We start from the raw sequence: 40715 nt of genomic DNA on the forward strand, positions 1-40715 counted from the left end.
CGGTCCTCGGCATTAACAAAATAGGCACCCGTAGCTCAATTGGATAGAGTACTTGACTACGAATCAAGGGGTTAGAGGTTCGAGTCCTCTCGGGTGCATAGTTTTTTTTTGTTTATCGGGAAGTAGCTCAGCTTGGTAGAGTACTTGGTTTGGGACCAAGGTGTCGCAGGTTCGAATCCTGTCTTCCCGATCAAAAAAGAAGGTGAAAGCCTTCTTTTTTTTTATCCTTATTTAAAGAAAGGCGTTCTTCTTTATTTCACGCTCTAAATTCGATATAATTATGGTCAGGAATAGTCAATAGGAGGCGATATCATGAGCAGAAATACCTCTGATTTGATCGAATCTTACTTGAAAGATATTTTGGAAAATAGTGAAATTATCGAAATTCGCAGAGCTGAAATGGCACAATTGTTTAATTGTGTTCCTTCTCAGATAAATTATGTGATCAATACTCGTTTTACTTTTCAACGAGGATACTTAGTTGAAAGTAAACGCGGTGGCGGTGGATATATTCGAATTAGTAAAGTTAAGATTTCTGATCAACATTATTTTTTGGAACAATTGATGGATTCTTTTGGAAGTGATATTTCTGAGGCAAATGCTTTTGGAATTATTCAGAAATTATTCGAAGAGGAAATTATTACGGAAAATGAAGGTAATTTGATGTTGAGTGCAGTATCGAAGAATGTTCTTGGTATCAGTCAAATTGAAAACAGACTACGGGCAAGAATTCTTCATGGATTTTTGGAACGTTTAAGTTATGAGAAAAAGGAGTGAGGGATATGGATCAGCTGTATACAGAACGCGCAAAAGCAGTGTTGGCGATCGCCCAGCAAGAAGCTAAATATTTTAAACACCGTTCGGTTGGTTCGGAACATCTATTGTTAGCGTTAGTGATCGAACAACAAGGAATTGCGGGTAAAACATTACGTCAAATGAATTCAAGTGAAAATGATATACGTGAAGAAATCGAGCATATGACGGGTTACGGATCGGTTAAATCCTATCCTGAAGGGGGTTACTTGCCTTATTCTCCTAGAGCAAAGCAAATTTTGATTTTTGCAGATGATGAAGCGAAGCGTTTTAATGCAAAATTGGTTGGAACTGAGCACATCTTATTAGGGCTATTGAGAGACGATGAAATCTTGGCTTCCCATATCTTAGTGAATCTCGGTTTGAGCTTGCCTAAAATGCGGCAGCTTTTATTGAAGAAGATGGGTGTGAATGAAGCATCAAATGGTAATCAAGGAGCTGGGAATCGCCGCAAGGCACCAGCAAAACCTGCTCAAAGTAACTCACAAGGAACACCTACCTTGGATGGTTTAGCTCGGGATTTAACGAAATTGGCTCGAGAAAAGCGTCTAGACCCAGTAGTAGGTCGAGACAGTGAGGTTCGTCGTGTAGTTCAAATTTTGAGCCGTCGAACCAAAAATAATCCTGTGCTAGTGGGAGAACCTGGTGTCGGTAAAACGGCAATTGTTGAAGGTTTGGCGCAACGAATTATCTCAGGCGATGTACCCGAGGATATGCGTGGAAAACGGTTGATGATGTTGGATATGGGTGCCTTGGTTGCTGGGACAAAATATCGTGGAGAGTTTGAAGACCGTTTGAAAAAAGTGATCGACGAAATTTATCATGATGGACAAATCATTCTATTTATTGATGAATTGCATACCTTGATCGGCGCGGGTGGCGCTGAGGGCGCGATCGATGCTTCTAATATCTTGAAACCTGCGTTAGCACGCGGAGAATTGCAAACGATCGGTGCGACAACCTTAGATGAATACCAAAAATACATTGAAAAAGACTCTGCTTTAGAACGCCGATTTGCTCGCGTACAGGTAGAAGAACCGACACCTGAAGAAGCAGAAGAAATATTGAAAGGCTTGCGTCCTCGTTATGAAGATCATCATGGCGTCGAAATTACTGATGAAGCATTGCATGCGGCTGTTTCTTTATCCGTGCGTTATATCAATTCACGTCAACTGCCGGACAAGGCGATCGATTTAATGGATGAATCATCTGCAAAAGTTCGTTTGGATTCGACCGATGAAGTATCGGAGCTGACAGACTTGGAAGAAGAAGTTCAGGATTTGGTGGCTGAAAAGGAAAAAGCTATTCAAAATCAAGACTTTGAATCTGCTGCTCGTTTGCGTTTAAGAGAGAAACAACTATCCGAAGTATTGGAGCAAGCGAAAATCAAAGCGGCTAAGCAAGAAAATGGCTATATTGATCAAGTAACGGATGAGGATGTTGCGGCTGTTGTTTCACAATGGACAGGAGTGCCATTACAGCAACTGGAGAAAAAAGAAAGTCAGCGCCTGATGGATCTGGAAAAAGTACTGCATAAGCGGGTCGTTGGCCAAGATGAAGCGGTTGTCGCTATTTCTCGAGCGATTCGTCGGGCTCGCAGTGGGTTGAAAGATCCGAACCGACCGATTGGTTCCTTCATGTTCTTAGGTCCAACAGGAGTAGGTAAAACGGAGCTGGCTAAAGCATTGGCGGAAGCAATGTTTGGCAGTGAAGAGACCTTGATTCGAGTAGATATGTCTGAATACATGGAAAAATACAGCACCAGCCGTTTGATTGGTTCACCACCAGGTTACGTGGGCTATGAAGAAGGCGGTCAGCTGACAGAGAAGATTCGTCAAAAACCTTACTCCGTTATCTTGCTGGATGAAGTGGAAAAAGCCCATCCAGATGTCTTCAATATTTTATTACAAGTCTTGGATGATGGTCACTTAACGGATTCAAAAGGTCGAAAAGTTGATTTCCGCAATACAATTTTGATTATGACCTCAAATATAGGTGCGACAGAGATCCGCGAAGAAAAAAATGTCGGTTTTAACGTGAAGGACATTACGAAAGACCATGCGATGATGGAAAAACGAATTTTGGAAGAATTGAAAAAGGCCTTTCGTCCAGAATTTCTCAACCGGATTGATGAAACAGTGGTGTTCAAATCACTAAACCAAGATCAGATTAATGAGATCGTTAAAATTATGAGTCGTGCTGTTCTGGATCGTATGAAGGAACATGAGATTAAAGTGAAGATTACTCCTGCTGCTTACGATGTTATCGGAAAAGTTGGGTTTGATCCTGAATATGGTGCACGGCCGATTCGACGAGCACTACAAAAAGAAATTGAAGATCGACTTGCGGAGGCTTTATTGTCTGGGCAAATCCAATTGGGTGACACGGTAACGATTGGAGCAAGCAAAGGCAAAATCACATTAACAGTGAAAAATCCAAAAGAAGAAAAAATTCCAGAAAAAGTTTAATTGATCAGAGGAGGACGTGTTGATGTCCTCCTCTTTTTTATATCGTTAGTTGGAAACTTTTGCAAGCTGTGATAGTATGGGAAAGTCTAAAGGGAGGAAACACCATGATCGAATTAATTGCGACGGCAGAATCGCTGGAACAAGCTGAAGAATTGCTGACTGCCGGCGTGGATACACTATATATAGGGGAAGAAACTTTTGGTCTGCGACTGCCCCATTCTTTTTCTCGCGAGGAGCAGAAGGCGCTGATTGACTTGGCACATACTCAAGGAAAAAAAGTGAATATTGCTGTCAATGGCATCATGCATCCTGAGAAAATGAAAATGATCCCAGAGTATTTGGATTTTTTAGCGGAAGTGAAACCGGATCACGTCGTTGTTGGTGATACGGGTGTGATTTATTTATTGCAGGAATATGATTTGCCATATATTTATGATGCGGAAACTTTGGTGACTAATGCACGACAGATCAATTTTTGGCAGAAAAAGGGTGCTGTGGGCGCAATATTGGCTCGCGAAGTTCCCTTTGAAGAGATGCAGCGTTTAAGTGAGCACGTCAATGTACCAGTGGAAGTATTGGTTTATGGCGCAACGTGCATTCATCAATCGAAACGACCGTTGTTGGATAATTATTTTAATTACACAAAACAGACGGAAAGTGCTTCAAAGGAGCGGGGATTATTCATTTCAGAACCGAAAAAAGCAGAGACGCATTATTCGATTTATGAAGATCAGCATGGCACACACATCTTTGCTGATAATGATCTGAATTTGATTAATGAGCTAGCTGAGTTGAACCAAGCGGGTTATCAAACGTGGAAATTAGACGGTCTGTTTACACCTGGTAAAGATTTTGTCGCAATTGCGAAAATCTTTGCAGAGGCTAAATCAGCAATTGAAACGAATTCTTGGGATGAATCAGCCGCAATCAGCGCGCAGCAAGCAATTCAAAAATATCATCCTGTTGGTCGGGGAATGGATACTGGTTTTTATCATTTGGACCCAACAGCGATTAAATAGAGGGAATAGTAGCATGACAGAGAGAAAGTTGAAACGGCCGGAAGTTTTAGCGCCAGCCGGGACATTAGAAAAATTGAAAACCGCAATACATTATGGTGCGGATGCAGTTTATATTGGTGGAGATGCATATGGCCTGCGTTCTCGAGCCGGAAACTTTTCATTTGAAGAAATGGAAGAAGGAGTGGCTTTTGCCAATCAATATGGCGCTAAAGTTTATGTAGCGGCTAATATGGTCACACATGAAGGCAACGAAGAAGGAGCCGGAGAATTCTTTAAAAAATTACGTGATATTGGGATATCGGCAGTAATTGTTTCCGATCCTGCTTTGATTGAGATTTGTGCATCAGAAGCGCCCGGGTTAGAAATCCATTTATCTACGCAAGCCTCAGCTACAAATGCCGAGACCTTGAAGTTTTGGCAAAATGAGGGCTTGGAACGGGTTGTTTTAGCTCGAGAGGTATCGATGGAAGAGTTAGCAGAGATTCGTCGCAATACTGATATTCAAATTGAAGCCTTTATCCATGGCGCGATGTGTATTTCCTATTCAGGTCGTTGTACCTTGTCGAATCATATGTCCATGCGGGATGCAAACCGTGGCGGCTGTTCACAGTCCTGTCGCTGGAAATATGAATTATTTGATATGCCGTTCGCCCAAGAACATCGATCATTGATAGAAAATGGCGATGTGACAGAAGAGTTTTCCATGAGTGCGGTGGACATGTCCATGATCGAACATATTCCTGATTTGATTGAAAATGGTGTCGATAGCTTGAAGATCGAAGGTCGAATGAAATCAATTCACTACGTATCTACTGTAGCGAATGTTTATAAAGCAGCAGTTGACAGCTATATTGCTGATCCAGACAACTATGTTTGCAAGCAAGAGTGGATTGATGAATTATGGAAAGTTGCTCAGCGAGAATTGTCAACGGGTTTTTATTACCACACACCAACAGAAAATGAACAACTATTTGGACCGCGCCGAAAGATTCCTGTCTATAAATTTATTGGTGAGGTTTTAAGTTATGATGAAGCTAGTGGAATTGCCACTATTCGTCAACGAAATCATTTTAGAGTGGGGGATGAGATCGAGTTTTATGGTCCGCATTTCCAGCATTTTGAACAAACGGTTACGGAAATGAAAAATGATGAAGGTGAGTCGATTGATCGCGCACCTAATCCGATGATGGTCTTGACGATGCCAGTCGCTCAGCCAGTTAAACCGGGAGATATGATTCGGAAAAAGAAAGACTAATATATAAGCCGCACGCTAGAAGTTGGATGAAAAGCCGATTTTTGACGTGCGGTTTTCTTGAGATATTTTTTAAGAGAAAAGAGTGTTTGGAACAAAAAATGATCCTTTTCTAGCAAAATAGATTAAAATGAAAGTATTGAGTTTCAAGCTGTTTATTCTGCTTACTTTAAAATATTTCCATTACCTTAATACGAACTAGGAGGAAGACGAATGAAAAAATATGATTATATCGTTGTTGGCGGCGGTAGTGGCGGGATCGCCTCGGCAAATCGTGCCGGTATGTATGGGGCGAAGGTCTTGTTGATCGAGGGAAATAAAATCGGCGGAACCTGTGTCAATGTTGGCTGTGTTCCGAAAAAAGTGATGTGGCAAGCTAGCAGTATGCTGGAAATGATTGAACGAGATGCGCCTAGTTACGGTGTACAGGCAGATGTTGAAACATTTGATTTCAAAGAGTTAGTTGCTCGGCGTGAAAAGTATATTGATTTTTTACATGGCGCGTATTACCGTGGGCTTGATAGTAACAATGTGGAACGGATCGAAGGCTACGCGACTTTCAAGTCAGATCATGTTGTTAGCGTAAATGGAGAAGAATACACAGCACCAAATATGCTGATCGCGACGGGTGGTCGCCCAAGTCAGATGAAGATTCCTGGTGGCGAATACGCCATTGATTCTAACGGATTCTTTGAAATGACGGAGCAGCCGAAGGAAGTCGTTGTTCTAGGGGCTGGCTATATTGCAGCAGAATTGAGCGGCGTGTTGCAAGGCATGGGTACTCAAGTTCATTGGGCTTTTCGTCACAGTCGTCCATTGCGGACATTTGATAAAATGTTGGCGGACAATTTAGTTGAGATATATCGAGACAACAAAATGAAGCTATACGACCATCATGTGGCAAAAGAAATTAAACAAAATGCTGAAGGGACCTACACTGTCTATTTCGAAAACGGAAATACACTGACGGGAGATAAAGTATTGTTTGCCGGCGGTCGTGTGCCGAATACGGATAATTTAGGCTTGGAAAATACCTCGGTGACATTGAATGAAAAAGGCTTCGTGATCGTCGATAAATATCAAAATACGACGAGTGAAGGTGTTTATGCGGTTGGCGATGTGATTGGCAAGATCGACCTGACACCCGTAGCTATCGCGGCTGGTCGTCGTTTATCAGAACGTGTCTTTAACGGTAAGTCTGAAGAATTCTTAGATTACGAAAATGTACCAACGGTGATTTTTACACACCCAACGATTGCCACGATCGGCTTATCAGAAGAAGCTGCTATCGAACGTTATGGAAAAGATCAGATCAAAATCTATCATTCAAGATTTACGCCGATGTATTTTGCTTTGAGTGATTATCGTCAGAAATGCGATATGAAGTTGATTTGTCTTGGTGAAGAAGAAAAAATCATCGGCTTACATGCGATTGGTGTCGGTGTTGATGAAATGCTGCAAGGATTTGCGGTAGCTATTAAGATGGGCGCAACGAAGAAAGATTTTGATGATACGGTTGCGATTCACCCAACTGGCAGCGAGGAATTTGTTACAATGCGCTAAAAAAATGATGTGCCGCAAATCGGCACATCATTTTTTTGTTGGATTTTGACCTTCTATTGAATTGAGCTTAAACTGATTTCCCCAGAGGAAAGAGAGACGGTCTCTTCCCCTAGATCAACAACCAACTCTCCAGTGTCGGTGATAGCGACAGCAGTGCCTAGATAAGATTGATCTTTACGCTTGAAGGTAATTTTTTTTCCTAATACAAATGACTTTTTACGATAAGCCTCCAGATAAGTCGTTTGATGAGATAACAGGTCAAAGAAACGATTCCAGATATTGATGATTAATTGGTTACGAGTGATTGTCGCATCGCCGCTTGGAAATAAGGAGGTTGCTTTTTCTTGCAATTCCGCTGGGTAGTTTTCCTGTGGAATAGAAAAATTTATCCCCATGCCAATGATGATATATTTTAGTGAGTTGGTTTCAACGTCAGTCATTGCTTCGGATAAAATCCCAACAATCTTTTTGTGATTCAGATAAATATCATTGACCCATTTAATTTGAGTATTGACCCCTAGTAGTTCATCAATGGCTTCAGCTACAGCGACTGCCATCAAGATCGTATACTGTGGTAACTCTTGTAATTGCTCTTTAGGCTCCAATAGTAAACTCATATAGATCCCTTGTTGTTTGGCTGCGAAAAATGGTCGGTCAAAACGACCACGAGGGGCTTCTTGCATATCTGCCACGATCAATAAGGGCGATTTTTTACCGTTCATTACAGCTAATTGTGCATCCTTCATAGTAGAGACAGAAGTTTCTAACACTGTTATGTCAACGTCTTGCTGAATTCCTTCTTGAATTTCTTTGGCATCCAAAATATCAGAGGGCTGGTAGCGATAACCATTGGCTGAATGCTGGATCTGATAGCCTCGTTTCTCTAATTCCTTGATCGCTTTCCAGATAGCAGTACGGGAAACACCTAATTCTTGGGCTAAGGCTTCGCCAGATAAAACTTCTTCTGCCGCTTTTAAGCGTGCTAAAATCTTCTCCTTGGTCGACATAGATAGCCTCCTTTAATTTTTCATTCTGGGCTCAGTGTAACAAAAAAACAGGCTACATAAAAGTAGCCTGCCAAGAAAGAAGGGGGTGAATCATTTAAGCATCAACTTAATAATAGGGCATCGTCCTTAAGTTCGACGCCAGAATTTTGATGGAAGAGCTCCATCAATTTTGGTACGGTTAAGTTCTGTTTTTCCTCTTGTTTTAAATCTAAAGCGATCTGACCTTGATGCAACATGATCAAGCGGTTGCCGTATTGGATCGCATCTTCCATATTATGAGTCACCATGAAGGCGGTTAGTTCCTGTTCACGAATCAATCGCTCGGTTAATCCCATAACAGTCAAGGAAGTCTTCGGATCGAGTGCGGCAGTGTGTTCATCCAATAAAATTAAATCAGGCCGCTGCAATGTCGCCATTAATAAAGTGATGGCTTGACGCTGTCCGCCAGAGAGTAAACCAATCTCTGCGTCCAGCCGATTTTCTAAATTCAGATTCAACATCGCTAACTGTTCTTGAAAGAAACTGCGATCTTTACTTTTTACACCTAAAGAAAAGCCGCGTTTTTGACCACGCTTCATTGCTAAAGCTAAGTTTTCTTCTACAGATAAACGGACCGCGGTCCCCATTTTAGGATCTTGAAAGACACGGCTGATTTTTTTCGACCGACGTGTGACAGAATGTTTGGTGATATCTTCTTCATTTAAGAACATCTGACCTTCTTCAATCGGCAAAGTTCCCGCAACGCTATTGAGCAAGGTCGATTTGCCAGCACCGTTCCCGCCAATGATCGTAACAAATTCGCCAGGGGCAAGACTTAAATTAATTCCACGCAATACATGGTTCTCGTTGACTGTTCCGCGTTCGAAATATTGATGTAGATTATTAATCCTTAATACTGGTTGCATTAACATCCGCCCCTTTCTTTTTTGATTTTATGGTAAATTTTGATCGAATTTGTGGTAATGATAGACAGATTACTAAGACGATCGCTGAAGCCAATTTAGAGTCTGTCGGCTCTACGTTCATTTCGAAAACTAGAGCTAAGATGAAGCGGTAAATAATCGCTCCAGCAACAATTGTAATCAAACGAATCAAAATCGGCTTATTATGAAGCAGAACTTCTGCGATAATGATCGAAGCCAGCCCGATAACGATCGTTCCAACACCTGAATTCAAATCAGCAAAGCCGTTGTTTTGGGCTAACAATGCTCCTGAAAGAGCGATGCTGCCGTTTGAGATCATGTACCCTAACAGTTTCATGTTTTCAGTTTTGATACCGTTAGCCTCGCTCATATCGGGATTATCACCTGTTGCCCGGACAGCGAGACCAATCTCTGTTCGGAAAAACAGTACTAGCAGCAGAATGACCAGCATCACGATTAATAAACCAATCAAGATGACCGCATTATTTTTACTTAATCCCATGTCTTGGGCTGTGGTAAAGACAGTATTTTCTCCTAGCAAGGCAATATTTGGTGCTCCCATCACGCGTGAAGTAACGGAGTACAATCCCGTCATAGTGATGATCCCGGCTAGTAGAGCTGGAATTTTGAATTTGGTATTCAAGATTCCGGTAACTAAACCAGCTAGCATCCCGCCGCCAAAAGCCAGCAAAGTAGCCAGTGCGGGGTGCATGCCGTTGACGATGCAAATCGCGGCGATCCCGCCGCCTAAAGGGAAACTCCCTTCGGCGGTCAGATCGGCAATATCTAAAATTCGAAAAGTCATGTAAACACCGATCGCTAATAATGACCAGAGCATACCTTGTGACGTCGCTGATAATAACAAAGTGATAACATTCATGATTCTTCCTTCTTTCTTTTTGGAGCTGTTATAACGAATTCTTTATTTAGGTTCTTTGATACTTTCTGGGTCGATCCCTAAAGCTTCAGCCATATCTTTGTTGACTACTAATTTCAATGTGTCAGCAGATTCGACAGGAGTATCTTCCGGCTTAGCATCACCATCTAAGATTTTTGCCGCCATTTTTCCGGTTTGTTTGCCAAGTGATTTATAGTCGATACCAACTGTTGCTAAACCACCACCATCAATTTGTTCGGTTGAGCCTGCGACTAATGGAATTTTCTTCTCTTTTACAACATCACCAATAACAGCCGCTGCACTTGCGAAAGTATTATCAGTAGGAACATAAATTCCGTCTGTTTCACCTGCTAAAGATTCAGTAACTTGTTGTACATCATTTGTTGTATTGGCTGTTTTGACTTTTACATCAACGCCAGCTTTTTTCAAGGCTTTTTCAGCAAGGTCGGCTTGGATTTTTGAATTAGCTTCCCCTGCGTTGTACATGATTCCGATTGATTTCGCATCAGGTACGATTGATAAGAGCAGTTCGATTTGTTTATCGATAGGCACCATGTCCGTTGTTCCTGTAACGTTTCCACCCGGTTTCTTATCACTTTTAACTAATTTTGCTTCTTCCAAGTCAGTAACGGCAGTAACAGTGATGGGAATTTCAGTTGTAGCGTTTAACAAAGATTGAGCCGCTGGAGTAGCGATCCCCAATAACAAATCAGGTTCTTCTTTGACTAGTTTTTCACTCATGCTTTTCAAGTTATCTTGATTATTTTGTGCATTTTGATATTCGATTTTTAAGTTTTCGCCTTCTTTATAGCCGCCTTCTTCTAAGCCTTCTTTGAACCCATCATAGGCGTTGTCCAATGAAGCGTGTTGAACTAATTGTAAGACCCCAACTGTTTTTGTGCTGTCGTTGCTATCAGCGTCATTTCCGCCACCGCAAGCGCCTAACATCAATAAACTAACCAATCCAATTCCTGCTAATACTGTTTTTTTCATAATTTTTCTCTCCTTTTTTTCATTTCCATAAAAAAATCACCCGCTTAGAAGTGTCGAAACTCTAAGTGGGTGATTATGAATGCAAAAAATATTACTATGCTTCAGCCACTTAGATTTCTCTATGCGGCCGGTGGTACATCGAAATGCTCTAGCCATCATAGATACAAAAAACACTTAAGTTGTTTGTATCCATCGGGATGAATACAAACCTATCTAAAATAGCTAAAGTAATAGCGGTTATTCAGTTGTGAGCTTTTCGCGTTCAGCATAGGAACAACCTCCAACTTGATTAAGATGTAGATTAGTATACGTTAAGAAAAATGAGATGTCAATAATAAATTGTCGAATATTCTGAATATTCAAAAATGTAAAACAAATTGAATCAATTAATACTTACTGAAAGTTTTAAGAAAACCTTGAGGAGTTCTGATTAAAGCCTTGAGACTATTGACTTTTATATTCATCTCATGTATCATATGAGTTTGCTAAAACTATCTGAAATGATAAAAGGCAGGAACGAAATATTGTCCGTTCCGGTTTTTAATAAGGAAACAAAAGTAGAAGCTCGCGAATATTTTTCAAGAGAACGTTCTATTTTTGGTTTTTTTTTGCCTAAAAGCCGCAAAAAATGTCGCGTGTTACAGTAATTTAATTTTTGTAACATTATTGTAATTTATCTTCGGATCGGTTTTCAAACTTTTAAGAGGGGTGAAGAACTTGGCTGGACACGTAGTAAAATACGGGAAACACCGAGAACGTAGAAGCTTCGCACGAATCAGTGAAGTGTTGGAATTACCGAATTTGATCGAAATTCAAACAGATTCTTATCAATGGTTCCTAGATGAGGGCTTGCGAGAAATGTTTGAAGACATTTTGCCAATTGAAGACTTTAATGGAAACTTGTCACTTGAATTTGTTGACTATGAATTGAAAGAACCTAAATACACGGTGGCAGAAGCTCGTTCACACGATGCAAACTATTCTGCACCATTACATGTTGTATTACGCTTAGTAAACCGCGAAACCGGCGAAATCAAATCCCAAGAAGTATTCTTTGGAGATTTCCCATTAATGACTGAACAAGGAACCTTTATTATCAACGGAGCTGAACGGGTTATTGTATCTCAATTAGTTCGTTCTCCTGGCGTTTATTTCCATGGAAAAGTGGATAAAAACGGAAAAGAAGGCTTTGGTTCAACAGTGATCCCTAACCGTGGCGCATGGTTAGAAATGGAAACTGATGCGAAAGATATTTCTTATGTTCGAATCGACCGTACCCGTAAAATTCCTTTGACGACATTAGTACGTGCTCTAGGTTTTGGATCGGATGATACGATCTTTGAAATCTTTGGCGAAAGCGAATCATTACGCAACACGATCGAGAAAGACTTGCACAAAAATCCAAGTGATTCTCGTACTGAAGAAGGTTTGAAAGACGTCTACGAACGTTTACGTCCAGGCGAACCAAAAACAGCAGATAGCTCACGTAGTTTGTTAACTGCTCGTTTCTTCGATCCAAAACGTTACGACCTAGCGAATGTTGGTCGTTACAAAGTAAATAAAAAATTAGACCTTAAGACACGTCTATTGAACCTAACTTTAGCAGAAACGTTAGTTGATGCTGAGACAGGTGAAATCATTGTCGAAAAAGGCACTGTTCTTACGCATCAAGTAATGGAAGATTTAGGTCCAAAACTTGAAGGTGGTTTGAACTCAGTGACGTACTACCCATCGGAAGATGCGGTTGTGACGGATCCAATGACAGTTCAAGTGATCAAAGTCTTTTCACCAAAAGATCCAGAACGTGAAGTAACAGTAATCGGTAATGGTTATCCAGATTCATCAGTACGTACTGTTCGTCCTGCTGACATCATCGCTTCAATGAGCTATTTCTTAAATTTGATGGAAAACATCGGCAATATCGATGACATCGACCACTTGGGAAATCGCCGTATCCGTTCTGTTGGTGAGTTGTTACAAAACCAATTCCGGATCGGTTTAGCCCGGATGGAGCGTGTTGTACGTGAACGGATGTCAATCCAAGACCAAGAAACATTGACGCCGCAACAATTGATCAATATTCGTCCAGTTGTTGCCAGCATCAAAGAATTCTTCGGCTCTTCTCAGTTGTCACAGTTCATGGACCAAACCAATCCGCTAGGCGAATTGACGCACAAACGTCGTCTATCTGCCTTAGGACCTGGTGGTTTGACTCGTGACCGTGCTGGTTATGAAGTTCGAGACGTTCACTATTCTCACTATGGTCGTATGTGTCCGATTGAAACACCCGAAGGTCCTAACATCGGGTTGATCAACAGTTTGGCCTCTTATGCGAAGGTTAATAAGTTTGGTTTCATCGAAACACCTTACCGTCGTGTGGATCGCTCAACGGGTAAAGTAACGGATACAATTGATTACTTAACTGCTGATATCGAAGACCATTACGTCGTAGCCCAAGCAAACAGCAAGTTGAACGATGACGGCACATTCGCTGAAGAAGTCGTTATGGCTCGTGCAACTTCTGAAAACTTAGAAGTTACGATCGATAAAGTTGACTACATGGATGTATCGCCAAAACAAGTAGTCGCAGTCGCTACCGCTTGTATTCCATTCTTGGAAAACGATGACTCCAACCGTGCCTTGATGGGTGCCAACATGCAGCGTCAAGCTGTGCCTTTGATCCAACCACGCTCTCCTTGGGTTGGTACTGGTATGGAATACAAAGCAGCTCATGACTCAGGTGCCGCTTTACTATGTAAAAATGATGGTGTCGTTGAATTTGTTGATGCACACGAAGTTCGTGTACGTCGCGACAATGGCGCATTAGATAAATATGACATTACGAAATTCCGTCGTTCAAACTCTGGAACCAGCTACAACCAACGTCCATTAGTTGGTTTAGGTGAAAAAGTTGAAGTCGGCGATATCTTAGCTGATGGACCTTCTATGGAAAACGGCGAATTGGCTTTAGGCCAAAACGTGGTCGTAGCCTTCATGACTTGGGAAGGGTACAACTATGAGGATGCTATCATCATGAGCCGTCGTTTAGTTAAAGATGATGTCTACACTTCGATCCATATTGAAGAATATGAATCTGAAGCTCGTGATACAAAATTAGGACCTGAAGAAATCACGCGCGAAATTCCTAACGTTGGGGAAGACGCATTGAAGAACTTAGACGAAATGGGGATTATCCGCATTGGTGCTGAAGTTCATGATGGTGATCTTTTAGTTGGTAAAGTCACTCCTAAAGGGGTAACTGAATTATCAGCAGAAGAACGTTTATTGCATGCGATCTTTGGTGAAAAAGCCCGCGAAGTTCGTGACACTTCTCTACGTGTGCCTCACGGCGGTGGCGGAATTGTCCATGATGTGAAGATCTTTACTCGTGAAGCAGGCGACGAGTTATCTCCAGGTGTAAATATGTTAGTGCGCGTCTACATCGTGCAAAAACGTAAGATTCATGAAGGAGATAAAATGGCCGGCCGTCACGGAAACAAAGGGGTCGTTTCTCGCATCATGCCTGAAGAAGACATGCCGTATTTACCAGACGGCACACCAGTGGATGTCATGTTGAATCCATTAGGGGTTCCTTCTCGGATGAACATCGGACAAGTATTGGAATTGCACTTAGGGATGGCTGCTCGCCAGCTAGGTATCCATGTGGCGACACCAGTATTCGATGGCGCGCAAGATAGCGATGTTTGGGAAACAGTACGTGAATCTCGTATGGCGGCAGACGCTAAGACTGTCCTTTATGATGGACGTACAGGTGAACCATTCGATAACCGTATTTCTGTTGGGGTTATGTATATGATCAAATTGGCCCACATGGTCGATGATAAATTGCATGCTCGTTCAATTGGACCTTACTCTCTTGTTACGCAACAACCATTGGGTGGTAAAGCTCAATTTGGTGGACAACGTTTTGGGGAAATGGAAGTTTGGGCACTGGAAGCTTATGGTGCCGCTTATACCCTACAAGAAATCTTGACTTACAAATCAGATGATGTGGTTGGTCGTGTGAAGACTTACGAAGCCATCGTCAAAGGTGAACCTATTCCAAAACCAGGTGTGCCTGAATCTTTCCGCGTATTGGTGAAAGAATTACAAGCGCTTGGTTTAGATATGCAAGTCTTAGATATCAATGACAAAGAAATCGAGTTACGAGATATGGACGATGACGATGATGACTTGATCACAGTTGACGCTTTGACGAAATATGCAGAACAACAACAATCTGCTAAAGAAATCGAAGAAAAAGCAGCTGCTGAAAAGGCCGAACAAAAATCAGATTTGATCCAAGAAATCGAAACTGCAGAAGACTTATAAGAATCACACTTGCCATATGTGAGCCAGCTATCCCTAGCTGGCTTACGATAAAATGAAATGGAGGGAAACCCTTTTGATCGATGTAAATAAATTCGAAAGTATGCAAATAGGTTTGGCTTCTCCTGAAAAAATCAGAAGCTGGTCATACGGTGAAGTAAAAAAACCGGAAACCATTAACTACCGTACATTGAAGCCTGAACGCGAAGGGTTATTCGATGAAAGAATTTTTGGGCCAACCAAAGACTGGGAATGTGCCTGTGGGAAATACAAACGGATTCGTTACAAAGGGATCGTCTGCGACCGTTGTGGTGTCGAAGTTACCCGTTCTAAAGTTCGTCGTGAACGTATGGGGCATATCGAATTAGCAGCTCCTGTAACACATATCTGGTATTTCAAAGGAATTCCTTCTCGGATGGGTCTTGTGCTAGACATGAGTCCTCGTGCGTTAGAAGAAATCATCTACTTTGCATCTTATGTCGTGATCGATGCTGGGAATACTAGTTTAGAGAAGAAACAATTACTAACAGAACGTGAATATCGTGAAAAACGTGATCAATACGGTCAAGAATTCCATGCGGCAATGGGTGCCGAAGCGATCAAACAATTATTAGATCAAGTCGATCTTGATGGCGAATCAGCTGAATTAAAAGAAGAGTTGAAGACTGCTCAAGGACAAAAACGGACACGTGCTATTCGTCGTTTAGATGTTTTAGAAGCCTTCCGTTCTTCTGGCAACCTGCCAGGCTGGATGGTTATGGATGTTATTCCTGTTATCCCGCCGGATCTTCGTCCGATGGTTCAGTTAGAAGGGGGTCGTTTTGCGACTTCTGACTTGAATGACTTATACCGTCGTGTAATCAACCGTAACAATCGTTTGAAACGTTTGTTAGACTTGAATGCACCAAATATCATCGTTCAAAATGAAAAACGGATGTTGCAAGAAGCTGTGGATGCGTTGATCGATAATGGTCGTCGTGGCCGTCCAGTTACTGGACCAGGTAACCGTCCATTGAAATCTTTATCTCACATGTTGAAAGGGAAACAAGGTCGTTTCCGTCAAAACTTGCTGGGTAAACGTGTTGACTACTCTGCCCGTTCTGTTATCGTCGTTGGACCTTTCTTGAAGATGTATCAATGTGGTCTGCCAAAAGAAATGGCGATCGAATTGTTCAAACCTTTCGTCATGAAAGAGCTTGTTCAACGTGAGATTGCATCAAATATCAAAAATGCCAAACGTAAAATCGAACGTCAAGAAGACGTTGTTTGGGACGTTCTAGAAGAAGTTATCAAAGAACACCCTGTTTTACTTAACCGGGCACCTACGTTGCACAGACTGGGTATCCAAGCATTCGAACCGATCTTAGTTGAAGGTCGTGCCATTCGTCTTCACCCGCTAGTGTGTGAAGCCTACAATGCCGATTTCGATGGAGACCAAATGGCTGTCCATCTACCTCTAGGTGAAGAAGCGCAAGCAGAGGCTCGTATGCTGATGCTGGCTGCAACCCACATCTTGAACCCTAAAGATGGCAAACCAGTTGTTACACCATCTCAAGATATGGTCTTAGGTAACTACTACTTAACAATGGAAGAAGAAGGTCGCGAAGGTGAAGGAATGATCTTCCGTGACATGAATGAAGCTGTTTTAGCATGGCGTAATGGCTATGTTCACTTGCATTCACGTGTGGCTGTTGATCCTAATACATTAGGCGACAAACCATTTACAGAAGAGCAAAAAGAACGCATGCTGATCACAACTGTTGGGAAAATCATTTTCAACGAGATCATGCCACAAGAGTTCCCTTACTTGAACGAACCAACTGATTTCAATCTGACGCAATATACACCTGACAAATATTTTGTCGAAAAAGGTGCCGATATTCCTGCGGCGATCAAAGCGCAAGAAATTATCTTACCATTTAAAAAGAAAAATCTTGGAAATATCATCGCTGAAGTCTTCAAACGTTTCAAAGTCACTGATACGTCAATGATGCTTGACCGCATGAAAGACTTAGGTTATAAACATTCAACACATGCCGGTATGACCGTTGGTATCGCCGATATTATGGCACTGGCAGAAAAACAAGAAATCATTGACAATGCTCACAAACAAGTCAGCACGATCACGAAGCAATTCCGCCGTGGTTTGATTACAGATGATGAACGTTATGAACGTGTTATCGCTGTCTGGAATGCAGCGAAAGATGAAATCCAACAACGACTAATGGAATCCCTAGATGCGAAGAACCCGATCTTCATGATGTCTGATTCTGGAGCTCGTGGTAACATCTCCAACTTTACTCAGCTTGCTGGGATGCGTGGATTGATGGCCGCTCCGAATGGACAAATCATGGAATTGCCGATCATCTCAAACTTCCGTGAAGGTCTATCTGTCTTGGAAATGTTTATCTCGACTCACGGGGCTCGTAAAGGGATGACCGATACCGCCTTGAAGACAGCCGATTCAGGTTACTTGACTCGTCGTTTGGTTGACGTTGCCCAAGATGTTATCGTACGTGAAGAGGATTGCGGAACTGACCGTGGTCTAGAAATCTCTGCGATTCGTGAAGGTAACGAAATCATCGAATCATTAGAAGAACGTTTAGTTGGACGTTATACGCAAAAATCAGTAATGCATCCTGAAACAGGAGAAGTTCTTTTACCTGCTGATGCACTGATCAGTGAAGCAGATGCAAAACGCATCATCGACGCTGGCGTTGAGAAATTAACGATCCGCTCAGTCTTCACATGTAATACGAAACATGGTGTATGTAAACATTGTTACGGACGCAACTTGGCAACTGGCGACGACGTTGAAGTCGGTGAAGCAGTTGGTACAATCGCTGCTCAATCAATCGGTGAACCAGGTACTCAGTTGACCATGCGTACATTCCATACCGGTGGGGTTGCCGGAGACGATATCACACAAGGGCTTCCTCGTGTCCAAGAAATCTTCGAAGCACGTAATCCTAAAGGTTTGGCTGTTATCACTGAAGTTACAGGTGAAGTTGTTGAAATCGCTGAAGATGCCGCAACTCGTACGAAAGAAGTAACTGTTAAAGGTGAAACTGATACCCGTACGTACACTGTTCCTTACACTGCTCGTATGAAGGTCGTTGAAGGCGACATGATTCACCGTGGTGCACAATTGACAGAAGGTTCAATCGATCCTAAACACTTGTTGCAAGTCCGCGATGTGATTTCTGTAGAAACATACTTGCTGCGTGAAGTTCAACGTGTTTACCGGATGCAAGGGGTAGAAATCGGTGACAAACATATTGAAGTAATGGTTCGTCAAATGTTGCGTAAAGTCCGCGTTATGGACCCAGGCGACACAGATATCTTGCCAGGTACTTTACTTGATATCGCTGACTTTAAAGATCAAAACTACAATACTTTGGTTGCTGGTGGAACGCCTGCGACATCTCGTCCAGTCTTGCTTGGTATTACCAAAGCTTCATTGGAAACGAACAGCTTCTTGTCTGCCGCATCATTCCAAGAAACGACTCGTGTCTTGACCGATGCTGCAATTCGCGGTAAGAAAGATCCGCTACTTGGATTGAAGGAAAATGTTATCATCGGTAAGATCATCCCTGCTGGTACAGGTATGGCGACTTATCGTAACATGGAACCAAAAGAAGTCGTTGTGGCTAGCGAAAATGTCTACAGTATCTCAGATATTGAAGCACAAATGGCTGCCGAAGATGCTTTGAACAATCCATTAGGCTAAATCTAAATGCTTCACGAATTCGTTCGTTAAGCTAGATACAATTGGTTTTGAAAGACCACAAGATTCAAAAGAATCTTGTGGTCTTTTTATTTTCGCGCTATTATAAGAAGGTATCTGACAAAATGACAGCGGTCGCTTTGCTCAGATATTAAATTTCGTTTAGAGCAGAATACTAATGCTATTTTTAATGGGCATAATATGAGAAAATGGCTGAAAATATACAGTACGTAAAACTTTTTGAGGTGCTACATGAGCAGAACAAAGAAAATCATCTTGATTGTCGTAGGAGTCATCGTGCTACTTGTCGGAGCTGCCACTGTTTACTTATTAAAAGTGAATAACGATGTCGATCAGGCGATCAGTAAAATGACTAAAAAAGTCAATTATAAAAGTACACGTTCGACGGAAGTCGATTTGAAAAACGGTGAGCCCTTCTCTATTCTTTTAATGGGGACGGATACAGGTGACAAGGGGCGGACGTATCAAGGGCGCTCAGATTCCATGATGCTGGTAACCATCAATCCTAAGAAGAAGCAAACCTTGATGACTAGCTTGGACCGAGATATCTATACCCAGATCGTCGGCTACAAGGGTGATGACAATAATTACGTCGCAAAAGGTGATACCTATTATGATAAATTAAATGCGGCCTATTCACTAGGTGGCACCAAGATGGCAATCGAGACTGTTCAGAAAATGATGGATGTCCCTGTGGATCATTATATTGAGATCAATATGAAGGGTCTAAAGACATTAGTTGATGCAGTCGGCGGGATTGAAGTCGACAATAAGATCGATTTTACTTTAGACGGTGTGCACGTAAAAAAAGGCAAACAGACTTTAGACGGCAGACACGCATTAGAATATGTACGGATGCGTCATGAAGATCCGAAGGGCGATGTAGGGCGGCAAGCACGGCAGCGTGAAATCTTATCCAAGATCGTTCATAAAATACTGTCCGTCAATTCCGTCACGAAGTATAAGCAATATCTTCGAGCAGTAGAGGATTACGTCAGAACTGATTTAAGCTGGAGTGAAATGCTGACGGTCGCCAAAGATTACACACCTGCTGCCAAGAACATCAAGCAGACGCAAGTGGAAGGTCAAGGTGAAATGATCAATAATATTTACTTCCAAATTTTGGGGCTGAATAATTTATTGGAAGAACAAAATATTGTGAAAAAACAACTCGATCTGCCAACGAAAAAGAAGCTGCCTAATCTGGATGAAGATGACGACAATCAATTATTCTTTGATGATAGTGAAGTAGACAAGATCAGTGCGGGGACTCATTATGATTATAGTGGATATGGAAAAATCATTTATCCGGTAGATCCCGATAACTATTAAAATGAAAAAGATAGCGGCGCAACTATTGAGCCGCTATCTTTTTTTTGAAAGTGTGACGTGAGCAGATTCGTTTCAATTTTGGGAGAAAGGGTTATGATGAAACCAAAAGGGGGAATGTTTCATGACAGAAGAAAAAGCAATTTTTGCTGGGGGCTGTTTTTGGTGCATGGTAAAACCGTTTGATCAAATGCCTGGCATTAAGCAGGTTGTTTCCGGCTATACAGGTGGACATGTTCCAAATCCGACATATGAAGAGGTCTGCAGCGGTACGACGGGACACACGGAAGCCGTTGAAATTACTTTTGATCCAGCAGTTATCTCTTATCAGCAATTAGTCGAGATCTATTGGCAACAAACAGATCCCACCGATGCTTTTGGTCAATTTGCCGATCGCGGTGATTCTTATCGTCCAGTGATTTTTTATGCTTCGCCAGAGCAAAAAGAAGTAGCGGAGGCATCGAAGGAACGGTTGCAAATGAGCGGACATTTCAAGGATCCGATCGTAACAGCGATTGAACCAGCGCAAGCTTTTTATCCCGCAGAAGAGTATCATCAAGACTTTTATCGCAAAAATCCCGAACACTACAACGCCTATAGTGAAGGTTCGGGACGTAAAGGCTTCATCCGTCAGTACTGGAATGCTTAACGCTCTTTCAAGAGTAGGAATAGCAGCCCGATAAATAAAAAGGGCAGAAATGGAAGTCGCTCCGGGATTGTTTTTCGTAATGCCTGATAGCCGAAAAAGGCAAGACCGCTGAAGGAAGCGACAAATAGAACCTGAAGCAATTCGTAACCGGATAAAAAGAAACTCCATAGCCCGATCACCCAAAGATCTCCCAGACCTAAGCTGTTTGGGAGTATTTTTTGGCTGAGAAAAAACAAGCCGAAAACAATCAGCGGATGAAGCCAATATGGGTGGAACAAGTAAGCACCGCTGACTAGCAGAATCACTCCCGTTGAACTAAAAATCCTCATCTCTACGATATAATGATCCCAATCAATTACTGCCAAAACCAGTGAACTCAGTAACCAAAACAATTGCCAAAGATTGATCCAATTGAAATCCTGCAGGAAGACTAGAAAGAAAATACCGCAAAAGAGTTCCAGCCAAAAACTTCGCGTCGGAAATTTTTCATGACAATGGGTACAATAAAATCTTTGACGCAAAGCGGAAAGTAAAGGAATCATTTCGCTTGGATGGAGCTTATGTCCGCATTGATCACAATGGGAAGGTGGATAAAGCAGCGATTCATTTCAAGGAATCCGGGTACAAACGACGGCCAAGAAAGATCCGATGACCGTTCCAAAGATAAAATGTATGATGGTTTTCACCTCCCTTTTTCAATAAGATACGAAAAATGAGCGTTTTGCCAGCATTTTCTTTGTACTTTTGCCATAATTGTATTATGCTTTTAGTGGAGCAAAAATTAGGAGGTATGAAGGAATGAAATTCGAAAAAACAAAAGAAGTATTGAACCAACTAGTTGCAGACTTGAGTCAAATGTCCATGGTCATTCACCAAACACACTGGTACATGCGCGGCCCTGGTTTCTTGACATTACACCCAATGATGGATGATTTCATGGATGACGTGAACGATCAATTGGACGAAATCTCAGAACGCTTGATCACATTAGACGGATCACCTTATTCAACGTTACGTGAAATGGCTGATCAAACAAAAATTCCTGATGAAGTAGGACGTTGGGATCGTACAATGGAAGAACGTTTAGCTACACTTGTTGAAGGCTACCGTTACTTAGCAGATCTTTATCAAAAAGGGATTGACGTAACTGGCGAAGAAGGCGATGATCCAACGCAAGATATCTTCATCGAATTCAAAACTGCGACAGAAAAACGTATTTGGATGATCCAAGCACATTTAGGAAAAGCACCAGAAATTGATGCATAACTAATTAAAAAGAGGCACCCCTCAGTAATGGTGGGCGCCTCTTTTTGTATATCGGGCTTTCGCAGCTATTTCGTTTATTGTGGTGTATCCGTATTTAAACCGAGAACACCATCTACTGGAATCGAGATCAGGATTCCTTGCGCTTCACTCTGCAGACCGCATTGCGCGCTGATCGCTTTCATGATTGCCAGCTTTTTGTCTTTTTCCACTAAGATATAGACCATCTCTTTTTCCGGCTGTACACAGATGCCCCATTTTTTCAGCGTCTCTTGAGAATCAAGTCGGCGCGCATGGATGACAGTACCACCAGCAGCCCCAGCTGCCGTCGCTGCTTCCATGACCTCCTCGCTAAATCCTTGGTTGATGGTGACCATCAGTAAGCAGTGTTTTGCTTCATGAATCATCTGTCTTTCCTCTCTTTCGGCATGTTTTTTTACCTTTTCAAATTTTTCCGAATCTAACATTTTCATAATATACGAACTTGCTCCAGAAATAGGGAAAGTAAAGGCACAGCCTCTATTAGGTTTATGGAGGGATAAGCCCTCAGCAAGTGCTGTGAACAAATTAGGGACCTGTTTTTTTAATACTGGACTGAAAAGAATCGCTTTTTCAGATACACCTAAGCCTAAAACATCCATAACTTCATTCGTGGCAGTCCCCTCACCGATCGTTAAATATTGAACAGGAGAACCATGGTTTTCTAAAATAGCGCGGGCTTTTTTGGCATCTTTATGCCCGATAATTAATACTAGCATTCGAACTGATGGCTTATTATGTATCATCCTCAGAATCCTCCCATTCTTCGATTTCATTAAGCTCTTCTATAGCTAGATCCGCTTGTTGTGCAGACTTCGCTGATTTCCACTTATAAACGACACCCATAATTTGAACGGCGATCAATGGAGTTAAAGCAACAAGGGCTACAACGCCAAAAGCGTCTGCCATGATATTTCCACCCAGAGCTTCGCTAACGCCAATGCTGAGGGGAAGTAAAAAAGTGCTGGTCATTGGACCACTTGCCACACCGCCAGAGTCAAAGGCGATCCCAATAAATATCTTTGGAACAAATCGGGTCAGTGCCAGAGCGATAAGGTACCCAGGGATAATGATCCAGTAAATACTGATTCCAGTAATGGAGCGCAGCATCGCCAAACCGACACTGACGGATACACCGATCGATAGACAGAGGTTCATTGCAGAAGCGGAAATCGCATCGCCAGTCACGTTTTCGACTTGATGATTTAACACTTGAATGGCAGGTTCGGCCTTTACAATAAAATACCCAATCAGCATGCCAATTGGAACAAGCAACCATTTAAACTTGCTTGCAGCTAACTCGCCACCTAACAAACTACCTACAGGGGCAAAACCGATACTTACGCCAGTTAGAAAGAGCACAAGTCCCAGATATGTATAAATAAGTCCAACGATGATTCGAACGTACTGTCTACGATGATAGCGACGACTGACTAATTGAAAGATAAAGAACATGGCGGCTATCGGCAAAATAGAGATCATGACTTCTTTGGCGTAATGGGGCAACTCCAGCATGAATTCGCGCATGACATCACGTGTAGTAATGATATCTGGAAATTCGATGGGCGTGTAAGAGGTAGTCGTTGGTCGAAAGAAAATCCCTAATAACAATACTGCCAGAATGGGCCCGATACTAGAAATTGCTACTAAACCAAAGCTGTCGTCGGTGGCATCTTTATCACTTCGAACGGAAGCGAGCCCAACACCTAGAGCTAAAATGAAGGGAACAGTGATCGGTCCCGTGGTAGCTCCACCAGAATCGAAGGCTACAGGAACAAAATCATTTGGAGCCAGAAAAGAGAGCAATACCACAATCAAATAGAGTCCCATTAATATGAGGGACAGGTTGATCTTAAACAAGATTCGCAAGACGGCTATCGTGAGGCAAATCCCCACACCAACAGCAACAGTCCAGACTAATAAATCACTGGGAATCGCAGGCATCTGATCTGCTAATACTTGCAAATCCGGTTCAGCGATGGTGATGATCGCACCAATGATGAAGACTACGAAAGCGAGTATCCCGATTTTCTTACTCTTCGAAAGCTGGACACCGATCCCTTCACCAAGTGGTGTCATAGACATTTCGGCGCCTAACTGGAAAAAGCCCATCCCGACGATCAACATGACTGCTCCAACAAGAAACATAGCAATCGTACCGATTTCCATCGGTACTAAAACAACACTGATAATTAAGACGATCAGTGTGATAGGAAGGACCGCTGACAAAGATTCTGAAATATTATCTTTTAATTTTTGGTTCATCGTTTCACATCTTTTCTAATTCTACAAAGGGGAAGAAAAATTTTGTAGATCAAATTTGAAATAGTTAAAAATAGGAAGAAATTGATTGCAATGTGTTGAAAGGATGTTAAAAGCAAAGCGAATGTGGTAAGGGATAGGAATTCGTGAAATCGCGTGCCATTTCAACACCTACTATATAAAAAGTACCACGTTTTTCGAAAAAATGTAATATTTTACAGGAAATTGAATGAAAATTAAAGCTTTAATTGAAGATTCAGAGAGAATTGATTCGGAGTATGAAAGGAATGATCTAAACAGTTCAATTGTAAGTATTTATTGCGTAGAAAGATTATCTAAAAGAGGGGATTAACTAAAGAAGACAATGCTTCAAAAACTTACTATTTAGCGAATGAGGTATTAAAGACCTGAATAATTAACAAGAACCCGAACAATCATATTCTATCACAATCGATAGGAATATGATTGTTCGATTTCATTTTGTATATTTTCACCAGAAAGTCTTTTGGATTAGTCTCTTTTTATGTTTAACGCTCATTTTTTGTTAATTCAATTTATATTTTGACAAAGCGGAAGTCGGTACTGCTTTTTATTGAAAATCTCTCAATTATCAGTAACCCGCAAGGCATAGGAGTCCAGTAAGATTCGTGCGATGATCTGTAATGGCAATCTTGAACGTACCTCGTAATCAGGAAAGTAAGAACCTTCCGATTTGAAGCCGACTAAAGCAATTTCGCTATAATTCATCAGGCTGGAAGAGTTGTTCGCTGTTAAAAGAATCGACCCGATTTCGGCATCGTAACAATTTTTGGCAGCGACAACGAGTTCTTTAGTCTCTCCATTCAGCGAAATGAAGATGACAATGTCTCTTTTCGTTAGTTTTCGGCTGATATTTTTGATGATTTCCGGATCGTTATGCATTTGACAGTTTTTCCCGGTTAATTGAAATTTCACCATCATTTCCTGACCAATCATCTCTGAGAAGCCTCGAGCAAAAATAATTACCCGATCAGCAGCTTTGATCTTTTGAATGGCATCTTCGATATTGCCGATTTCGATCATGTTGATGGTTCGAACGACTTCTTGTTCATTTTTTAGAATCGCCCGCCGAATGCCCGTGTCAACTTTATCCAATGCAGAAAAATTGATATTTTTATTTTCCTGTTCTTTCAAATGATGTTTAAAAGCGGTGAAGCCTTCGTAACCTTTCTTTTTCATTGTCCGCACGATTGTAGCAGTCGAAACATTGGCTTGCTCACTCAGTTTGACGATGGAGTAATTTGGGATTTCAAGGATATGGCTTTCAATAAAATCCCAGAGGTATTGTTCTGTTTCGCTTAATTTATGATCCATTGTTTTACCTTCTTTCAATGCAATCTTAGTTAAAAAGTATCACGATTTATGAAATGATGTAAAGCTTTTCAGGGAATTCGCTCAAAAGTGAAAACCTTTTCGGTACGACATGTCCCATAATAAGGTCAAGGAGGTCGTCACTCATGTCTATCTACACATGCACCATGAATTTAGCGATTGATCTATTTATCGAAACTGACACAATGAATCCTTTCACCGTAAACCGGACAAAGGATGATGATATCCAGGCCAACGGCAAAGGTGTCAATGTGTCGCTTGTATTAAAAATTCTGGGAGTCAACACCACTGCACTAGGATTTCGCGCAGGGTTTACGGGGAACTATATAGAAGATTATTTACGGGAAAAGGAAATTTGCACTGATTTTATTGAAGTACCCGGAATGACTCGCATCAATGTATTCACGCAAGTCAATCAAACAAAGGAGGAATACAAGTTAGTTAACCAAGGACCTGAAATACCCGCGGAAAAGGTCCAAGACTTTCTGAATCAAATCAGAGATTTGCAATCAGGGGATTACCTTTGTATCTCAGGCAGTTTGCCTCGTGGGGTCGAACCGACGATCCTAATTGAGATCAGCCAAATTTGTCAGGAGCGCGGGATTCACTTGGTTATCGACAGTAGCTACAAGGAAGTAATGAACTGCTTGCAGTATCGACCGTTTCTGTTAAAGCCTAATGAAGAGGAACTGGAATCTTGGTTTGGAGAAGTCATTGACACGGAAGAAGCCTATTTGTTTTATGGGCAGCAATTATTAGACGCAGGAGCTGAAAATGTATTGTTGTCACTTGGCGGTGAAGGAGCGATCTTTTTCACACGAGATAGAATTATTCGCGGAAATTCACCAAAAGGAAAAGTAGTTAACACGGCTTGCGCCGGAGACACATTGTTGGGAACATTCTTGGCTGGGTATTTAACGGATCAGCCGTTGGAAGAAACCCTGCGCAAAAGTTTAGCCGCAGGAAGTTCCACCGCATTTCGTAAAGGTTTGACTGATTTTTCGGACGTTGAAGAGTTAAGTAAACAAATTGAAATCAAAGAAGAGGGGTTAAAAACATGGCAAATTATCAAATAATCGCTGCAACAGGTTGTCCAACAGGAATCGCCCATACGTATATGGCTCAAGAAGCTTTAGAACAAGCGGCCAAGAAAAAAGGGGTTACGATCAAAGTTGAAACCCATGGACAGATCGGAATTGAAAATGAATTAACAGCTGAAGAAATCAAAAATGCAGAAGCAGTAATTATCGCTGCTGACAAGGATGTGCATCCGGAGCGCTTTGCTGGAAAACGAATCATTGATGTGTCTGTTAGTGCCGGGATTAAGGATGCGGAACGTTTGATTGATGATGCATTGGCAGGAAAAGGTTCAGTTGCAGCAGAAAATCAAGCGGTAGATGCCTTGGAAGAAGAAACGGGGAACAACAGCAGTTTTGGTCGCAGCATTTATAAAAATTTGATGAATGGAGTTTCCCATATGCTGCCATTCGTAGTGGCTGGTGGGGTCTTGATCGCGATCTCATTCGCAGTTTGGGGGATTTATTCCTTTGATCCAGATAATGCGCAGTACAACGCGACTGCAGCGATGCTGAAAAGTGTCGGCGATGCAGCGATGGGGATGATGGTTCCGGTTTTAGCTGCATATATTGCTGAAGGAATTGCTAAACGACCTGGGTTAGTTGTTGGTTTTGTCGGAGGTATCGTCGCGACCAATGGTGGAACAGGCTTCTTAGGTGGTATTTTAGCTGGTTTCCTCGCAGGATATTTAATTTTACTCTTACAGAAATTAATGGAAGGTTTGCCAAAACAGTTGGATGGATTAAAGGCAATTTTCTTGTATCCCGTGATCGGTGTGGCAGTAATCGGAATCATCATGTCATTATTGGCTGATCCAATGAAAGCTGTGAATGAAGGCATGATGAGCTTCTTAGCTGGATTTGAAAATTCGAATCCGTTAGTTCTTGGCGTTATCGTTGGGTGTATGAGCGCCTTTGATATGGGGGGACCGGTCAATAAAGCTGCTTATGTCACAGGAACAGCACTATTAGCTCAAGGCAATACAACCTTCATGGCAGGTGTATCAGCGGCCTGTATCGCACCGCCACTAATTACAGGCTTCGCGACCTTATTCTTTGGGAAATATTTCGATACGAATGATCGTAATGCGGGTCTGGTTAACTTTATCTTAGGGTCAACACATATTACTGAAGGCGCGATTCCATTTGCCGCCAAAGATCCGATCCGGGTGTTGCCGACAATGATGTTAGGTTCCTCAATCGCAGCCGTCCTTACTTATATGTTTGGTGTTCAAGTGCCTGCACCTCACGGCGGATTCTTAGTATTGCCAGTCGTAACAGGAAAAATCCAATGGGTTGCTTCAATTTTGATCGGTGCACTTGTAGGCGGCGTAATCTTAGGACTGATTCAAAAAAGCAGTGTCGCTGCCAAAGAGAAAAAAGCGAATGCCGAACAAGCAGAAAAATCAGTGATTACAGAATAGAGAGGACCTTAGAATGGAAATCATTCAAGAAGATAAAATCTTTTTAAATCAGTCATTTGCATCACAAGAATAAGTCTTTCAATTTCTAGCGAAACAAACAGAAGCCTTAAGCATCTCGTCTGATGCGAAGTCGATTTATCAACGACTAGTGGAGCGTGAAAATGAGGGAACTACCGGAATGATGGATGGCTTTGCCATCCCCCATGCAAAAGATCAATCGATCGGTGAACCGAGCATCCTCATCGTAACGCTTGAGCAGGGGATCGAGTGGAATAGTTTAGACGGACAATTAATCAACTTTGTCATTGCCCTATTTATTCCAGATTCAGAGGCGGGAACGACTCACTTGAAATTATTATCAGCAGTCGCACGTCTGTTAATGCGTAACGAAGTAACTGAGCAGTTAAAGGCGGCAAAATCAAAAACGGAAATTGCTACACTACTAAATGAAAAAATAGGTGAGAATGAATGAAGACAAGCAGTGCAGGGAAAAAGAAGTATTTAGAGCAAATCACTAATGAAGCAGGAATTATTGGTGCTTTAGCGATTGATCAGCGAGGCGCTTTGAAGAAAATGATTGGTAAATATAAAGAAGCAACAGCAGACGATGTGATCAGATTCAAGGAACTCGTCTCACAACAGCTGACTCCTTATGCTTCAGCGATTTTGTTAGATCCAGAGTACGGGTTGCCAGCAGCAGAAATTAGAGATAGCGATTGCGGCTTGTTGCTTGCCTATGAAAAGACAGGCTACGATGCGACAACACCAGGACGTTTACCGGATGTATTAAATGTTTGGTCAGTGAAACGCTTGAAAGAAGCTGGAGCTGATGCTTGTAAGTTCTTACTATATTATGATGTGGATGAAGCGGAAGAAATCAATGAGCAAAAAAGGGCTTATATGGAAAGAATTGGTTCTGAATGTACAGCAGAAGATATTCCATTTTTCTTAGAGATCGTTTCTTATGATGCGGAGATCACGGACGCGACTTCATTGGATTATGCTAAAGTAAAACCGCGAAAAGTGATCGAAGCGATGCGAGAATTCTCACAAGAACGCTATCAAGTAGACGTGTTGAAAGTAGAAGTGCCAGTGAATATGAATTATGTCGAAGGCTTCGGTGAGACAATCTGCTATACACAGGCGGAAGCCGCAGCTTACTTTAAAGAACAATCCGATGCAACGGAGCTGCCATTTATTTTCTTAAGTGCTGGTGTCAGTGCAGAGCTGTTCCAAGAAACTCTGCGCTTTGCGAAACAATCCGATTCAGCTTTTAATGGGGTACTGTGTGGTCGAGCAACTTGGGCCAATGGTGTTGAGTCGTTTGTCAAAGAAGGGGAAGAACATGCAATAGGTTGGTTATCTGAAGAAGGGAGACGAAATATCGAAGAGTTAAATACTGTTTTAAAAGAAACAGCAACTTCTGTTTATCTGAATGCCTAAAAAAACGACTATCCAAAGCGGATAGTCGTTTTCGTGTATTCTCTTTTTAAGAATACGAAAAGATAGCTGTCGTTTTATAAGGCTGCTTTCGCTAATTCAATCTGCTTCTTAACCTGATCAAAGCCGGTGCCGCCTAATGAATGACGACGCGTTACCGCGGTTTTAGAGGATAGCGTATCATAGATATCTTCCTCGATCACGGGATTGATGGCTTGATATTCTTCTAAGGATACATCTTGTAAGTAAATGCCTTTTTGCGTACATTCTAATACCAGTTTTCCAACGATCTCGTGAGCTTGTCGGAAGGGAATCCCTTTGGTAGCTAAATAATCAGCTAACTCTGTGGCATTGGAAAAGTCTTTTTCAGTCGCATCATGCATGACCTGAGTATGAACGTTCATAGTATCGATCATGCCAGCCATGATATCTAAGCTCGTCGCGACAGTGTGGACGGTATCAAACATGCCTTCTTTGTCTTCTTGCAGGTCTTTGTTATAGGCTAACGGCAATCCTTTGATCACTGTCAGAAGTCCAATCAAGTCACCAAATACTCGTCCTGATTTGCCACGGATTAATTCCGCCATGTCAGGATTTTTTTTCTGAGGCATGATGGAGCTGCCGGTCGAAAAAGTGTCGGTCAGTTCAACAAATTTAAATTCGTGACTGCACCATAGAATAATTTCTTCGCAGAAACGTGAAAGGTGCATCATTAGGATCGAGCTGTTGCTTAAAAATTCTAGAATGAAGTCGCGGTCACTAACACCATCAAGGCTGTTCATATACAAATCACTGAAGCCCAGTTCATCTGCGGTCATCTGACGATCAATCGGGAACGTCGTACCAGCTAATGCGGCACAGCCTAAAGGCGAGATGTCCACACGCTTAATACTTTCCTCCAAACGTGCTTGATCACGCGTCAGCATGCCATAATAGGCCATTAAGTGGTGTCCGAACGAGATCGGCTGGGCATGTTGCAGGTGTGTATAACCTGGCATGATTGTTTCGACATGTTCTTCAGCCTTATTGACTAAAACTGCTCTGAAATGGTGAACCTTTTCAATGATCTCTTTTAAATGTTCCTTCAAATATAAATGCATATCTGTGGCAACTTGATCATTTCGGCTGCGGGCAGTGTGGAGCTTGCCAGCCACTGGACCGATCTCGTCGTGGAGCATTTTTTCTAAATTCAAATGAATGTCTTCATTTTCAATGGTAAAGGTCAATTCTTCTTTTGCAGCTTTTTCCGCTAATACGTTTAACCCAGCGGTGATTTGCTGTGCTTCTTCTTTGGTAATGATGCCTGTTTCGCCCAGCATTTTGACATGTGCTAAGCTGCCGGTAATATCTTGCGTCGCTAATTGCTGGTCAAAGGGAATCGATGCGCCAAATGCGTCGATCCACGCTTCGTTTTTTCCATCAAAACGTCCGCCCCATAATTTTGCCATTGTTTTATCCTCACTTTTATCTGCGAATTTTTAACAAAAAAGACCGTCGCAACGGTCTTTTTTTTAATGTCTAGCTGAACTGATATCGAACAGCTTTTCTTTTAGGGAGGAGGCATCTTTTCAGATACCTCAGGATGAAAACATTGCTGGTTTCCTTATTTCCTGACAGGAAAAGAAACTCTCCTAAGAGCAATGGCAAGATGTGAAACCGGACGGCCTTATTTACCGGCAAGTAAAAGCCGCCTCACATCTGGTTCATCTTGCACTTTCATGATTTCACTTTGTTTCTATTTAAACTGTTGTTTGCTGGTTTCCGGCTTGCACTTCAGCGTTTACCTTGGTTGGTAAGCCCCAAAGTTTGATGAAGCCGATCGCAGCATCTTGATCGAAAGTATCGGCAGACGTGTAAGTCGCCAGATTTTCGTTGTATAAGCTGTTGTCAGATTTACGTCCTTCAACGATCACATTGCCCTTGAATAGTTTCACACGCAATACGCCGTTCACGACTTCCTGCGATTGTTTTAAGAATGCGATTAAAGCATCCATTGTCGGGTTGAACCAAAGACCATCATAAATCATTTGGCATAATTGTTGTTCAATGACTGGTTTGAAATGCGCCATCTCACGAACGAATACCAAGTCTTCCAACTCTTTATGAGCTTTCATCAATACTTCTGCACCAGGGCATTCGTAAACTTCACGAGATTTGATCCCGACTAAACGATTTTCGATATGATCGATTCTGCCGATACCATGAACGCCCGCGATGGTATTGAGCTTCATGATCAAGTTTGCTAAAGATAATTTTTCGCCGTCCAATGTAGTCGGTACACCTTTTTCAAAAGTGATCTCGACGATCGTTGGTTTATCTGGCGTATCTTCTAATTCAGCTGTAATAGCGTAAGCACCTGCTGGAGGTGTCGCCCAAGGATCTTCTAAGATGCCGCATTCGCAGGCACGACCCCATAAGTTTTGGTCGATTGAATAAGGATTGTCCAAATCAGCAGGGATTGGCACACCTTTCTCAGCCGCATAGTTAATTTCTTCTTCACGTGACCATTTCCATTCACGTACTGGTGCGATAATCTTCAAATTTGGATCAAGCGCGGCGATGGAAACTTCAAAACGTACTTGGTCGTTTCCTTTACCGGTACATCCGTGAGCAATCGTTGTTGCGCCCGTTTGATGAGCCAGCTCAACTAATTTTTTCGAAATCAACGGACGAGATAATGCAGAAACCAATGGGTAAGAATTTTCATAGTATGTATTTCCTTGCAGTGCGATTAAAACGAAATCTTGCGAGAACTCTTCGCGAGCGTCAATCGCATAAGATTCTGTCGCACCCACTTGCAATGCTTTATTTTTGATAAATTCGGTATCACGGCCTTCACCAATGTCCAAACAGCAGGCAATCACGTCATAACCCTCATCCACGAGCCACTTGATTGAGACTGAAGTATCTAAACCACCTGAGTATGCTAAAATCACTTTTTCTTTCATCCTGATTGCTCCCTTATCGCGTTTTCATTAAATTCTAATTAATGTGTTGAAGTCATATTAGCATCGTAAAATACAAAAAGCAAGCACTTTTTAAATATTTATGCAAAATAATTTTAAAATTACGTGTCTTTATTCATTTTAGTCTGTATATTCAAGTCCATTATGTATAGTAGAAGAAAGGGTGCGAAATGAAAATATTTTGCGTTTTCAAAGAGAAAAACATTGACATGACAAGGCTTAGCAAGTATTATGGTAAATGGTATTGTTTGCCCCACAAGAGCCCCGGAAACTCAAGTGTTTGTCAAACATTCGAAATCGAAATTGGAGGAAAAAAACGTGCGTACAACATATATGGCTAAGCCAGGCGAAGTAGATCGCAAATGGTACGTAGTAGACGCAACTGATGTTCCTTTAGGACGTCTTTCAACAGTTGTTGCATCAATGCTACGCGGAAAAAATAAACCAACATTCACACCACATATTGACACTGGTGATTTTGTAATTATAATCAATGCAGACAAAGTTAAATTAACAGGTAAGAAAGCAACTGACAAGATTTATTACCGTCACTCAAACTTCCCTGGTGGATTGAAATCAATCTCAGCAGGCGAAATGCGTGCTAAAAATTCTCGCCGTTTGGTCGAAACTTCTGTTAAAGGTATGCTTCCTAAGAACACTTTAGGTCGCGCTCAAGGCATGAAACTTCACGTCTACGGTGGAGCAGAACATCCACATGCAGCACAACAACCAGAAGTCTTAGACATCACAAACTTAATTTAATAGGAGGGAAATTCATTGGCACAAGTTCAATATAGCGGCACAGGCCGTCGTAAAAATGCAGTTGCTCGCGTACGTTTAGTACCAGGAACTGGTAAAATTACTGTAAATAAAAAAGACGTTGAAGAATATATCCCACATGCTGACCTACGTTTAGTAATCAACCAACCATTTGGTGTTACTGAAACAACTGGTTCATACGATGTATTCGTAAACGTAAATGGTGGAGGCTACGCAGGTCAAGCCGGCGCTATCCGTCACGGTATCTCACGCGCTTTATTAGAAGTAGATCCTGATTTCCGCGCACCATTAAAACGCGCTGGATTACTTACACGTGATTCACGTATGGTTGAACGTAAAAAACCAGGTCTTAAAAAAGCTCGTAAAGCTTCACAATTTAGTAAACGTTAATCGTTGTTATATCAACGGTTTTGGACATCTGCCATTTGGTGGGTGTCTTTTTTTTCTGAAATCCCCACCAAATTCCCCACCAGTTCCCCACTATTGGATTTTGCAAGGTGCTTAAAGGCAAAGTCAGCAGGGGTTAATTCAATGACATTGTTTGCGTTGATATAGTTTTTTGTCGTTGCTACTTCTGAGTGAGTTAGAGCTTCAGAAATACTTTCAAGAGACATTCCATGAAGTTTAGCTAAAGTAGCGGTTGTATGCCTCAATTTATGAGGTGAGCATGGTGCAAGATTTGGATGGCGACGTTTGACTGATTTCATTCGATAATTTAAGAAATCAGTATGAACTCGTTGATTCAGATTACCCTTACGATCACAATAAGTAAATAAAAATTGATCACGTGTTTGTTTAATGGTTAGTTGTTCTAGTTCTTCTTTTTGGCTTTTTTTCCATTCTAATAATAGATTTTTAAGCAGATGGGGCAAGTTTAAATCAGTTGATTTATTACCTTTAGTATTTTTGATGTTACCAAATTTATCTAATGCTTGAACGAGATAAATTTTATTATTGGCAAAATCTACATGCTTCCACTGCAAAGCGTAAGTCTCTGATTTTCGATCAGATAAGAAAAAGGTTGTCCAAAACAAAACATAATCTTGCAAAGTGAGGTCTTCGTTATCGTAGTCCTCTTGAATCGCTTGAAACCATTCAACGAGTTGAGATTCTGTTAGATATTTTTCATCTTCTCGTTTAGCTTCTTTAATCAGGTTCTTTTTGACTGACTTTATCTTTTTAAGCCCTTTGCTTAACTGATTGTATTCAATATATTCATACACTTCGGCCAAATCAAACACTTGATTAACATAGCTTCGAACTACTTTAAAATTTGCGTACTCTCTCGCTTTTGCATTCATTTTTTGAATCACAAGCTTACGATGATGATTTAAGTAATTTAAGCTATAGTGACCAAACATTGGTAAAATATGCAAACGGAATACATCTTCTGTATTGCTAATTGTCACCTTGCTAGGTGGGGTAGGGTAAGAGCTGGTTAATCCAGTCTTATAGTCGGGTAACCATGTATCTTGATAAAAATCTTTGAATAAAACTTCGCCTCCAAGTTCAAAAGAACTAATATCTTGTGTGTCACGCAATTTTTGGATACGGTTTTCAAAATCTAATTCAGCTTGTTTAGCTTCTTTTCGAGTTTTGAAAATCTTATCGTAATCAGGATTAGATAGCCCCAATAGTTGCATAACGTCCACAGGGTACTTTTTTCGTACCCTGTAGCTGTTGCTTTTAGTCTTTGTAATACTCATTTGAAAAAACTCCTTTGGTTGCGAGTCAAAGGTGTGACTCAATTATACTTTGCTTGATAGCCATTTATCAATCGCTAAACTATCAAAACGCACTACGCCATTGATTTTAATAACAGGAAGTCCACGATCAATCCAGTGATCTAATGTATTATTGGATATTTGAAGATAGGAACAAGTTTGCTTTTTATTCATATATCGTTGTTTACCTGATCCATCTTTTATTTTCATAATTTCCGTAGAAATAAGATTAAAAACTTGTTTTTGAATGACTTTAATTTGATCATCACTCAGTACAATTTCTAATGCTGGCATTTTAACTTCACCTTTCGTGTTATAATGAAGTAGCAAGCGCAAGCTTGCTACTTTTTAGGACGGCTTGTCACAGATGCTTTTGCGGGCTTGTGACAAGCTCTTTTTTGTTTGCTCCATTTCATATTTTTGATAAAATTTTTAATGATTATATCGATTTCTTTGTTATTTTTTCTGCGATCTGCTATATTAGAAAAACTCGAAGAAAATGTTTTATCTTGTTTTTCCATCCGATTAATCGCTTTATCGATTGCTTTACTAGCTTTTTGGTAATTCTGTACTTTAGAAAATTCATACGAATGAATATCGGGTTCGAGTGGATTTGGATGAACCGTTGGGATATAATCTAAATTTTTAGTAGAGTTGAATAATGAGTAACCGTTATCGATTTTTATTAAAAGGTCAATTCTTCTGAAAAATTGACCCAAATCTTCTTGGAAATTTCCCTTTGCACGTTCAAAAAACTCATCTGGTTCTTTCGTGCTGGTAATGATAATAACTTTTGCTGAACCCATTTTATTGTGGTATCTCGCTGAAATTGGACTGATTGTATGAGGGTCTAGCAACTTTAGCCAATCAGATACAGTGAGGCTGTCACCTCTAATATCATCTAATAATAGAATGTCTTGACCACAATATTCATCAAATGAATTTTTAGAAGCGGTTAGACAATAATCCCACCTCTTGTTAGAAAATTTTTTGGCTACTTTTTGTATAATGCCTATAATATTTTTGCTTAAAACAGTTTTCCCAGCACCGCTTTCTGCTTGAATAAAAATTACAGTCTTTTTAAATTTTCCGTTTTCTAGGTCTTCCATCGTTTGATAGCTTTTACTTTCGCCAACTGTTTCAAAAGCATCATTTATTTTTCGTTTGTGAAGGGCATAGACTTTGTATAAGTCATCTGTAAGCAGTACTTGGCTTTTAGTTAGATTTCCTTTTAGGATTTCTGAAACTACATAGTCGATGCTCAAATTTGTTTCAACTGCTTCTTTAGTTGCACGCCCTTTTACCCAAGTTTCCATTCGTCTGTTATAAATACTAAAATAATTCTCACCTAGAACAGTAATCACTTCTTGTGGGTTATACTGATATTTTTTTTGATCTTTTGCGTGGATGATATAGGAGAGCATATTATCCCAGCCATATCGTCCACTCTTACTTTTCTCGATTTGCTGCGGTGGGATTGAAACTGAGACGGCAAGATTATTCAACGTGTTTCCCTTTTCAAACTTGATTAATAAATGGACATGTTTAGCCTTTTTCTCGATAATATTTTTCATTTCTTTTTGATCCCATATAATCTGTTCATCTTTGTCATGGATAATTCCGTGTGCTTCTGACACTATACAACCATCTTCATTAAAGCGTCTCACTACTTCCTCCAGAAGTGGATGAATATTACCTTTGTTTGCTTCATCGATATACTTCTCATCCCAACCAATCCAATATTCTATATCTAGTTGTTGTACAATCATAATGCATGTTAGATTTGCTTGTTTCTTCATATTTAAAATTCCCCTTTTCTTATTATTCTTCTAACTATTCCTTCTAAGTTATGTTTATAAATCCTTGTTGTAACGAGGACGTATGCCGATTCAATCAGCTTTTTTTGGATTTTACGGCACATCGACAAGCCCTGTGCCGCGTGGGCGTAGAATAGTTAGAGTTAAATTAGCCGCAGTGCATTGCGAGCACCGCACTGCGGCAGGTGTATTCTTTTATTCAAACCAAGGTGTTTCAAAAAAATGTGGTGTTTCCCATTTTTTTCCACTTGAAATAATTCGTGCGACACCTTGACCTTTGCCATAGCTTCGCTTCGGTAAATCAGCGAAACCAGCCATTAAGTATCTACGTTCATCTGCTGAATCAGCGGCACCACCGAGCATGATTACTGCATCACTGCAATTTGCACGCGCTACTGAAGGTAGAAATCCCTCTTTAGTAGCAAACTGACTGATAGCAATAATATGAATACCAGCGCTGGCTCCGGTTGCAGAAAGTTTATTAATAGAGCTTTCCCAGCGTTTTTTTAACGGTTTGTCAGACTCTAATTCTGCGTTGAGATTCCCAAGTTCGTCTATAAAGATTGCTATGTCTGACATGTCAGGCATCTCAAGATATTTTTCTTTATCAGCTTTGTTGATTTCTTCTAGCCTATCGAGCATGATTTGAACCCAATGTTCTGTGCGTTCTACGATTTCAACAACAGAGCTTTTGCCACTGAATTCTTTTACATAGCGATCATACTTTGCTGAATTGTATTCGACAGTCCATCCCTGTAATTGCATCAAACGAGCCATATAGCGTCCAGCTAAAACGGATTTACCAGACCGCGTGCGGGCGATAATACTCAAATGCGGTGTTTCATCAGTATGCCAAATTAAATCTTTTGATAAACGAATTGTATGAACGTCATCGTTAACGAATTCTTTCAAAGAATTGTATGAATCTTTAACGTAAAGTCGACTTGAAGTTTGTGTATCTTCAAAATGGAAGAGCATGTAAGTGTCGCCGCTAGTTAACTGGGAAGAAACAACTGCAAATTTTTTATACTTTCCACCAAAAATTCCAGAAATTCGTTGTTCGTATTTTTCTCGATCCATGCGGTCATAATTTGCAATATTTTCAATTGCTACATATCCGTAACTCAAATCGTTAGCTACCCATACATAAATTTGAGGCATTTCTTCACCAAATCTTGTTGAGTTAGATAGTTTTAACACATCTGTAACTTGCTTATCGTTAAACAAACGTTTTAGTTTATAAGAAAGTTTTTTTGCTGGTTTTGACATCTCTTGGATGGTTAACTTAGAAATTCTTTCACGTCTGTTGTACAGAATGAAAAATAAGATAAGAAGAAGTATGTTAGTTACGATAAAGAGCAACTTCATTATTCGGAAAAAGGAGAATAGGTCATAAAAAATTTTGATTTTTGTTACGAGAGCAAGGGAATAACTTGATACAACCGTGAGTGCAATGGAAAGCCCTAAAGCTATCAAAGAATATTGATAGCTTTGTAGGCTACTGTTTTTTTTGCGGACAATACGTCTATATCTACGCATTTTGTTTCGCCACTTGAACTGAGTCGGCAGCATACCAACCTCGACCAGTATTTGAGACCATACCACCGCGAACATTCTTGAAAATAAGTTGAGTACCAAATTTTACATCAATTTTATTTTCTGTTTTAATCAAATACTCAAGTTTATTTTCGGAATCAACGATTGAATATCGAAACTTTCCATCATCCAAGTCTTCCATTGATCCTGTTGAAAGCACAACAAGTTGAGGAATTACATCTGCGGTATATTCATTTCCCGTTTTTGGACTAGTCATAGTGATTTTCTGTGTAGGGTGGTGTAAAACCTCACTCAAATCAAGAACCCAATTTGGATTAGCCATTTAATCACCTCCTTTCAAATTATCGTTAGTCATTTGCTCGAAATAATTTTTAAAAATAGCAAGTGCATTAATCAATTCGTTGTAATTTTGAATTACTAAAATGTAGTCGTTAAGGTGTAAATGACTAGGCTGAAAATAATCGCAGTCACCAGATGCCATTGAACGCTGAGTTACTTCTAGTTCAAATTCAAGACAACCAATTAAATAATCGATTTGTTTCGAAGTTGCGTTAGCATCTTTCAGAATATTAATAAGAAATTCTTTTGATTTTGTAGTTACATTTTTTTTTGCGATAAACATAGTGTTACCTCCGTAATATTTTTTAGTCGATATGTTTTTTTAGATAATTCATTCATTTTTTGCGATGGATTACCTCCGCCGCTAACTATTGATTAGCCATTTAATCACATTCTTTCAAAGGGTTATCAATCATTTGCTCGTAATAAGATTTGAGAATCTCAAGTACATTAGTTAATTCATAGTAATCTTGGATTACTAAAATATAATCATCAATGTGATGGTGGGGTTGCTGGAAACAATCGTAATCGTTGGTTTCCATTGAATAATGAATTTTTTTCAGCACAGACTCCATCTCATCAATTAAATACTTAACTTGTTCTGGGCTTGCATTAACATCTTCCAGAAAGTTTTGTACATAGAGATCATTTTTTAACGTTTTTACTTTTTTTGTGATAATCATTGCGGTACCTCCGTATATTTTTTTAAAATGAATAGCTTTGTTTTTCTTTAGACCAAGAGATGATCCATTTTGAGTTATAAAACTGAACATCTAAACCACACTGTAATAATTTTGACAGTTCATCTAGTGTAATACTTTCAAATTTACAACTCGAAAGCCCTTTTGAAGAACTACTTTCGATAGTTTTTACTACGTAAATAGCATGAAGAAACTCTGCTAGATAGGTTATCTTTTCTTTGGATTCTAAGTTCTCGGAGTTATCAAAGTTTTCTGAGTGGGCTTGTGAAAATTTATTTTGTAAATTTTCACGAGAAAGATTATTAAATAGCTCATCTAACATTTTTTCACCTTTACCTTTCGGAAAATTTTGTGTTGTTGTGAGTTTTGATGGATAGCTAATCCGACTACATCAGGTTGCAAGTCTGATGCCTTGTCCAATCATGTCATTGACAAGCTGGACGAAATATATATAAAAGGGAGCTTTTCGATAGTTTTAATCGATCTATCCCTGTGTTTTACTTAATAGACAACAAAAAGCCCCATCCAAATGAGGACGGGGCTCTTCAATAGAATTAAAAAAACGCACCGTCGCTCTAATGTAATAGGCGCGGTGCGGTTGTCCGTTTTTACGGCTCTTTTGCTACAATTTGTGCTTTCCTATATTTCAAGTATACTGCAAAATATTTTAAAAGCAATACGGTCTGTCTGAGTTGCAATATTTGACTTCATTGCTCAGTTTTCTTTATTTAATAAAATTGTACAGTATTAAATTTCAAAAAGAAATCCGGTCTCTATTTATGAAATCAGATGGATTTAACTGATGATCATTTGAAACTTGTGAATGAATTTTTGAACGCTACAGATAAATTTCATAATGGTTTTGATTAGGAATAATCGAGTTGATTATTCAAAAAAATTGTAAAAAAAAAAGAACTGGCGTACGCACGAGTAATTACCAGCTCGTTTTTTTTTTTTTTTTTTTT

33 protein-coding genes, 2 tRNA genes and 1 pseudogene are annotated in these 40715 nt (G+C 40.6%); 18 read left to right on the forward strand and 18 right to left on the reverse strand.

Annotated elements, in window-relative coordinates; translation table 11 throughout:
- The first annotated feature begins 24 nt into the window (after positions 1-24).
- The 7 genes from E6139_RS20275 to gor all read left to right on the forward strand — a co-directional run bounded on the left by E6139_RS20275 (position 25) and on the right by gor (position 7115).
- Positions 25-98 (forward strand) — tRNA-Arg (locus E6139_RS20275).
- 18 nt (positions 99-116) lie between these two features.
- Positions 117-190, forward strand: a tRNA-Pro gene (locus E6139_RS20280).
- Positions 191-309: 119 nt separating this feature from the next.
- Complete coding sequence (locus tag E6139_RS20285; RefSeq protein ID WP_316405391.1) at positions 310-777, forward strand: CtsR family transcriptional regulator; 468 nt, start codon at positions 310-312, stop codon at positions 775-777.
- Between the two features lie 5 nt (positions 778-782).
- The gene (locus tag E6139_RS20290; protein ID WP_316405360.1) at positions 783-3281 is read left to right on the forward strand and encodes an ATP-dependent Clp protease ATP-binding subunit; all 2499 of its coding nucleotides are present in this window, start codon (positions 783-785) and stop codon (positions 3279-3281) included.
- Between the two features lie 104 nt (positions 3282-3385).
- Positions 3386-4300, forward strand: a complete 915-nt coding sequence (locus E6139_RS20295; protein ID WP_316405361.1) for a peptidase U32 family protein — start codon at positions 3386-3388, stop codon at positions 4298-4300.
- Between the two features lie 13 nt (positions 4301-4313).
- Entirely contained in the window at positions 4314-5555 is a 1242-nt protein-coding gene (locus E6139_RS20300) for a U32 family peptidase (RefSeq protein ID WP_316405362.1), read from the forward strand.
- A 210-nt stretch (positions 5556-5765) separates the two neighbouring features.
- On the forward strand, positions 5766-7115 hold the full coding sequence (gene gor / locus E6139_RS20305; RefSeq protein ID WP_316405363.1) for a glutathione-disulfide reductase: 1350 nt from the start codon (positions 5766-5768) through the stop codon (positions 7113-7115).
- A gap of 53 nt (positions 7116-7168) precedes the next feature.
- Here the strand turns inward: gor and E6139_RS20310 are convergent, their stop codons facing one another.
- The 4 genes from E6139_RS20310 to E6139_RS20325 all read right to left on the reverse strand — a co-directional run bounded on the left by E6139_RS20310 (position 7169) and on the right by E6139_RS20325 (position 10936).
- Complete coding sequence (locus E6139_RS20310) at positions 7169-8122, reverse strand: biotin--[acetyl-CoA-carboxylase] ligase (protein WP_316405364.1); 954 nt, start codon at positions 8120-8122, stop codon at positions 7169-7171.
- Between the two features lie 101 nt (positions 8123-8223).
- Positions 8224-9027, reverse strand: a complete 804-nt coding sequence (locus E6139_RS20315) for an ABC transporter ATP-binding protein (RefSeq protein WP_316405365.1) — start codon at positions 9025-9027, stop codon at positions 8224-8226.
- Complete coding sequence (locus tag E6139_RS20320) at positions 9005-9925, reverse strand: ABC transporter permease subunit (RefSeq protein ID WP_316405366.1); 921 nt, start codon at positions 9923-9925, stop codon at positions 9005-9007. Before E6139_RS20320 ends, E6139_RS20315 begins: the two co-directional genes overlap by 23 nt.
- A 42-nt stretch (positions 9926-9967) precedes the next feature.
- Positions 9968-10936, reverse strand: a complete 969-nt coding sequence (locus tag E6139_RS20325) for an ABC transporter substrate-binding protein (RefSeq protein ID WP_316405367.1) — start codon at positions 10934-10936, stop codon at positions 9968-9970.
- A 717-nt stretch (positions 10937-11653) separates the two neighbouring features.
- Between E6139_RS20325 and rpoB the strand changes: the two genes are divergently transcribed.
- From rpoB to msrA, 4 genes are all read left to right on the forward strand, one after another.
- Positions 11654-15268: a DNA-directed RNA polymerase subunit beta gene (gene rpoB, locus E6139_RS20330; RefSeq protein ID WP_316405368.1), complete on the forward strand. Its 3615-nt coding sequence runs from the start codon at positions 11654-11656 to the stop codon at positions 15266-15268.
- A 73-nt stretch (positions 15269-15341) separates the two neighbouring features.
- Positions 15342-18995: a DNA-directed RNA polymerase subunit beta' gene (rpoC, locus tag E6139_RS20335; RefSeq protein ID WP_316405369.1), complete on the forward strand. Its 3654-nt coding sequence runs from the start codon at positions 15342-15344 to the stop codon at positions 18993-18995.
- Between the two features lie 249 nt (positions 18996-19244).
- Complete coding sequence (locus E6139_RS20340) at positions 19245-20345, forward strand: LCP family protein (RefSeq protein ID WP_316405370.1); 1101 nt, start codon at positions 19245-19247, stop codon at positions 20343-20345.
- Positions 20346-20466: 121 nt separating this feature from the next.
- Positions 20467-20991 carry a peptide-methionine (S)-S-oxide reductase MsrA gene (msrA, locus tag E6139_RS20345; protein WP_316405371.1) on the forward strand — a complete coding sequence of 175 codons (525 nt, stop codon included), beginning with the start codon at positions 20467-20469 and terminating at the stop codon, positions 20989-20991.
- Here msrA and E6139_RS22895 read toward each other — a convergent pair.
- The gene (locus E6139_RS22895) at positions 20988-21590 is read right to left on the reverse strand and encodes a prepilin peptidase (protein ID WP_410470556.1); all 603 of its coding nucleotides are present in this window, start codon (positions 21588-21590) and stop codon (positions 20988-20990) included. The two genes, msrA and E6139_RS22895, sit on opposite strands and share 4 nt — an antisense overlap.
- Positions 21591-21789: 199 nt before the next feature.
- Between E6139_RS22895 and E6139_RS20355 the strand changes: the two genes are divergently transcribed.
- Positions 21790-22257: a Dps family protein gene (locus tag E6139_RS20355; RefSeq protein WP_316405373.1), complete on the forward strand. Its 468-nt coding sequence runs from the start codon at positions 21790-21792 to the stop codon at positions 22255-22257.
- A gap of 74 nt (positions 22258-22331) precedes the next feature.
- On the opposite strand, the gene E6139_RS20360 is transcribed toward E6139_RS20355, so the two are convergent.
- The 3 genes from E6139_RS20360 to E6139_RS20370 all read right to left on the reverse strand — a co-directional run bounded on the left by E6139_RS20360 (position 22332) and on the right by E6139_RS20370 (position 25908).
- Entirely contained in the window at positions 22332-23039 is a 708-nt protein-coding gene (locus E6139_RS20360) for a transposase (protein ID WP_316405374.1), read from the reverse strand.
- Complete coding sequence (locus E6139_RS20365; RefSeq protein WP_316405375.1) at positions 23029-24558, reverse strand: DUF1538 domain-containing protein; 1530 nt, start codon at positions 24556-24558, stop codon at positions 23029-23031. Before E6139_RS20365 ends, E6139_RS20360 begins: the two co-directional genes overlap by 11 nt.
- A gap of 600 nt (positions 24559-25158) precedes the next feature.
- A complete protein-coding gene (locus tag E6139_RS20370) occupies positions 25159-25908 on the reverse strand; it encodes a MurR/RpiR family transcriptional regulator (protein ID WP_316405376.1) in 750 nt (249 codons plus the stop codon).
- A gap of 143 nt (positions 25909-26051) precedes the next feature.
- Here E6139_RS20370 and pfkB point away from each other — a divergent pair, with 143 nt between their 5' ends.
- The 4 genes and pseudogenes from pfkB to lacD all read left to right on the forward strand — a co-directional run bounded on the left by pfkB (position 26052) and on the right by lacD (position 29869).
- Positions 26052-27002, forward strand: a complete 951-nt coding sequence (gene pfkB / locus E6139_RS20375; protein WP_316405377.1) for a 1-phosphofructokinase — start codon at positions 26052-26054, stop codon at positions 27000-27002.
- A complete protein-coding gene (locus tag E6139_RS20380; protein WP_316405378.1) occupies positions 26984-28426 on the forward strand; it encodes a PTS fructose transporter subunit IIBC in 1443 nt (480 codons plus the stop codon). Before pfkB ends, E6139_RS20380 begins: the two co-directional genes overlap by 19 nt.
- 13 nt (positions 28427-28439) lie before the next feature.
- A pseudogene (locus tag E6139_RS20385) lies at positions 28440-28898 on the forward strand (fructose PTS transporter subunit IIA).
- On the forward strand, positions 28895-29869 hold the full coding sequence (gene lacD, locus E6139_RS20390) for a tagatose-bisphosphate aldolase (RefSeq protein ID WP_316405379.1): 975 nt from the start codon (positions 28895-28897) through the stop codon (positions 29867-29869). The pseudogene E6139_RS20385 and the gene lacD overlap by 4 nt, the downstream one beginning before the upstream one ends.
- 74 nt (positions 29870-29943) lie before the next feature.
- Here lacD and argH read toward each other — a convergent pair whose 3' ends face one another.
- Together argH and E6139_RS20400 are read right to left on the reverse strand one after the other, a co-directional pair.
- On the reverse strand, positions 29944-31314 hold the full coding sequence (gene argH / locus E6139_RS20395) for an argininosuccinate lyase (protein WP_316405380.1): 1371 nt from the start codon (positions 31312-31314) through the stop codon (positions 29944-29946).
- Positions 31315-31605: 291 nt separating this feature from the next.
- Positions 31606-32814: an argininosuccinate synthase gene (locus E6139_RS20400; RefSeq protein WP_316405381.1), complete on the reverse strand. Its 1209-nt coding sequence runs from the start codon at positions 32812-32814 to the stop codon at positions 31606-31608.
- A 351-nt stretch (positions 32815-33165) separates the two neighbouring features.
- On the opposite strand from E6139_RS20400, the gene rplM reads away from it, so the two are divergent.
- Positions 33166-33594: a 50S ribosomal protein L13 gene (gene rplM / locus E6139_RS20405; protein WP_316405392.1), complete on the forward strand. Its 429-nt coding sequence runs from the start codon at positions 33166-33168 to the stop codon at positions 33592-33594.
- Positions 33595-33609: 15 nt separating this feature from the next.
- Complete coding sequence (rpsI, locus tag E6139_RS20410) at positions 33610-34002, forward strand: 30S ribosomal protein S9 (protein ID WP_316405382.1); 393 nt, start codon at positions 33610-33612, stop codon at positions 34000-34002.
- A gap of 11 nt (positions 34003-34013) precedes the next feature.
- On the opposite strand, the gene E6139_RS20415 is transcribed toward rpsI, so the two are convergent.
- From E6139_RS20415 to E6139_RS20450, 8 genes are all read right to left on the reverse strand, one after another.
- The gene (locus E6139_RS20415) at positions 34014-35318 is read right to left on the reverse strand and encodes a tyrosine-type recombinase/integrase (protein WP_316405383.1); all 1305 of its coding nucleotides are present in this window, start codon (positions 35316-35318) and stop codon (positions 34014-34016) included.
- Positions 35319-35360: 42 nt separating this feature from the next.
- A complete protein-coding gene (locus E6139_RS20420; protein ID WP_316405384.1) occupies positions 35361-35630 on the reverse strand; it encodes a helix-turn-helix domain-containing protein in 270 nt (89 codons plus the stop codon).
- Between the two features lie 47 nt (positions 35631-35677).
- The gene (locus tag E6139_RS20425) at positions 35678-37135 is read right to left on the reverse strand and encodes a Rep family protein (RefSeq protein ID WP_316405385.1); all 1458 of its coding nucleotides are present in this window, start codon (positions 37133-37135) and stop codon (positions 35678-35680) included.
- A gap of 213 nt (positions 37136-37348) precedes the next feature.
- Positions 37349-38692, reverse strand: a complete 1344-nt coding sequence (locus E6139_RS20430) for a cell division protein FtsK (RefSeq protein WP_316405386.1) — start codon at positions 38690-38692, stop codon at positions 37349-37351.
- Positions 38685-39032, reverse strand: coding sequence for a hypothetical protein (locus E6139_RS20435; RefSeq protein WP_316405387.1), 348 nt, complete (start codon positions 39030-39032; stop codon positions 38685-38687). Before E6139_RS20435 ends, E6139_RS20430 begins: the two co-directional genes overlap by 8 nt.
- Complete coding sequence (locus tag E6139_RS20440; protein WP_316405388.1) at positions 39033-39332, reverse strand: hypothetical protein; 300 nt, start codon at positions 39330-39332, stop codon at positions 39033-39035. It lies immediately after the preceding gene.
- A 100-nt stretch (positions 39333-39432) separates the two neighbouring features.
- Positions 39433-39732, reverse strand: a complete 300-nt coding sequence (locus E6139_RS20445) for a hypothetical protein (RefSeq protein ID WP_316405389.1) — start codon at positions 39730-39732, stop codon at positions 39433-39435.
- A gap of 22 nt (positions 39733-39754) precedes the next feature.
- Positions 39755-40072, reverse strand: a complete 318-nt coding sequence (locus E6139_RS20450; protein ID WP_316405390.1) for a hypothetical protein — start codon at positions 40070-40072, stop codon at positions 39755-39757.
- Positions 40073-40715 lie beyond the last annotated feature (643 nt).

It is taken from the genome of Enterococcus sp., assembly GCF_032555305.1.
Taxonomy (GTDB): domain Bacteria; phylum Bacillota; class Bacilli; order Lactobacillales; family Enterococcaceae; genus Enterococcus_A.

Coding starts and splice junctions, on each gene's coding strand:
- E6139_RS20340 (WP_316405370.1), top strand. CDS start 19,245: ATGAGCAGAACAAAGAAAATCATCTTGATTGTCGTAGGAGTCATCGTG.
- E6139_RS20420 (WP_316405384.1), bottom strand. CDS start 35,630: ATGCCAGCATTAGAAATTGTACTGAGTGATGATCAAATTAAAGTCATT.
- E6139_RS20365 (WP_316405375.1), bottom strand. CDS start 24,558: ATGAACCAAAAATTAAAAGATAATATTTCAGAATCTTTGTCAGCGGTC.
- gor (WP_316405363.1), top strand. CDS start 5,766: ATGAAAAAATATGATTATATCGTTGTTGGCGGCGGTAGTGGCGGGATC.
- E6139_RS20430 (WP_316405386.1), bottom strand. CDS start 38,692: ATGCGTAGATATAGACGTATTGTCCGCAAAAAAAACAGTAGCCTACAA.
- rplM (WP_316405392.1), top strand. CDS start 33,166: ATGGCTAAGCCAGGCGAAGTAGATCGCAAATGGTACGTAGTAGACGCA.
- E6139_RS20450 (WP_316405390.1), bottom strand. CDS start 40,072: ATGTTAGATGAGCTATTTAATAATCTTTCTCGTGAAAATTTACAAAAT.
- E6139_RS20380 (WP_316405378.1), top strand. CDS start 26,984: ATGGCAAATTATCAAATAATCGCTGCAACAGGTTGTCCAACAGGAATC.
- E6139_RS20445 (WP_316405389.1), bottom strand. CDS start 39,732: ATGATTATCACAAAAAAAGTAAAAACGTTAAAAAATGATCTCTATGTA.
- E6139_RS20300 (WP_316405362.1), top strand. CDS start 4,314: ATGACAGAGAGAAAGTTGAAACGGCCGGAAGTTTTAGCGCCAGCCGGG.
- E6139_RS20440 (WP_316405388.1), bottom strand. CDS start 39,332: ATGTTTATCGCAAAAAAAAATGTAACTACAAAATCAAAAGAATTTCTT.
- E6139_RS20400 (WP_316405381.1), bottom strand. CDS start 32,814: ATGAAAGAAAAAGTGATTTTAGCATACTCAGGTGGTTTAGATACTTCA.
- msrA (WP_316405371.1), top strand. CDS start 20,467: ATGACAGAAGAAAAAGCAATTTTTGCTGGGGGCTGTTTTTGGTGCATG.
- E6139_RS20360 (WP_316405374.1), bottom strand. CDS start 23,039: ATGATACATAATAAGCCATCAGTTCGAATGCTAGTATTAATTATCGGG.
- E6139_RS20310 (WP_316405364.1), bottom strand. CDS start 8,122: ATGTCGACCAAGGAGAAGATTTTAGCACGCTTAAAAGCGGCAGAAGAA.
- E6139_RS20415 (WP_316405383.1), bottom strand. CDS start 35,318: ATGAGTATTACAAAGACTAAAAGCAACAGCTACAGGGTACGAAAAAAG.
- pfkB (WP_316405377.1), top strand. CDS start 26,052: ATGTCTATCTACACATGCACCATGAATTTAGCGATTGATCTATTTATC.
- E6139_RS20425 (WP_316405385.1), bottom strand. CDS start 37,135: ATGAAGAAACAAGCAAATCTAACATGCATTATGATTGTACAACAACTA.
- E6139_RS20290 (WP_316405360.1), top strand. CDS start 783: ATGGATCAGCTGTATACAGAACGCGCAAAAGCAGTGTTGGCGATCGCC.
- E6139_RS20295 (WP_316405361.1), top strand. CDS start 3,386: ATGATCGAATTAATTGCGACGGCAGAATCGCTGGAACAAGCTGAAGAA.
- E6139_RS20325 (WP_316405367.1), bottom strand. CDS start 10,936: ATGAAAAAAACAGTATTAGCAGGAATTGGATTGGTTAGTTTATTGATG.
- E6139_RS20370 (WP_316405376.1), bottom strand. CDS start 25,908: ATGGATCATAAATTAAGCGAAACAGAACAATACCTCTGGGATTTTATT.
- E6139_RS20320 (WP_316405366.1), bottom strand. CDS start 9,925: ATGAATGTTATCACTTTGTTATTATCAGCGACGTCACAAGGTATGCTC.
- lacD (WP_316405379.1), top strand. CDS start 28,895: ATGAAGACAAGCAGTGCAGGGAAAAAGAAGTATTTAGAGCAAATCACT.
- E6139_RS20435 (WP_316405387.1), bottom strand. CDS start 39,032: ATGGCTAATCCAAATTGGGTTCTTGATTTGAGTGAGGTTTTACACCAC.
- E6139_RS20355 (WP_316405373.1), top strand. CDS start 21,790: ATGAAATTCGAAAAAACAAAAGAAGTATTGAACCAACTAGTTGCAGAC.
- E6139_RS20315 (WP_316405365.1), bottom strand. CDS start 9,027: ATGCAACCAGTATTAAGGATTAATAATCTACATCAATATTTCGAACGC.
- argH (WP_316405380.1), bottom strand. CDS start 31,314: ATGGCAAAATTATGGGGCGGACGTTTTGATGGAAAAAACGAAGCGTGG.